The sequence below is a fragment of the Lentibacillus sediminis genome (assembly GCF_002763455.1).
Taxonomy (GTDB): Bacteria; Bacillota; Bacilli; order Bacillales; family Amphibacillaceae; genus Lentibacillus_D; species Lentibacillus_D sediminis_A.
This window is the reverse complement of sequence record NZ_NIXK01000002.1, coordinates 461373-519043: the sequence shown is the minus strand read 5'-3', so window position 1 is coordinate 519043 and position 57671 is coordinate 461373. Positions and strand designations below refer to the sequence as shown.

Here is a 57671-nt window from a genome sequence, read left to right as displayed (position 1 = left end):
TTTAGATGATGTTTTTTTAAGTTTCCTATTACTTATCCGCATCAATCGTTCCGTAACTTGTCCGTAAAAGACGGAACGTACAGGATATAACTGATCCTTATTAGTAGTCTTTTCCGTATGTTGTCGGTACTCGTCCCCGGCCTAAAAAGTCCTTCCATCGCTTCCTCAGCTTTTCTTTTAGGCGTTTCAGCATGAGGACACACAACTCCTTTCGGCAATATAAGAAAAGCAACAAAAACGTTTTACCGATCCAATCCCTCTTAGTTACAGTATAGTACGTCTTCGCCCAGATTGAAACAAAAATACATCATTTCACTTAAAAAAATATTGATCGTCCGCTGTGTCGCTTCCTGTAGTATCGTTATTTTCCACAAAAAAAATGAACTTATGCATGGTGTGAAAAGGCGAAGTACAGGTTGAGAATACCTGGCTCGCCACCAGGCGTGCAGCATCAGGGATAAAAAACAACAGCCTTTTTTGGCTGTTGTTTTTGTCCTTACTCCACCGGTCTGGCATTATCGGGCACCTGGTAAGGATTCTGTTTATTGATATGGTCATAAAACATAATGCCGTTCACATGATCGATTTCGTGCTGCACAACGACCGCCGGGTAGCCCTTCAGCCGGATTTTTACCGGATTTCCTTCCATATCCGTTGCTCTCACGGTGACGCGCGCATGTCTTGGCACTAGGCCATCCACATTCCGGTCGACAGAGAGGCAGCCCTCTCCGGATGGTAAATATGACTGTTCCATCGAGTGGCTGATTATTTTCGGATTGGCGAGTCCGTAGCTATATAATTTCCCGTCTCCATCTTCAAAATGGATGGCAATCAGCCGTTTATTGATTCCGAGCTGCGGAGCCGCAAGCCCAACACCTGCCCGCAAATTATAAATTTCTGCAATTTCCTCATCCTGGCTGTTTTTCAAGAAGGTTAGCATTTCCTCAAGCAGTTCTTTATTTTCATCCGCAAGCGGAAGATCCACTTCGTCGGCAACAGTCGTCAACGAGGGATGTCCTTCCCGCACAATATCTTTCATTGTTATCATTTTAGTCACCCCTTTACTCCATCCATAGTTTATCATAATAGAACCTCTTATATCATACATATGCTTTATGAAAAAGGTTAATTATTTCCCTTTGTTTTATGTTATACTACAATCATGAAAGAAAGATTTACATATTAGGGGGTTATTTAATGCCATTGAGAAAAGGGCTGCTCCTGCTTGGCGTGTGTCTGATTGCTGTCCTTGCCGCCTGCAGTGGAGAGTCGGCGGAGGAGCAAATACATAATCATCTGGAAGAAGCAGTGGCACTTGAAGAAGACTTTGAGAATCAGCAAAGTGCCATCACGGAACTGGAGCAGCAGGAACAGGAAATTTACAGCCAGATTACCGATTTGGGGATGGACGAGCTTGACGAGATTCAACAGCTGTCCCAGCAGGCGATTGATGTAATCAACGAGCGTGCGGAAAAAATTGAAGTGGAAAAGGAGAGCATTACTGCTTCCGAGGAAGAATTTAATAAAATAAGCGACTTGATTCCGGAGCTGGAAAATGAAGATGTCCGGGCTAAAGCAGAAGAAATGCAGGAAGTCATGGCCAACCGCTACAATGCCTATGACACACTTTATGAGGCATACACAGAGTCGATGGAATTGGAGAAAGAATTATACACGATGCTCCAACAGGAAGAACTCGAGCAGGCGGCTGTAACAGAACAAATCAATCAAATCAATGAGAGCTATCAAGCTGTGCTGGATGCCAACGAACAGTTCAATAACCTGACAGTAGAATACAATGCACTGAAGCAGGAATTCTATGAGCTTGCCGAACTTAATGTGGAATATGAAGAAAATACCGAAAGTGAAGCCGGCGAATCGGAAGACTCGGAAAGTGAATAAAACCTAAGGGGCTGTTTCCTTAAGAAGCAGTCTTTTTTTTATGGCTAAATACCGCATGCAGCCCAGCCGGAGTTATACATACAAAGTAACACAGATGTATTTTGCTATTATAACAGTTAGCCTCTTGCTGTGAAACAACACGTTTCCATTCCGATAAATATTAATCAAAGTAATTGACTGATGCCCTCCGGATGCGCTACTATGAATCTAGAATAAAAATTGTATCAGTGTTTCACCTTTTAAATATGTAACAGTTTTTCTGCTGCTCAGGTATGTGATTATGGGCTGGAGAAAAAGGGTATATATTTGAAGGGCAGATACAGATTTTTTTCTGAGTTGGGAATGCTAATAAAGACAATACTAAATCGTATACAAGGAAAGGAAGAGGTGAACGATTTTGAAACACGTACTAGAAAGTGTGGAAAGTCAGTTCGAGATGTTCCAGATTCTTAATGAAGAAGGAAAGATTGTCAACGAAGATGATATGCCTGATTTGTCGGATGAGGAATTAAAAGAACTCATGCGCCGAATGGTATATACCCGTGTGCTGGACCAGCGTTCAATTGCATTGAACCGTCAAGGGCGTCTTGGTTTCTATGCACCAACTGCAGGACAGGAAGCTTCTCAGCTGGGCAGTCAATTTGCGCTGGAGAAAGAGGACTTTCTTCTGCCTGCTTACCGTGATGTGCCGCAGCTGATTTGGCAGGGACTCCCGCTGTACCAGGCATTTCTCTTCTCCAAAGGACATTTTCACGGAAATCAATTTCCAGAAGGGATGGATGCACTGAGTCCGCAAATCATTATCGGGGCGCAGTACGTGCAAACTGCCGGAGTAGCATTGGGAATTAAAAAACGCGGAAAGAAAGCCGTTGCGGTCACCTACACAGGGGATGGCGGTACCTCACAGGGTGATTTTTATGAAGGAATCAACTTTGCCGGCGCATATAATGCACCTGCGATTTTCTTTGTACAAAACAACTACTTTGCAATCTCTGTACCTGTAGAAAAACAATCGGCCGCCAAAACACTGGCGCAAAAATCAGTGGCTGCCGGTATTGAAGGTATACAAGTTGACGGTATGGATGTCCTGGCAGTTTACGCAGTGACGAAAAACGCCCGTGAACGTGCCATCAATGGAGATGGACCAATGCTGATCGAAACACTGACTTATCGTTATGGCCCGCATACGATGTCCGGTGATGATCCGACACGCTACCGCACAGATGATCTGAATGACGAATGGGAGAAAAAAGATCCGCTTGTGCGTTTCCGTACCTTCCTCGAAAGTAAAGATCTATGGTCGGAAGAGGAAGAAAACAAAGTTATTGAAGAAGCAAAAGAAGATATTAAAAAAGCGATAAAAGAGGCGGACAAGTATCCGAAGCAAACGGTAACGGATCTAATAAACAACATGTATGACGAACTTCCGCCAAATCTTCAAGAGCAATTGGAACAATTTAAAGAAAAGGAGTCGAAGTAAATCATGGCAGAAATGACAATGATTCAAGCGATCACTGATGCAATGCGCACAGAATTGAAAAACGATGAAAATGTGCTTGTATATGGTGAAGATGTCGGCCAAAACGGCGGTGTGTTCCGTGCAACAGAAGGGTTGCAGGATGAGTTCGGGGAAGACCGCGTATTTGATACACCGCTGGCAGAGTCAGGAATTGGCGGGTTGTCCCTTGGTCTTGCATTACAAGGCTTCCGGCCGGTCATGGAAATTCAATTCTTCGGCTTTGTTTATGAAGCAATGGATGCAATTAATGGACAAATGGCCCGGATTCGCTACCGTTCCGGCGGCACGCAAAACGCACCGGTAACCATTCGCGCACCATTTGGCGGAGGGGTGCACACGCCTGAGCTCCATGCCGATTCACTGGAAGGGCTGATTGCACAGCAGCCGGGGATTCGCGTGGTTATCCCGTCCACCCCATATGATGCAAAAGGCTTGCTGATCTCCGCCATCCGCAATAACGATCCTGTTTTGTTCCTGGAACATATGAAACTATATCGTTCCTTCCGCGGAGAAGTTCCTGAGGAGGAATACACCGTTGAATTGGATAAAGCAGACGTGAAACGCGAAGGGAACGACGTAACGATCGTTGCATATGGCGCCATGGTTCATACAGCACTTAAAGCTGCGGAGGAACTGGAAAAGGACGGAGTTGATGCAGAGGTCATTGATTTGCGTACCGTTTCACCAATTGATGTGGACACAATTATCGAATCCGTAGAGAAAACCAATCATGTCGTAGTGGCACAGGAAGCACAGCGCCAGGCTGGAGTTGCCGCAACTGTTGTATCAGAAATTCAAGAACGAGCCATTTTACATCTGGAAGCACCAGTACTCCGAGTTACTGCACCGGATACCGTATATGCATTTTCCGATGCCGAAGAGGTTTGGCTGCCAACGCATAAAGACATCATCGAACAAGTCAACAAGGTAATGAATTATTAAAATTGGCGACAGGAGGTAGTTTTGATGGCTTACAATTTTAAGCTTCCGGATATCGGTGAAGGTATCCATGAAGGTGAAATAGTCAAGTGGTTTGTAAAAGAAGGAGACACGGTTACAGACGAAGACGTGTTGTGTGAAGTGCAGAATGATAAATCCGTTGTGGAAATTCCTTCTCCTGTAGAGGGCACGGTGGAAAAAATCCATGTTGATGAAGGCTCGGTTGCCGTTGTCGGCGATACCCTTGTCAGCTTTGACGCAGAAGGTTATGAAGATGATGGCGAGGAAGAAAGCGAAGAGTCCCAGGAACAGGAAGAAGACAAAACAGAAGACAGTTCCTCTTCCAAAGAAGAAAAGCAAAAGCAATCCGAAGAAAAAAAAGCAGCGGCCGATGATGAATCGGACGACAAGCGTGTCATTGCAATGCCTTCCGTCAGAAAGTACGCGCGGGATAATGATGTGAGCATCAAACAGGTAACCGGATCCGGGAAAAACGGCCGTGTGCTGAAAGAAGACGTGGACAGCTTCCTGAGCGGCGATCAGCCAGCAGAAGCAGAAACAGAAGACAAGGGCGAAGAGAAAGAAGAAGCGCCAAAAACTGCTGCAGCTGCAGGAGAAGCATATCCTGAGACCCGTGAGAAAATGTCCGGCATCCGTAAAACTATTGCAAATGCGATGGTTAATTCGAAAACAAAAGCACCGCATGTCACGTTAATGGATGAAGTGGACGTAACTGAACTTGTTGCCCACCGCAAGAAATTCAAAGGCGTTGCGGCTGAGCAGGATATCAAGCTGACATACCTGCCATATGTAGCAAAAGCGCTTATCTCTGCTTCCAAAAAATATCCAATTATCAATGCCATGGTGGATGACGACACGGATGAGATTGTCTATAAAAATTATTACAATATCGGTATCGCAGCAGATACGGATAAAGGACTGCTTGTTCCGGTTGTAAAAGACGCGGACCGCAAATCGCTGTTTACCATTTCACAGGAAGTGAATGAATTGGCAGAAAAAGCAAGAAGTGGTAAACTGTCTGCTGATGAGATGAAAGGTGCTTCCAATACCATTACCAACATCGGCTCAGCAGGAGGGCAGTGGTTTACTCCTGTCCTGAATTATCCGGAAGCTGTTATTCTGGGTATCGGCCGGATTGCCGAAAAACCGGTCGTGCGTGACGGTGAAATCGTGGTTGCACCAGTGCTTGCGGTATCCTTTAGCTTCGACCACCGTATCGTTGACGGAGCGACAGCACAGCTGGCACTCAATCAAATCAAACGACTGTTAAACGATCCACAATTAATTATGATGGAGGCGTAAAATTATGGTAGTAGGAGATTTTCCAACTGAAGTAGACACATTAGTTGTCGGCGCTGGACCCGGCGGATATGTGGCAGCGATCCGGGCTGCCCAACTGGGCCAAAAAGTAACCATTGTTGAAAAAGGGGACTTGGGCGGGGTTTGTCTGAATGTTGGCTGTATCCCTTCCAAGGCACTGATTTCTGCCGGTCATGCGGCGGAAGAAGCCCGCGGAAATGAAGATCTTGGCATTACGACGGAAAATGTATCTGTTGACTTTTCCAAGGTACAGGAATGGAAAGGCAGTGTCGTTAATAAACTGACTTCCGGCGTGGAAAGCCTTTTAAAAGGGAATAAAGTTGATATTGTCAAAGGCGAAGTATATTTTGTCGATCAGAAAACGGTAAAAGTGATGGACGAGAAGAACTCTAACACGTACAAATTCAACAATTGCATTATCGCAACAGGGTCTTCACCAATAGAGATCCCGTCATTTAAGTTCTCTGACCGTGTGCTCGATTCTACCGGAGCATTGAACCTGAAAGAAATTCCAAAGAAAATGGTTGTAATCGGCGGTGGCTATATCGGTACAGAGCTTAGTGCAGCTTATGCGAATTTCGGTACAGAGATTGTCATCCTTGAGGGCATGAAAGATATCCTTGGCGGTTTTGAAAAACAAATGACACAGCTTGTGAAAAAGCGTCTAAAGAAAAACAATGCAACCATTATAACCGAAGCGATGGCTCAAGGTGTGGAAGAATCAAAAGATGGAGTCACTGTCACTTATGAAGCTGGCGGAAAAGAAGAAACCGTTGAAGCGGATTATGTGCTTGTTACTGTTGGGCGCCGTCCAAACACAGAAGACATGGGACTGGAGCAAGCTGGCATTGAAACCGACGATAAAGGTCTGATTCAAGTAGATAAACAAAGCCGCACCAATGTTGAAAATGTCTATGCAATTGGCGATATCGTTCCAGGCTCACCGCTGGCTCATAAAGCATCGTATGAAGGAAAAGTTGCAGCAGAAGCAATCAGCGGGGAAAAATCCGAAGTAGACTACCTTGGCATGCCTGCAGTTGCTTTCACCGATCCGGAATTGGCGTCGGTCGGATATACAGAGCAGGAAGCTAAAGATGCAGGCTATGACGCAAAAGCTGCGAAATTCCCATTTGCGGCAAATGGCCGTGCCTTATCACTGAATAACAGTGACGGGTTCCTGAAATTGGTGACACGCAAGGATGATGGACTGGTTATTGGTGCACAAATCGCCGGTCCAAATGCCAGTGACATGATTTCTGAGCTTGTTTTGGCAATTGAGGCGGGAATGACAGCGGAAGATATTGCGCTCACCATTCACCCGCACCCAACCTTAGGGGAAATCACCATGGAAGCTGCTGAAGTGGCTTTAGGAAAACCAATCCATTCCATGTAAAACGTGAGATATAAAAAATGAGAGTTGCCACAGCAGGCAACTCTCATTTTTTATTATATTGCTAATTCATGGTCATCTCTAATTGCTCCACGATTTTTTGTTTTGGTATTTCACCGGACAATTCAGTGATGGTTTGTCCATTTTTGCTGATAATTAATGCAGGGACGCCTGAGTGAATGGATTCGGTCAGTTCACTTGCTGCTTTTTTTCCTGTTTTCATTTCATCAAAGGCCTTCGGATATTTTGCTTTCAGATCAATGAAGGCATCCTTGTACATATATTCCTCACCGCGGTTCGACTGATCGGGAATAAACGTCACCTCATAATCAGTCGGGTGAAAGGTGATGACATTAATGGTTTGGCTTGATTGACAGCCTGTCAGCGTTGACAAAATAAAGGCAAGGGAAACCACTGTAAGTATTCTCAAGTTCATCACTTCCTCCGCTGTTATCATTTTACTCTTAACAATTCATTTGTTAGGGATATTGTAGCAGATAAATGTCGAAAAACGGGACATGTTATGGGACTGTTAGCAAATTGAAATCATATTGTTTACATCGTAATATACATATAAAAAAGGTCAGGGCACGAATCTCCCGGTCTATTGTGTCGAAAAATGGTGTTCATTCCGTGAAACATGCATTATAATAGATTAGTCACCATATTTACGACGGGGAGGATATATATGAAGAGGGGACTGCAGATTGGTGCCTTATTTTTCCTGCTTTTTCTTGCTGCCTGCAATCAGACAGAAGAGACAGCAAGCGAACCAGCTTCTTCAAGCACAGAAAATGAAGAAGAAATAGATCAGCAGGAAGAGACAGAAGATGAGACCAATGGGGAAGATGAAGCGACAGAGGAAGAGTCAAACAAAGAAGAACCGGAAACAGAGGTGAAGGAAACGGAAATTGAAAATGAGGAGGCTGCCGAAGATCCAGAGCCTGCTTATGAAGTTTCCGATTCCTGGTCGATTGTGCCTTTGGATAATGCAAATGAAGAAGTGGTACTGTTGACGATTGATGACGCTCCGGACGAATACGGGGTAGAAATGGCTGAAACATTAAAGGAACTGGGAGCACCGGCTATCTTCTTTGTAAATGGACATTTCCTTGATACACTGGAAGAAGAGGAAGCATTGAAAAAAATTCATGAGATGGGCTTCGCTATTGGCAACCATACATACACTCATGCAACACTGCCGGAAATTTCTCAAGAAGAGCAGCGGGAAGAAATTCTTAGCTTGAATGAGCGTATTGAAGAAATTATCGGTGAAAAGCCGTCCTTTTTCCGTGCACCACATGGGGCTAATACTGATTATGCGATTCAAGCAGCGGAAGATGCAGGTATGACGGTGATGAACTGGTCATTCGGCTATGACTGGAACCAGGAGTACATGAATGAAGAAGCCCTTGCCGATATTATGGTAAATACAGAATTGCTGGGTAACGGGGCCAACCTGTTAATGCATGACAGGGAATGGACAGCAGCCGCTCTTGATGACATTGTTAAAGGGCTAAGGGACAAAGGCTATGAAATGGTTGACCCGCAATTAATCCAAACTCCTTAAGGTTTTTAGTTTTGTAGCTTATTTATGCCGTAGTTGATGTAGAATGTGACATAACTCCTGCCGCTACGGAAAGCGAGGGGTATTTCCGTAGCGATAGGGACAAGTTACGTCGCAGTTTATAGATTTTGTGATAAAAACAACATTTTTTTAGGAAAACAGCCTTAGGAAAATAACAGTATTTCAGCTATATGCTGAGATGCTGTTTTTTCTTTTAAAAAATAATATACTAATTTAGTGTTGATTTCTAAATTGTGACATACTATAATACTATTAAGATAACATAATTAATTTTTTAAAGGAGTTGGGTCATGTGGGAACGATCGTTTGTCAAGAATGTCAAGGTATTATTGAAACATTTGATGAAGAGAAAGTAACTACACTTTATGGAACCTGTCCTGACTGCAATCAATAACGGTAAATATGCTACACAAAGAGCTGCTGGGATGCAGCTCTTTTTATTGGTATTGAATCAATGTTAAGATGAAATTAGAGACGAAAACAAAAGGGGAGGAAAAAGAATGACATGGAAAACCAGGGTAACCGAGCTGTTGGGGATTGATTATCCGATTATCCAGGGCGGCCTTGCTTATTTGGCCTATGCAGATTTAGCGGCAGCGGTTTCCAATGCAGGCGGGCTTGGGCAAATTACTGCGATGAGTTTGGAAACACCAGAAGAGCTGCGAAAAGAAATTCAGCGTGTGAAACAGCTGACGGCTAAACCATTCGGCGTAAATTTTGCCATTGGCCAACACGGAAGGCCTTTTGAGCACATGGTGGAGGCAGCAGTGGAAGAGAAGGTGCCGGTTATTTCCGTAACAGGGGGGAATCCTCAAGGTGTATTGGACATGGCAAAAGGGCATAATATCAAAAAACTAGTACTCGTGGCAGCAAGAAGACAAGCAATAAAAGCAGAGAAACTTGGGGCAGATGCCGTAATGGTAGTCGGACAGGAAGGAGGCGGACATTTAGGGCGCGGTGATGTCGGAACTCTTGTCCTAACCCCTCAGGTGGCAGATCAGGTTTCCATTCCTGTCATCGCTTCCGGCGGCATTGTTGATGGCAGAAGTATGATGGCAGCCTTATCGCTGGGTGCAGAAGGAATTGAAATGGGCACAAGGTTTATTGCCACCAAAGAATGTGCAGCGGCCCATCAAGTGTACAAACAGGCCATTCTCGATGCTGATGAGAACTCCACGGTCGTGATTAAACGATCCCTTGGTGCTCCTGCCAGAGCATTGAAGAATTCCTGGACGGAACAGATCCTGGAAATAGAGAAGCAGGGGGAAGGCTATGATTCGCTCAAGGCCTACATAAGCGGGGAAGCCAACAAAAGCTATATTTATGAAGGCGATCGATCAAGCGGATTTGGCTGGGCCGGGCAGGGTGCAGCAAGGATTCATGATATTCCGACTGTACAGGAACTTATTCAGACAATGATGGAAGAAGCAGAGGCAGTGAAGAAAAAGTGGGGTTCAATGTAAGGAGGCATACAAATCCATGGATTATCATTATCCGCTGGACGAAACGTGGAGCAAGCAGGAAGTGATCGATGCAGTAGCCTTTTACAGACTGGTGGAACAAGGCTATGAGTAAGGGGTGAATCGCAATGAACTCTTGCGTATGTATAGGCGGTTCAAGGAAATTGTCCCATCAAAAAGTGAAGAGAAAACACTGTTCAGGGAATTTGAAACCGGCTCAGGTTATTCCAGCTACAGTCTGGTGAAAAAGGCGAAAGAGACAGCGGAGCAAACCGTTGCCATGAAATAGAAAAAAGGCAATAACCGGATCACAGTCGGTATTGCCTTTTTTTGTAGCTTAGAAAATTATAAATCATGCGTAATGTGGATAGCAGAGCCAGCGATTGCCACGGCCAGCTCCAGCGCCCAGCGACTAGTGGACTTCCTTCACCTCCGTACGATAAATCAACATCGGTTCGTAAAGAAAAGGAAGGCCGACTAAAACCGGCCTCCCGCGCCAACGTCGGCACACCCCTTTTGCAGGGGCGTGTTTCCTTTATCTCCTCCGTAGGAATGATCAGCTAAATTCGCCGCTTTGCGCGGCAGCGCTGATCCACCTGGCATGGCCAGGCGCAGCCCATACGTCGCTAAACGGGCGCTTCCGCTTTTGTTCCTTATTTTACTTTCATTGCCTGCTGGTAAAAAGGAAGCAGTTCGTCATAAGTTTGTTTTACCGTCTCCACGAGTTTATCCCCGTTTGTCACTTTGGAATCATCCGGTGATAAATGCCTGCCGATAAGAAATTCGCATTTTTTAACATCCCGGAACCGTTCAACATCTTTCTTTTTCAGGTCAGTGAGCGGAATGCTGTCTCTTTTTGTATGATCCAAAGAAATGACGTAATCATCAGGCAACTGTTTGATTTCGTCAAAATCGGAAACGAATGCTTCAGCAATTTCCTTTTTCCCTTCCAGCTCATAAATAAACGCAAGCCAGATAAACATATGATCATCAAACAGTCCCAGTTGAAAATGCGGATGTTTCTTGTATCCGCGTTTATTGGCGGCAATCGCCAGCCAGGTGTCAGCAGGGGGATTCACTGTGCGTCTGGCGTGTTTGGCAATATGCAAATACATTTCATTTCCCAGTTTAGCTGACAGATCATCTGCAAGTTCGGATCCTATTTCTTGAAATTTTGGCTGAATGCGCGTCTGGATTGCCTCCATTCGTTCATCCAGTCCATCGATGGAAAAGGTGGCAAAATCTTTTTCTTCAAATCCTGTAAATGCCATGAATTTCCGTCCCTTCTTCTATCATTTCCAGCAATTTTCGTTTATTTTCTCAACAGCAATTATTAAAGATTATACCATGTTCGTCAAGCAATAGGTCTTCCTTCAGGTTTAAAAAGATATGCTTTTGGGAAAATTATTAACCAAATCGTGGAGTTTCCAAAAAATGCAGAACAAAATTGCGAAAAAGCACATAAACATAATTAAAAGCTTTCCTGAGAGGGTGTGAAAGAGTTGAAATACGTGATGGAGGCATTGAGACGCAAAGAAGCTGAAGAGAAATTGCCGGTGATCCGTATGGAAATTGATTACGAATTGGTTACGCTTTTTGATGCCATGCAAGCAGAGGATACAGTAGAAATAATTAAAGCAAAGGAACGTTTGGAGCAATTAAGGATGCAACTCTTAAAGATTGAAAGTGAGTAGTTTTCCGCCATAAAGCGCCTTCAATAGGGTGAGTACCTGGCACTATTGAAGGTTTTTTGCAGGTGAAAAGTATCAAGCTTTTTATTATGCAGAGTTGGTGATGAGCCGGGTGTTCCAATCGACAGGTCCATATCTGTAACCCCAGCAATTTAACGTATTCAGGTCGTCTCTGATGACGGAAGTGCCGCCAATTTGATACGATATACTGTAATCGAAAGTAGCAGGTGGAGGAGTATATATGGAAAAAGAACAGAGAGACAAGTTATTTCAGCAGGCAAAGGCCTGGGTTCTGAATGCGGGAGAAAACATACGGCAAAAAATAAATGATCCTCTCGAGATCAACACGAAATCAGATGCAAACGACTTGGTCACAGCGATGGATCAGGAAACCGAATTATTTTTTACAAGCAATATAAAAGAAACATACCCATCTCATTCTATCGTGAGTGAAGAGGGCTACGGAGATGAATTGACGGATTTAGGTGGAACGGTCTGGATTATTGATCCGATCGACGGAACAATGAATTTTGTCCACCAGAAGCGCAATTTTGCCATCTCTGTTGGTATTTACCAGGACGGTATCGGTGAGATTGGAATTATTTATGACGTGATGGCGGATATCATATTTACAGCCAAACGTGGTGAAGGAGCTTTTAAAAATGGCGAAAAACTGCCTCCTCTGGATAAAAACAAAAATTTTGCAGAAGTGATCCTTGGTTTGAATCACTTTTGGCTGTGTGAGAATCGGCTGGTGGATGAGCGTCTGATGCAGCAATTGGTGAAAACAATTCGTGGAACCCGGACATATGGTTCTGCAGCATTGGAGTTCGCCTATACAGCAGAAGGGATTATGGACGGCTACTTATCTATGAATTTAAGCCCCTGGGATGTGGCGGCAGGAATGGTGATCGTTCAGGAAACGGGAGGCATCACGACCACGATAAATGGTGAAGCAGTTAGTCTTTTGGAAAAGGGCTCCATCATCACTTGCAATACCAGTATCCAACAGCAGCTGTTAAGCGAATATTTGCAAAAAGGAAGAAAGTGACACGTTTGTGTGTCACTTTCTTTTGCGTTTCAATGATATGCCGTACCCCATCAGTGCAAACCCGAGAAGGAGAAAAAATAATATGAACCAGATATTGCGAAAAGCGATCGACAGGCCTACTGCTATAAATGAGAGAATGACAAGAAATGCTAATAACAGCATAGGGATATTGATATTCTTCATGATAATAAAACACCTCGTGTTGTATGGCTGCATCCAGTATATCTTAGATTCTGAACGTTTTCAAAAGGGAAATGGCAAGATATATTGACAGAATCCCGAACTTTACTGGAAGTTCTCATCTTTAACTGGCATGACGGGTGAAGATTTAGTATGATGGTAAAAGGATTTTATTTGGCAGTGATGGAAGCATAGAGGCGTTCTTCACTGCGTAATTGCAGCGGTTGGTTAATGAACGCTGGAAAATAATGGGGGATATTCATGCAGGGCGAAAACTTCACACTGTTATTTGATTTTATTCTGGAGAATTTCGGAACAGAGAACATATTCTTGGTTTTTTACATACTTAATTTGGTGTTTGCGGCTATTGCCTACAAGCTGGGTTTTGCCAAAGATTTGCCGCTGCTTAAGTCGGTTTTTGTCTATATATTGCTGGCAATTGGGACATATATCATCACGATCTTCAGTATTTTTAATCTGCCGATCACGGAAAGTCTTATTGCCGTGAGTCTGGTGCTTGGAATTTACCGTTTTCGTTTGCACAGGGAGCGCAAAGCCAAGAAGCAATAAAAAAACGCCGGTTATGGCGTTTTTTATTAGGCTGTTTTTTTTACAAAATTTATATACTGCCATGTAAATTAAAAGTGGTGGGCTCATCGCCGCTCCGGAAATACCTTTCGCTTTCCGCGGGCGCTGGTGAGCCTCCTCGCGCTGACGCGCTGCGGGGTCTCACCTATGCTTATCATCCCGCAGGAGTCTCAAGGTATTTCCTCCGCTGGGTAATGTGCCTTTTTAAAAGCAAACAACACCTATCTACTCTGTAGATGGTTGATTGGAGCGGAGGGCGGTCGACTCCTGCGGGAAAAGCAACGGCTGAAGACCCCCGCAGGAAGCGGTTTTCTTCCGAGGAGGCTGAAGCGTTGCCCGCGGAAAGCGACCGCCCGCAGCGGAAATCAACAAGGACTCATGTCGCAAGTATTTCTGCACTGCAACGATAGGCTATGTCGTGGTTTCCATCAATATGCGAATATACAAAAGCAGCCTATTATTAAATCAATTCATCTTTTCTCTTTTTCTTTCTATATAAACGGAAGTTGCCTGTGGCATGCCGTTCGTATGTTTTCACTTCGATTCGGTCATGGCATGGCTGGCAGAGATACATGTGAATTCTCCGGTTACGCAGCCGTTTTGCCTGAAGTGAATGATCCTCAATGGCTTCGATGCGGTCACAAATCACACATTTGACTTGCATGCTTTCACCTCAATACTTTTCTTTCTGCTACGTATACTTCAAAACCTGACATGTTTCCCGGTTTTCTTCCACCACTATAACACAGAGCAAATAAACGGGAAAGATCTCACACGATGTTTCATATAAAAATATTCGGGGAAAACTATGTTAACAACAAGTAAGGAAAGGGTGTTTGGATGAAAAAAAGCAGTATTTTTTCAGCAGTGGGTGCATTAGGGGCTGTAGGTGCAGCTGCTGCAGGATATTTCCTTAAAGACAAAGACAACCGCCAAAAAATGAAGGAAAGAGCTCAGCAGGTGACGGATAGACTAAAGAATAGCCAGAAGAATAAGGATACAACATTTGAAGATGCCGGGGTACCGGATCAGGCTGCCAATAACGAGCCGGCTCAGCTGGAAAATTCCAAAATGGTTTCCGAAGGCTCTCAGTTTGGCGTTCAGTATTACAATGATCACAAAGAAGAGAATACGAGCGAAAAGCAGCAAAATTAAACAAAGAGGAGGGTCCCTGTAACCTCGGGGAACCCTCCTCTTTGTTCGTTGCTATGCAATTACTGATCATCTTTATGGTGGTTGGATTGCTTGTCCTCAACATCATCCAACTGCTGTTCTTCCTCTTCAGGCAGCACTTCCTTGTTTTGGTCCGGTTCCTGCGGCTGGTTTTCCGGTACAGGAGCATCCGGCATATACCTGCCGACGATGGCCGCCAGCTCATCTACGACTCCCTGGACAGGGTAGCCCTGATTAATTTTATTTCCCATTCCGCGGATGCGTTCCATTATGTCGCCATCTGCTACCACGACGGCTGTTTTTCCATAAGGGTCATGATAAAGTGCTTCCAGGACAGCATATTTAATGCTGCCTACCCTGGAGCGGTCCAAATCTTTATCCACATCAATTCCTACAACGGTATATGGTCCGGCGACGACAGAAGCTGCATCGTTTACTCCGGGGATATCACTGGCTATATTTGCCAGCCGTGAAGCAATTTCGGTATTATTCAAATTCTCTTTTTCGGTGGGATCGGAATCTTTTACTTGCAGGAATCGATTATTTTCCTGATCATTTGCCATTGGTTCTTCTTCCTGCTGGCAGCCTGCGATGAATAAACTGCAGATTAATACAGCCAGCATGATCGTCTGAAGCTTCATGAAGCATTCCTCCTAAATAACAGTCCTTGCTGTTATTTTGGATGGAATGGATGAATTTATACTTGGATTAAGCGGACACAACTTAATTAATCCTTATTTTTTGGACATTTTTAATCGGATCTTTCTGATTCGACCCGTCCCCATAGTATAAATGAACCGGCCCATCTTTTTTCAATGGTTTTCCATCCAGAGAAAAAAGGAAATAAGAATCCAGCAATTGCTCCAGGGAAAGATGTTCTTCTCCATTCGCTGTGATCAGTGAAGCATCTTTTGCATCCGTATTGATTTCCGCATTCTCCAGAAAATCTCGGATTGGCATCAGATAGGAATGTTTCAGTATTTCCTTTCCTTCCATTTTGGAGATGCTTCGGTTGACCGGCGGTTTGGTTTGCCCATTAATTGCCCGGTTAAATCGTTCGGAGGCTCTTTCCAATTCATCGCTTTTTTCCGAGTCTTTCTGTCCTCCGCTGAATGCATCTTCCAAAATAACTTTCCGGTCGTCAAAAATCCAAACCGTGGGATCCAGTGTAATGGTATAGGCAACATTGCCAGTAATTGGTACGATCATTTTTTCTGCTCCTTCCACATATATCTTATATTAGCTTAGCAGAAATCCGCCTGTATTTCATTCGGAAAGCGGTAATTTTTTCACAGATAAATCGTAATTTCATTTGCATTTTCTTCGATGGAACGGTAATATAAAGTAAGAAGTCTTTTTAGGCAGATATGAAAGTAGATACTTTTTATGTATAAGTGCAACGAGGGCCGGTTGCCACAAAGTTTGGTGACAAGGCAAGTTTTCTAATGGAGGGGATTAATTTTGATGCCTGAGGTGACGTTGAATCATCGTGAAAAAGCCCATGCCCTTCTTAAGGCTGACGCGGATAAAATATTGCGTCTGATCGAGGTTCAGATAGAAAACTTAACAATGCCGCAATGTCCGGTGTATGAAGATGTGCTGGACACGCAGATGTTTGGACTCTCCAGGGAGATAGATTTTGCTGTACGCTTGAACTTAATCTCAGAAGACGAAGGTAAAGCACTTCTCGAGAATCTGGAGAAGAAGCTTAATATACTGCATGAAGCATCACAGAAATCCGTGTAACGGCTGACAGTTCACGTATTTGGCGTATTGGAAACACAGCAAAAACTTTGCCTCCATAGTAGAATGGCAAGGTTTTTTTGTTTACAAACCAGTGTTGCCCTGCCTTCTTTTGAGCGGTAAATAACTGCAGCTTAAAAAGGTGTGACTACCAGTAAGAATGGGTAAATCAATTGAACATGCAGTGCGGCTTTTGAGGAGTATTATTACATATCTGGGGAGAAGAAAGATGATAAAGAAAATCAAAGATTATGATTACACTTTAATCATGGCACCGATTTTGTTAACGGCATTTGGTCTTGTCATGATCTACAGTGCCAGCATGGTGACCGCGGTGGTGGACGGGCTTGATAGCAACCATTATTTAATTAGACAAGCAATATGGTTTGCCATCGGACTGGTTTTATTCACGGCGTGCTGTATTTTTCCGTATAGATATTACCAAAAACTGATGAAAATAATTGTTCTTGCAGTTGTTGTCATGCTTGCCGTTGTGCTGGTTATCGGGAATTCGGTTAACAACGCGCAATCCTGGATTGATATAGGCCCTTTTAGCATCCAGCCGGCAGAACTTGCCAAACTGGGGCTTATTATGTATTTAGCTTCCGTGTATTCCAAGAAGCAGGATTACATTGATCACTTTCAGACAGGAGTGGTTCCGCCGCTGGTTTTAACTGGATTTATTCTGGCACTGATTGTAATGCAGCCGGATATCGGAACAGCTGCGGTGATTTTTTTGATTGCCTGTTCTGTCATATTCAGTTCCGGCATCCGCTTCAGGCATTTGTTTCTTTTGATTGCACTTGGGGCAGGGCTAATGCTTCTGGCCATGCCTTATATGGTAACAGATGAACGGCTCAGCCGATTTACAGGGGCCTATCAGCCTTTTGAAACGCCGGCTTCGGACGGATACCAATTGATTCAGTCCTATATTGCGATTGGCGGCGGCGGATTAACTGGTGAAGGATTGGGACAAGGTGTGCAGAAACTTGGCTACCTGACAGAAGCTCATACCGATTTTATTATGGCGGTAGTCGCCGAAGAACTTGGTTTTCTGGGAGTTGCGATTGTCCTGGGGCTTTTGGCAACCATTGTGCTCAGGGGGATATTTATATCCAGGAAATCGAGAGACAGTTTTGGTGCACTGATGGCAATCGGGATTTCTTCTATGATTGGCATCCAGGCATTCATTAACCTGGGTGCAATCAGTGGAATTTTGCCAATTACCGGTGTGCCTCTGCCATTTGTGAGTTATGGCGGTTCTTCCCTTCTCGTATTGATGATATCGATGGGGATTTTAAATAATATAGCGATGACAGCGAAAAGAGAAGAACAGGAACCAAGAGATTCAGAAAACAAATCAGAAATGGAGCATTATGCCACTAGAGGAGGAAATTCATGGGTGACACAAAACAGATCAATAAGGTACTAGTTGCAAATCGGGGAGAAATTGCTATACGCGTATTCCGGGCATGCACCGAGCTTAATATTCGCACGGTTGCAGTTTATTCCGGGGAAGATACTGAATCCTACCATCGGTTTAAAGCAGATGAAGCATATTTAATTGGCAAAGGAAAAAAACCGATTGATGCCTATCTGGACATCGAAGGAATCATTGAATTGGCGAAGGACGTCGGGGTGGATGCGATTCATCCCGGTTACGGTTTTTTGTCAGAAAATATCCAATTCGCAAAACGCTGTGAAGAAGAGGGCATTATTTTCATTGGCCCGACCAGTGAGCACTTGAACATATTCGGGGATAAAGTGAAAGCAAGGGCTCAGGCGATTGATGCCGGCCTGCCGGTTATTCCCGGTACAGATGGAGATGTTGCATCTGCAAGCGCCGTAGAGGCATTTGGCAGGGAGCATGGGTATCCAGTGATCATTAAGGCGGCACTAGGCGGCGGTGGTCGCGGAATGCGGATTATCCGCAGCGAACAAGAGGCAAACGAAGCCTATGACAGGGCAAAATCAGAAGCGAAGGCCGCTTTTGGCAATGATGAAGTGTATCTGGAGAAATATATTGAAAACCCGAAGCATATTGAAGTGCAGGTTATTGGAGATGAAGCAGGAAATATTGTTCATCTCTATGAGCGGGATTGCTCTGTGCAGCGCAGGCACCAGAAATTGGTGGAAGTGGCGCCGAGTCTTTCGCTAACTGATGAGCTAAGGGATGAAATATGCGCCGCTGCAGTGAAGCTGATGAAAAACGTAAATTATAAAAACGCCGGGACTGTGGAGTTTCTAGTTACCGGAGATACGTTTTATTTCATCGAGGTAAACCCGCGTGTGCAAGTGGAGCATACGATTACGGAAATGATCACGGGTGTGGACATTGTTCAGACGCAAATTAAAATTGCGAAGGGCATGGACATTCACGAACCGTCGATCGGCATCCCGAAACAGGAAAATATTGTGACAAGCGGTTACGCTATCCAGTCAAGGGTCACTACAGAGGATCCGCTGAATGGCTTCATGCCGGATGCGGGGCGGATTATGGCTTACCGCACAGGTGGCGGCTTTGGCGTGCGTCTGGATGCCGGTAACGGGTTCCAGGGAGCGGTTATTTCCCCGCATTACGATTCGCTGCTGGTTAAAGTTTCGACATGGGCGCTGACATTTGAGCAGGCAGCTCATAAAATGGTGCGAAACCTGAAGGAATTCCGTATCCGCGGAATCAAAACCAATATACCGTTTCTGGAAAATGTAATCCAGCATGACCAGTTTCTATCCGGGAAGTATAATACTAATTTTGTGGATCAGACGCCGGAACTGTTTGTTTTTCCGAAACGGAAGGACCGCGGAACGAAAATGCTGTCATACATTGGTCATACGACGATTAACGGAATGGAGGGAATGGACAACAAGGCAAAACCTGCTTTTCCATCCCTGATTGTTCCGAAAATAAACACAGCTGACCAAATGCCACACGGTACGAAGCAGATTCTAGAGGAACAGGGCCCAGAAGGAGTAGCGAAATGGCTGAAGGAGCAAAAAGAAGTGCTGCTTACAGACACTACATTCCGTGATGCCCATCAGTCCCTGCTTGCGACCAGAATCAGAACAAGGGATCTCGAGCAGATAGCAGAACCCACGGCGCGGCTCTTGCCCGAGTTGTTTTCTGTGGAAATGTGGGGAGGCGCAACTTTTGATGTGGCATACCGCTTCCTGAAAGAAGATCCGTGGGAGCGGCTGATTAAATTAAGAGAAAAAATGCCTAATGTACTTCTGCAAATGCTGCTGCGGGCAAGCAATGCGGTGGGCTACAAAAACTATCCAGACAATTTAATCAAGGAATTTGTGCAAAGAAGTTCTGAGGCGGGGATTGACGTCTTCCGGATTTTCGATAGCCTGAACTGGCTGGAAGGCATGCAGCTGGCCATTGACTCAGTAAGGGAAAATAACAAGATTGCCGAGGCGTCGATGTGTTATACAGGTAATATTCTTGATGCCGGAAGAGAAAAATATGATCTTTCCTACTATCAGAATCTGGCGAAACAGCTGGAAAATTCCGGAGCGCATATTCTTGGAATTAAAGATATGGCAGGACTATTAAAACCGGAAGCAGCCTATCAGCTGATTTCCACATTGAAAGACACGGTTGAGATACCGATTCACCTGCACACACATGACACAAGCGGCAATGGGGTGTATACGTACGCCAGAGCAATTGATGCCGGCGTGGATGCTGTCGATGTAGCGGCAGGACCAATGGCAGGGCTAACCTCCCAGCCGAGTGCACAGACGCTGTACCATGCACTGGAAGGCACCGAGCGCCAGCCTGGAGTGGATGTCAGTGCATATGAAGAATTATCCCATTATTGGGAAGGTATTCGCGATTATTACCAGGACTTTGAAAGTGGCATGAAGGCACCACATACGGAAATTTATATGCATGAAATGCCGGGCGGACAGTACAGCAACCTGAAACAGCAAGCCAAAGCAGTTGGGCTTGCCGACCGCTGGAATGAAGTCAAGGTAATGTTCCGCCGTGTCAATGATATGTTTGGAGATGTGGTCAAAGTAACCCCTTCCTCCAAAGTGATTGGTGATATGACGCTGTTTATGGTACAGAACAACTTGACGGAAGAGGATATTTATGAGCGCGGCGAATCGATTGATTTTCCCGATTCGGTAATCGAATTTGCTCAAGGGTATATCGGACAGCCGTATCAGGGTTTTCCGGAAAAATTGCAAAAAGCTATTTTAAAGGATAGAGAAGCGATTGGCGTTCGACCAGGCGAACTGCTCGAGCCGATTGATTTCAAGGAGCTGCGCGATTCACTGTTCAAAATGCTTGACCGCCAGGTAACGAGTCACGATATTATCGCCTATGCGCTTTATCCAAAGGTGTTTAAAGACTATCACCAATTCTATGAAACTTACGGTGATATGTCTGTTCTGGATACGCCAACCTTCTTCTACGGAATGAATCTCGGGGAGAAAATAGAAGTGGAAATCGAGCAAGGAAAAACCTTGATCGTTAAATTGGTTTCCATCACGGAACCGCAGCCTGATGGCACTCGTGTCGTTTACTTTGAACTGAATGGACAGGCAAGGGAAATTGTCGTAAAAGATGAGAGCATTCAGTCTGAGCTGGACATCCGTCCAAAAGCTGACAAAATCAATGATAAACATATCGGTGCAACCATGCCGGGGACAGTGCTGGAAGTCAATTGTGCGGTAGGGGATGAAGTAGGCAAAGGAGATTACCTGCTAATTACCGAAGCGATGAAAATGGAGACAACCGTACAAGCGCCATTCCAGGGAGTAATTAAGGACATTTATGTTAAAAGCGGCGAAACGATTGCCGTGGATGATTTGTTGATTGAATTTGAATAAGTGAGAAAGAAAACAGGCAGCGGAATCGAATCCGCTGCCTGTTTTTGCAGTTATAAAACATTCATGATTTATTGCCACACAATCTATAGACTGCGACGTAAATCAGAAGGGATGAGTACCATCGCCGCTGCGGAAATACCCTTCGCTTTCCGTGGGCGCTGGTGAGCCTCCTCGCGCTGTCGCGCTGTGGTGTCTCACCTATGCTTACCATCCCGCAGGAGTCTCAGGGTATTTCCTCCGCTAATGTTGTGCATTTTAACTTATATTGACTGTTTGTTCAACTATCCACTTTCGATGGTTGATTGGAGCGGAGGGCGGTCGACTCCTGCGGGAAAAGCAACGGCTGAAGACCCCGCAGGAAGCGGTTTTCTTCCGAGGAGGCTGAAGAGTTGCCCGCGGAAAGCGACCGCCCGCAGCGGAAATCAACGAGCACTCATGTCGCAGGTATTTCCGCAACGGTGTGGACGGAAAATTACATCGCCGTTTCCAACTACTACGAGAGTCACAGCCAAGTCCTAATTACCCTTCTTTTCATAATAAGCACTTCTGGTAGAAAGCAAGATGAAATAGCTGAGCATGGCGAAATAGCAGGAAATAATCAATGCGTGCATGAGGGCAATGCCTAAGTTAAGCATAGTGAAAATGATCAGTGCCCCTGATAGAACCTGCAGAGTGATCAGACTAACGGTAATGATCCATCCCCAGTACATCACACGGCTGTGCGCGTAATTTTTTATGATTTTAATAAACAGCACAACTGTCCAAATAAATAAAATTCCCGCTGCCAGGCGGTGCCCCATTTGAATCCACTGCTCCAGGCTGTAGGTGGAAAATGCAAGCGGTGAACTGTTCGTACAAAAAGGCCAGTCGCCACATACCAGATTCGATTCCGTGTGGCGAACCAAAGCCCCCGTATATACCACCATTATCGCATAAATGCTCAGAAGATAAATTTCCACACGGTGTTTTTTCTCAATCATCAATGATGCCGCATCAAATTTCTTATCCACCTCAAAAATCAGTACAGTGAGCAAAAAGATGGAAGCAAAGGAAATTAGAGAAATGCCAAAATGGGCAGCAAGCATAAAGTCCGTTTGTTCCCACATAACGGCAGCTGCGCCGATCAGTGCCTGCAGTACAAGGAAAAACACGGAAAGGAATGCCAGAAACTTTGCTTCCCTCACATGCCCGATACGTTTCCAGGCCAATATTGCAAGAACCAGCACGAGAATCCCCATACTGCCGGAAACGAGCCGGTGACTGAGTTCGACAACTAATTCAAATGTAATATTGCTTGGCAATAATTGACCTTCACACAATGGCCAGCTGTCCCCGCATCCATCTTGTGATCCAGTTTTCGTCACAAGCGCTCCGCCGATAAGTACGAATACCATTCCAAGGGAGGAAAGAACAGAGAGGACTTTTAATGTTTTTAGCATGATATATCCTTCTTTCAGTCAAAATCAACTAAATTTCTGCATCTATTTCAGTCGTCAATTTATCGCAGATTAACAGGCAGTAAAACCCCCACTCCCAAAAAAGAAGTAGGCTGTATATTTTAGGTGGGGGTTAAACTGCCTGTAAAAGCCCGATTGGTTCAACTAACATTTAGTGGGAAAAGCAAACCCCACTGAAATGAAGTTTCACTTTATCATAATATCTTTTTAAACGAGAAAGCAATGATATAGAAGGGAAAATCGGCAATTGACACAGAATTGTTATAGTATCTGGAATGAGTGAAAAGCAAAATCCAAAAAACGCTTGCATTCTCCCAGTTTGTTTGCTAGAAATAGGATAGAATTATTTCTTCTACATTCCCTTTCACATAAGGGACCAGCAGCGCAAAAAAAATTTTCCATGTGATTAAATAGAATGTAAATCAATTCCATGATACAATATAAACTGTCAACTGGTATGCAGGCAAGTATATTTATTGCTGAGATAGCTGTATACTTTGGATGACTGTGTTTTTTTGTGATTGGAAAGGGGGGTAACAAATGAATAACGTAGAAACACCTTCTTCAGAGATGATAGACAAAGAAGCGATTGCGGAAACCCATAAATCAACATTTACTGCAGATTTTAAAGCCCTGGTGAAAACAGGAATTGTGAATTCTAATTTAATAACCACATTTACAGGATTTTGGCTGGCACTTCAATTGACCAATTCCTCTTTACTGACCGAGTGGACTGTTTTTTTACTTACGATGGCTGGAACAGCGCTGGTGATAGCCGGAGGGACAATCCTGAATAACTGGTATGATTCGGATATTGATACAGTGATGGCGCGGACGAAAAACCGTCCCACCGTAACCGGAAACATTTCCCTCAATACAGCTTTCGGTTTGGGCATGGGAGCAACATTGGCCGGTCTGATACTCTTGCTGTTTACCACGGCACAAGCTGCATTTTTTGCGTTTGTCGGATGGTTTGTTTATGTGGTTTTGTATACGATGTGGTCAAAAAGGAAATATACTCTTAATACGATAATTGGAAGTTTTTCCGGCGCCATGCCTCCGTTAATTGGCTGGGCTGCCATTGAGCCGAGTTTCCATATGGTACCTGCTATGCTGTTTTTAATTATGTTTATTTGGCAGACGCCGCATTTTCTTGCCTTGGCGATGAAAAAGAAAAACGATTATGAAGCAGCGGGAATCCCCATGCTCCCAGTGGTTCATGGCTTTGCTTTTACCAAACGGCAGATCGTGGTATATATCGCTTGCCTCTTGCCGTTGCCGTTTTTGCTCACATCCCTGGGGACAACCTTTATTACCATTGCTACACTGCTGAATATCGGCTGGCTGGCTTTTGGACTTAGTGGATTCTTCATGAAAGATGATTTAAAATGGGCAAAAATGATTTTCATTTATTCCTTGAATTATTTAACCATCCTGTTTTTGATGATGGTCGTCGTGACATTGCCGATATTTAATTAATTAGTGTCCTTAATGAAATTTATTTTTATATAAGGAATTTAATAAGAGAAAGAGAGGTAAGACTACATGAAAGCTTGGCTTGGAAAATTCAAATCATTATTGATGCTGAGCGGTATTGCACTACTATTAGCTGGCTGCGGGAAAGAGAATCTGTCGGCATTCATACCTAAGGGTCCGAATGCCGAAACTTCCCTAAACCTGATTATTCTTTCCCTTGCCATCATGATTTTTGTGTTTATCGTCGTAATGCTGGTTTATGTCATTGTTCTTGTGCGCTTCCGTCAGAAAAAAGGGCAGGAAGATTACATACCTAAACAAGTAGAGGGCAATAAGACACTGGAAACGATCTGGACCGTCATTCCAATCATTTTGGTTCTGATTCTTGCGGTTCCAACTGTAACCGCTACATTTGAACTGGCGGATAATTCTGGAGCCGAGGAAGGGCTGAATGTTGAAGTTACCGGCAATCAGTACTGGTGGCATTTTAACTACCAAGGCCAGGAGATTCAAACAAGTCAGGATATGTATATCCCTGTGGGAGAACCTGTCTATTTGAACATGGCTTCAACGGACGTCATCCACTCCTTCTGGGTACCGTCTATTTCCGGAAAAATGGATGTAAACCCGGAAAACACCAATACCATGTATATTGAGGCTGAAGAAGAAGGGGTTTACTGGGGAAAATGTGCGGAGCTTTGCGGACCTTCCCACTCACTGATGGATTTTAAAGTCATTGCTGTCAGTCAGGAAGAGTTTGATCAATGGGTTTCTGACATGCAAAACGTGGATCCGGAAGCACAGCCAGAAGGAGCAGTAGCACAGGAAGGTCAGAGCTTATTTCAAGAAAACAGCTGTGTCGCCTGTCATGCGATCGGATCATCTCCAGTGGCAACCGGGCCAAATTTAACAAGCTTTGGGGATCGCACCACGCTTGCGGGTGTTGAGGAACCGACGAAAGAAAATATCGTTGACTGGCTGCTGAATCCGGAGGCAATGAAACCAGGCAATAAGATGACAGGAAATTATCCTGAGCTGACAGAAGAGGAAGCAAGCAGCATCGCCGAATATCTCATGCAGCTGCAGCCTTCCGAGATTACTCCGGAAGACGCAGGCAATTAAGAGATTACGGGTTAATGAATTGGGATGGAAGATGTAAAAGGGAGGTTTAAACTTTGAGTTCAGCAGCTACTCAAAAAAGAGGCTTCGGCGCCATGCTGTGGGATTATCTGACAACCGTCGACCATAAAAAAATTGGTATTCTGTACCTTATCGGCGGGGGATTTTTCTTCCTGCTCGGCGGTCTCGAAGCAATGATTATACGGATTCAGCTTTTAGTCCCGGAGAATGATTTCATCAGCGCCGGACTTTACAATGAAATGATTACCATGCATGGAACGACAATGATTTTTCTTGCCGCCATGCCGTTGTTATTAGGATTAATGAATGTAATAATGCCGCTGCAAATCGGAGCACGTGATGTAGCGTTTCCCTTCTTAAATTCGTTGGGATTTTGGCTGTTTTTTCTTGGAGGAATTTTGCTGAACTGCAGCTGGTTTCTCGGGGGAGCGCCAGATGCCGGATGGACATCATATGCCCCGCTTTCTGTTCAGTCACCTGGGCATGGGGTGGACTTCTACGTTATGGGTCTGCAACTCTCAGGTGCCGGTACATTAATCGGCGGAATTAACTTTTTGGTAACAATTGTAACCATGCGTGCACCTGGCATGACCTATATGCGTATGCCTTTGTTCACGTGGACAACATTTATTACAAGTATATTAATTTTGTTTGCTTTCCCGGCGCTAACCGTCGGACTGTTTCTTTTGATGTTTGACCGGATGATGGGTGCTGCATTCTTTGATGTGGCATTAGGCGGAAATGCCATTATTTGGCAGCATTTATTCTGGATATTCGGCCATCCGGAGGTATATATTTTAATATTGCCTGCGTTTGGTGTGTTTAGTGAAATACTTCCGACCTTCTCTAAAAAGCGACTGTTTGGTTATACAGCAATGGTGTTTGCAACGATCTTGATTGCATTCCTGGGCTTCATGGTTTGGGCACACCATATGTTTACGGTCGGACTGGGCCCTGTTGCCAATGCGATCTTTGCGATTGCAACAATGGCAATTGCGATTCCTACCGGGATTAAAATCTTTAACTGGCTTGCAACTATGTGGGGTGGGAGCATTCGGATTAATTCTGCAATGCTTTGGGCATTGGCTTTCGTTCCTACTTTTACAATCGGTGGAATGACTGGTGTTATGCTGGCTTCTACGGTAGCCGACTATCAGTACCACGACACCTATTTTGTTGTGGCACACTTTCACTACGTTATTGTCGGCGGGGTTGTATTCGGTATACTGGCAGCTCTGCATTACTGGTGGCCAAAAATATTTGGAAGAATTCTTAATGAAGCAATGGGGAAAATTGCGTTTTGGCTGTTTTTCATCGGTTTCCATTTGACTTTCTTTGTTCAGCATTTTCTCGGTCTGATGGGGATGCCGCGCCGTTACTGGGTGTTCCTTGAAGGACAGGGACTTGACACCGGGAACCTTGTCAGCTCGATTGGTGCCTTTTTGATGGGCATTGGCGGCCTGATTTTCTTGATTAACATCATTTATTCTTCCGTAAAAGGGGAAAAAGCGTCTGCAGACCCTTGGGACGGACGTACACTGGAGTGGGCAACGGCTTCACCGCCTGTTCACTACAACTTTAAACAACTTCCGCTGGTGCGCGGGCTGGATCCATTATGGATTGAAAAAATGGAAGGCAAAGGCAAGATAACACCTGCTGAACCATTGGATGAGATCCATATGCCAAATGGTTCCATTTTACCTTTAATTATGACAATTGGTTTCTTTATTGCCAGCTTCGGGTTTATTTATCAAACCGATCACAAGGCTTGGCTGATCGCGATTTATGTTGGAATGGCCATTGCGCTTGGTGCCATGCTGACGCGGTCACTGAAGGATGACCATGGTTATCATATTTCCAAAGAAGAACTTGAAAGGGAGGCTGAATGATATGAGTCATGATCATTCCTTAAACCCTGAAACGATGCCGCAGGAGCCGGAAAAGGCCACCCATGAGGGAAAAAATAAATTTCTTGGTCTATGGTTTTTTCTTGGCGGAGAAACGGTTCTTTTCGCATCCTTGTTTGGAACTTACTTAGCATTGCGCAACTCCACGGCAGACGGTCCCTCGTCACAGGATCTATTCGGACTGGAACTGGTTTTCATTATGACAATTTTGTTATTAACCAGTTCCTTGACCAGTGTGTATGCTATGTATCATATGAAAAACAATGACTTTGCGAAAATGCAGCTGTGGCTTGGCGTTACCGCCCTTTTAGGTGTTGGCTTTCTCGCTTTTGAAATTTATGAGTTTGCTCACTACATTACAGATTACGGATTTACGTTCCGCTCTTCTGCGTTCGGATCAGCTTTCTATACATTAGTCGGCTTCCACGGAGGTCACGTCGCGTTTGGGCTGAGCTGGATCATTGTGCTGATGGCCCGTAACGCCAAAAGAGGATTGAATTTATACAACGCACCGAAATTTTATTCCTTCAGTTTATACTGGCACTTTATTGATGTCGTCTGGGTATTTATTTTCACCGTTGTATACTTAATGGGGATGGTGAGTTAATTTATGGCAAATAACCCTAATACAAGTAAATTGAAAATGAATTCATTCCAAAGACAAAAAAAGAAAGAAGAAATGAAAAAGCAAGTCATTTCTTTTGCATTAATGATTGGCTTTACCTTGATTGCATTCGGCCTGGTCGGTTTCAGTGAAATGGACAGTATGTTTCTTGTTCCAATTCTGCTGATACTGGCCGTGGTGCAGGTGGGATTTCAGTTCTATTATTTCATGCATATGAAAGACAAAGACCATGAAATGCCCGCAGTTATGATTTATGGCGGCGTGTTTGCAGCAATGTTAACCCTTGCCGCACTGATTGTCATTACATGGTGGTAAATGGCTGATAAGACCGGGAGATCGCTTCCCGGTCTTTTTTTAGCTTGTTGGTAAAGGGATAACAGCTCACTGGATACTAAAGAGGAAGCGGCATGTTTTTTCCTCTGTCTGATGTGCGAAAATCGTCATAATCCAGGGATGTAACAATAAGAATTATGGGTTATAATGGTAAGACATTCCCTAAGAGTGGAGGGAAACACGATGTGGTTGGAGCTGCAGATTTTCGGGTTTAGGGCACTGTGGAGCCCTTATTACTTACTGTTTTTGATTGGACTTGCAATTTTATATTTTTTCATTACGGGACCTTATCGCAAAAAATTCAACGAAACCGATGCACCACCAACAGCGTTACAGCAAATGAGTTTTTATTGTGCGATCGTGCTGTTGTATATGGTAAAAGGATCCCCGATCGATTTATTGTCCCATATTATGCTGACGGCTCATATGATTCAGATGGCAATCTATTATTTGATTGTGCCGATTTTAATCATTAAAGGGATACCCGCGTGGATTTGGAAAAAAGTTGTCGATGCTCCGGGGATTGCTCCGGTGATAAGGCTTTTAACTAAACCGGTTATCTCGCTTTTATTGTTTAATGGACTGTTTTCTATTTATCATATACCAGTGGTTTTTGACTTTGCAAAATCTTCCCAGTTTGCTCATACATCGATTTCACTGGTTATTCTCGTCGCTGCATTTATTGTGTGGTGGCCGATTGTCACGCCGCTGAAAGAGTTCGACACCATGAAACCTATGTTGAAGATGCTGTATATTTTTGCTAACAGTGTTCTGATCACACCTGCTTGCGTGCTGATTATCTTTGCCGGGGAGCCGCTGTTTGCGACCTATTCCCAGAGCGGTGAATGGGTGCAGGCTTTGGCTTTATGTGTGCCCGGGGATGTGCTGAGCGGCATAGCCATTCCATTATCCGGGCCGGAAATGTTCTCACCACTTAGCACCATGGTAGATCAGCAGCTTGGCGGCATAATTATGAAAGTCGTGCAGGAAATCACCTATGGTGTGCTGCTGGGAAGGGTCATCTTTCAATGGTTTAAACAGGATGGGCAAACCATTGACCCGCTCCCTGCAGAATCAAACTGATGCAGCATGAGCTTATTTAACAGAAAGAAAGGAAACGTGACGCTATGCCTTTTTTAGCCACTTTAAGTACAATTTTTATTGTTTTAAGCGCAATCCTGGTAGCTATTGGCTGGGTGCTTATCAGCAGGGGGAAAGCAAGGGCACATAAGCGGACAATGATTGCCGCGGCCATCAGTGCAATAATCTTTTTCACTATTTATATGTCAAGGACAATTTTTATCGGCAATACAAGTTTTGGCGGACCGGCCGATTTAGAGATCTACTACACCATTTTCCTTGTCTTCCATATTATTTTGGCAACCGTGGGAGCAGTTTTCGGCGTCGTTTCCCTCACCCTCGGGTTTAAGCGGAACATTCGAAAACATAGAAAAGTTGGGCCTTACACGAGTGTGATATGGTTCTTTACAGCAATAACAGGGGTAATGGTTTATTTGTTTCTGTATATTTTATTTGACCAGGGCGAAACAACAAATTTGTTCCGGGCAATTTTTGGAGGTTAAGAAAAAAGGCGGAAGTTGATTACTTCCGCCTTTTGCATGTTCATTTTTCCTTCTTTTACTAAGTCACTGGCTTAACCGGCTGCCTAAAAACCGTCGTTCTTTTAGGCGGAGGCCTCCTGGACACACCTGTGCTAGTCTGTGTAATTTGCCAGTTCTGCCGCTAATTTGCCGAGGAGATTATGAGCACGTTCCACAAGGTTCTCCGGGAAATTTTCTTCTACTCCGTATTCTACGCCAGTCGGGTAGTAATGTTTGCCGAGCAGTGGTGTTTTTAATTTGATGATGGCATTGCGGCCGTCCACATCTCCTTCTACTGCATGGCCCTGCAGGCGAATATAGTATGTAATTCCTCTTTCATTTGAATTGACCTTATAATCGTATGTTACTCGTTCATAGTCCCACTGGCCTGCACGGATGAAGGCATGCTTTCCGGTTATGTGATCCAATAGTTTCAAGTCAATGACAACATCGTCGATCCCTGTATTTTCCAATTTCATTTTTCATCACCTCACTATTTATCTTCACAATTTTATCATAGTACGAATTCGCCAAACTTGCAATTGAAATGGCAAGATCACGCAGTTGGAAGCGTTTTGTTGCTTTTAAATTTCGTAGTTGGTGGAAAACTGCGACGTAATTCACTGTTGCGGAAATACCTGCGACAAATGTGCACGTTGATTTCCGCTACGGGAAACCGCTTTCCGCGGGCACGGCTTCAGCCTCCTCGCGGAAAACCACCGCTGCTCAGGTCTAGACTCGTGCTTTTCCCGCAGGAGTCGGCTTCCCACAGCGAAGATCAACCAGCTACAGAGTGGGTAGCTGTTGTTTAATTTACAAAGTACATCACCCAGCGGAGGAAATACCCCGAGACTCCTGCGGGAGGATAGGCATAGGTGAGACCCCGCAACGCGTCAGCGCGAGGAGGCTCACCAGCCGCCCGCGGAAAGCGAGGGGTATTTCCGCAGCGGCGATGATAACCCCCCCCTGATTTACATTGCAGTTTAAAGATATTCTGAAACAGGAGACCTTATATACCCTTATTTTATCTCAGGTCCATTGCTGAAATAGTAGAGAAAAGAGAATGTATCGGCATAGGCTTGCATACAGTGTAATAGAGAAAATAGAGCTGATAAAGGAGAATCGGATGATGGGGTATTTGCGCACATTGCTGATTGCCATCCTGCTGGCTGCAGCTGCTTTTTATCTATTAGAGAAAAGTACGGAGAGAGAGGAAGCGAGCAGTTCTGGGCGGGAAGAACTGCAGGAAAAGCAGAGCCAACTGAAAAGCAAGACAGCACCGGATATGACAAAAAACAATGTACCGATGAAGGGAGATCTCTACCAATGGATCGGCAAATCAGCGGACGTTGTAACCGAGGAACTGGGTGAGCCAAGCCGCAGAGACAAAAGCGCCTATGGATATACCTGGTGGGTTTATAATGAAAATCCGAAAGAATATTTTCAGCTTGGAGTAAAGGATGATGAGGTGATCACCCTTTATGCGATTGGGTCTGAACTCGATCTGTCCCCTTTAAAGATTGGCCAATCCTATGAAAAAGTGAAGGAGGAATTTACCTTCAACGAAGAGGTAACCTATGAGGAAGGTGTCACGCACTATACCTATTTGCTGGATAACGAAGCACTCCAGTCTCGTCCGCTGGTTAAACTGACCGATAATTTGTTTCTGCAAATTTATTTTGATACGTTTACAAAAAAAATCTCTTCAATTCGGGTAATTACAGGTGATACCCTTTTGCAGCATCAGCCGTATGCCATGCAGTATTTGGGTGAACTGCCTGAGAATCGGGATTTCACCGATGAAGAATGGGCCGAGATCGAATCGGGGATGGAGCAGCAAATATTTGACATTACCAATATCATGCGCCAGCGTCATGGAAAGAGCACGCTTGAGAAGGAGAAGGCAGTGAACGCAGTGGCATATTCCCATAGCAGGGATATGGCGGAGAATGATTACTTCTCACATGAAAGCCAAAATGGTGACGGACTGAAAGAGCGCTTGGCTATGGAGGAATTATTTTATCTGACAGCAGGAGAGAATATTGCTGCACAATATGATGATGCTCCTGCTGTGATGGAAGGCTGGCTTAACAGTGAGGGACACCGTGAATCTCTCCTGCGGGAAGGGTATACACATCTTGGGGTCGGCGTCTACCGTTTTTATTACACACAAAATTTCCTGGAAAAACTTTGATTATATCTCTTTTGTTTGTCACACGCAGCCGGACTGGGTGCATAAATTAGTTATTAACAAAGCGCCGTCCCGGAGGTGAAAATTGTGAGTGATAAGAAACTGCATCCCCTAGTTTACGATTTTAAAGTTTTCATTAACAGCCATCCAGCCCTGCGTGAAGAAATCAGGAAAAACGGAAGGGGATGGCAGGAGTTTTATGAAAAATGGGTTTTGCTTGGGGAAGAGGACACTTATTGGGATGCCTATAAACAACTGCCGGTAACAAACGAAAAAGAACCGGAAACAAAAGAAAAGGATACGGAAATGTTTGCGAAACTGATGAAAATGACAGAGAATCTGGATATGGAAAAAGTACAGGGGCAAGTCTCCCAGTTAAGTAAAACAATAGCCATGGTGCAGGAGGCTATCGGGCAATTCCAGGAATCGAAAAAAACGGAAACCCGTCCGAGAGAACCGTTCGGGTGGTTTCGGGATTAAGGAGGAACCTCCAAATGGAGCCAGCAGTATGCCGCTATTTAGCGGATAATCCGCGTCTTGCCGGATTTGTTCGTTATAATCCGGAGTGGTACCGATATTTGTCACGTGACCCGGGCCGCTTAAAGGAGATGGAAAAAGAGGCAAAGCGGTTTTATGGGAAAACATTTCCGCAGCAAGTGGAGAAAGTAAGCCGCCAGGTACAGATGGCCAGCATGCTTGCCAAGTTTGCCGGTGTGATGAAAGATTGATGTCCAACTATTTTCATAACAGGGCGGAAGTGATATGATAGGGTTGGAGGTGTAAGATATGATAGCTACAATGGAATATGTAGATATAATTGATCGCTCTGAATACCTTGGAAAAATGGTCTTGGGTTCAGATGTGATGGAAGCCTACAACCATTCCAAAAAAGTACTTACTGAAGATCAACATGCTCAAAAGCTTATAAGAGCATTTACTGATATAAAGAGTCATTACGAGGATGTGCAGCGTTTCGGCAGATACCATCCGGATTATAACCAGATTATGAAGCAGGTTCGTGCGGCTAAACGGGAAATGGATATGAATGAAAAGGTTGCCTCGTTTAAGATTGCGGAGCGAAATTTGCAGAACCTGCTGGATGAAATCAGCCAATATGTGGCAGAGAGTACAAGTGAACAGATTAAAGCGCCAAAGGACGGCGCAGCACTGACCGACAGTGGCTGTGGCTGCGGATCAGGGGGCGCCTGCGGTTGCGCTTCCTAATTTATCGCAGTTTAACAGGTAAATACCCAGGGAAGCAAATAGTTCAGCTGAGGAGCTTCCTGTAAAAAACCCGTTTGGTTCAATTAGCATTCACTGAGGTCTTCAAGGTGCAGGGGGATCTCACTGAATGAAGTTTAATTTATCATAAATGCAATACATACTATCGGACAAGCAGGGAGCGAGGGAAATAAATGCGGACAAGCAGGCAGGGAATCATTGTATGGTTCCAGCACATGAAAAATATTAAACAGTTGAAACGCTACGGCCATCTGCTGTATGCATCCAAACGTTTAAAATACGCGGTGATCTATGTCGATCAGGCTGAACTGAAACAGATCGAGCACAAACTTAATAAACTGCCCTTTGTTTCCAGAGTGGACCGTTCGTATAAACCGTTTGTGGCAACTGATTTTGAAAACAGCAAGCCGGATAAAGCCAAACAATATGATTATAAAATGGGAATTTGAGACCTTTGCAGTCATGCTGAAGAGGTTTTTTGGTTAGAAAGTTTATATCTTTTCACGAGGATCTTTTCGTAAGTTTGGTTACTTATTTATGTCGTAGTAGATGGAAAATACGATAAGAGTGCTCGCTGATTTCCGCTGCGTGCAGTCGTACACCTTAGGTCATGGGTTCAGCCCCCTCCTGCTCAAGTTTAGATACATGCTGTTCCCGTAGGAGTCAATCACATATATAATCGAATTCAATTCGAAAAAGGGGGCAAGAAATAAATATATTTTTTGCCCCCAATATGAAAGTCATTTCGATTATATTAAAAAAGAGAACCGATTGTCCTCCGCTCCAATCAACCATCTACAGAGCGGATAACTGTGGTTTGTTTTACAAGGCACACCATCAGCGGAGGAAATACCCCGAGACTCCTGCGGGAAGAAAAGCATAGCCGAGACCCCGCAGTGCGACAGCACGAGGAGGCTCGGCAGCTTCCCGCGGAAAGCGAGGGGTATTTCCGCAGTGGCGATCATGAAACCCACTGCTTGACGTCGCAGTTTACAGAAAAGTAAACCTTCAGCTACAAAAAAATAAACCTGCAGAAATCGCTTCTGCAGGCCCCTTTTTACTAAACAAAAAGGCAAAGGGAGAGGAGAAACCGGAGGAAGAACTTATGGGGAAGTTTAAGTCTTCTCCGAGTTTTCGAAACAACCAAGCTAACAATTAGCTGCTTCACTATGCTAGTATGAACAGAAATGGAAATTCTATACCCAATACATAAAGCTTTTTTTCTTTTTGCTGTCCTCTTTCAGATTATTTATGGTAGGATAATGTCGAAACGTTATACATAGAGGTGGAGGCATGCGTGTAATAGCTGGAGATCATAAAGGGCGTCAACTAAAGGCAGTCCCGGGAAAAACGACAAGACCGACGACAGATAAAGTAAAAGAAGCAGTATTTCAGGTAATCGGTCCTTTTTTCACAGGCGGTGCGGTACTTGATTTATTTGCCGGAAGCGGGTCTCTGGGAATTGAGGCACTAAGCAGAGGAATGGAACGGGCAGTTTTTGTGGATAAACATCCAAAAGCAATACATACAATCCATGAAAATCTGAGAACCTTAAATATAACCGGGCAGGCGGAAGTTTTCCGTGCCGATGCCTACCGTGCTGTTCAAGCAGCAGCCAAACGGGAACTTGCTTTTTCGTTAATTCTGCTCGACCCGCCCTATAAGCAGGGAGGCTACGAAAAACTGCTGAAGGTTATTATTGAACAGGAGCTTCTTCACCCGGACGGCATGATTTATTGTGAGCATGATACGGCGGAAGTGCTGCCGGAGACAGTGGGTTCTCTTGCTGTGTGGAAACAGGAGAATTATGGCGGCACGACCGCAATGACCATTTATCGCAGGTAAACTGGCTGTGAGATCCCCCTTCAAGAATTCAAGAAGAGTATGGGAAATTGTAAGTGAGGGAGGAAGGGTACTCCAATGAATGAAGTTTCAATTAATCAGAAATAAGAAAGGAGAGCATTTCTATTGAGCAGGCTAGCAATTTGTCCAGGAAGTTTTGACCCGATCACCAACGGGCATTTAGATATTATTCAACGTGGTGCCAAAATATTTGATGAGGTAATGGTTACGGTGTTTAACAATCAGTCCAAAGCCCCTCTGTTTACTGTGGAAGAGAGAATGGATCTGATTAGAGATGCAGTGAAGGACCTGCCAAATGTGAAGGTAGATTCCTCAGATCATTTATTAATGGATTATGCGAAAGAAAATCATGCAAATGTGGTGATCAGGGGTTTGCGTGCTGTCAGTGATTTTGAATATGAAATGCAGATCACCTCAATGAACCGCAAGCTTAATGAAGATATCGAAACTTTTTTCATGATCACCAATAATCAATATTCCTTTTTGAGCTCAAGCATTGTCAAAGAAGTTGCCAAGTACCATGCTGATGTCAGCGATCTCGTGCCTCCAGCCGTGGAAAAGTCATTAAAGCAAAAATTCAGTTAAAATAAAAAAGATGCTGCGTGTATGCGTACAGCATCTTTTTTATTTTGATTATGTCATCTTAAACTTTGCCTCCTGAGGATGATCAAGGCCGCGGTACCTAGGCTGAATAATGTAATCAGCGGACCCGCTTGGCTTAATGTTTCCAGCACAGTCATCCAAAAGTTAGGGCTTTCCTCTTTAAATACCGGGGTCTCTCCCAGCTCTGAGGTCTGCTGATCCAAATAAAGCGGTTTAAACAGGATGATAGTAAGTATTGCTGCCAATATGCCATGCAAAATGCGGGCAAATAAGTAAGGGGTGAACCGTATATCGGTCTTAGCTAAAATACTGGCTACCTGTGCCTGAACAGAAAGCCCGTTAAAACCGAGAATAAAACTCACCAGAATCGCTTGCGGCAGTAAAGTGGAGCTTGAGATTTGTGAAATCATTTGCGCTCCGATGGTGATTTCGAATAAACCGGAAAAAAACGGCAGCGCCATTTCCGCCGGAAGCATTAGCAACACCAGCAGTTGTTCAACCACCAAAGAAGCAAAATCGGATAACCCTGTCAGAAAAAGCAGTTTGTTCAGAACGGAAAAAAGAATAATAAATCCCCCAACCATAATCAGGGTCTTAATAGAGTTTAACACCGCATCGCCGAGAATTTCGCCAAATGGGCGCTCATCGTTCAATCTGGTTTGATGCATCTCTTTAAAAGCTGTGATGATGGATGGCTTTCTTCGTTCCTTGTGCAGTTCATCTTTTGTAAGTCTTTCTTCTTTTCTGCGGTAAAAACGCATGATGATACCGACAAGCGCATTGCCGAGATAATGGCATACTCCAAGCAGTACACCTAGTGCGGCATCATGAAAAAAACCGATGGAGACGGCACCAAAAATAAATAGAGGGCTGGATGCGTTGGTGAAAGACACGAGCCGTTCTGCCTCAATGCGTGTAAGCTGTTCTTCCTCCCTTAGTCTCGCGGCGATTTTTGCCCCTGTTGGATACCCGCTTGCCATCCCCATTACCCAGCCGAAACTCCCTGCACCGGGGACATTGAATAATGGACGCATCACAGGCTCTGACAGCACTCCGAGGAATTTCACCACTCCAAATCCAGTTAAAAGTTCAGCAGCGATAAAAAAAGGCAGTAATGCAGGAAAAACACTTTCCCACCAAATATTCAAGCCCCGGATGCTTGCTTCCAGAGATTGGTCAGGAAACTGAATAAGTGCAAAGGCAAAAAAGCTGGTAAAGCCTGCTAACAGTATTGTTTTTATGATTTGCGTCAATTTGAAGCCCCCTAAGCGTTTGAACCTTGCTCTGTACAACCTGTATGGATCGTAGTAGAATGATGCTAGCTTGTTTTTTCGGTACAACCCTTTATCAATATACGCGAGAGACCGTTCTATTTATGTCAGAGACGCCGGTTATTTTTTGGTCGTTATTATAATAATTGCTGTCGTAAGGGTGCTGAGGCTCAGTAATAAACAAAGCTAAATTAATATTCAGCGAACCTGCTGTATAAGATAGATTAGTGTCTGTTTATTGGACTAAACAGCCTAATTACATAGCAAAGAGCTCCGAGTGTGGAGACTGGAAGGGGCTATTCGATGAATTTTTCAAAAAGACATGTTATCTCATTGCTGGTGGTTGTGATTATTGCTTACTTTCTCTCGGCCTACCAGCTTGATTACTACATCCAGCGGCCAGGCGGCGCCGATGAACTGGATCCGATTGTTGAAGTAAATGGCGGGTATGGAAGCGAAGGGGATATGCATCTGGTGACGATCAGCGGCGGGCAGGCTACGCCGGTGCAATATGTACTTGCCCACATTCTGCCGCATCATGAGGTTCTTCCGCTTCACCAGGTTCGCCCTGAAGGCATATCAGAGGAAGAATATATGCAGGCACAGCTGCAAATGATGGAAAGTTCTCAGGAGGCATCGACTGTGGTGGCATATCAAGCGGCAGAGGAAGGTATTGACATCGATTATAATGGGGTTTATGTCGTCTCCGTCGTTGAGGGGATGCCTGCAGACGCAAATCTTGAGGTCGGGGATCGCATTACAGGAATCGATGGAACAGAGATCCAGGAAGCGGAAGATCTGATCAGTTATGTAGACGGGAAGGGTGCCGGTGATACGATCACGTTGGAAATCGTCCGCGGCGAAGAAACAATTACCGAAGAAGTGGAGCTTGGTACCTTTCCTGATGGAGAACAGGTGGGCATTGGAATTAGCCTGGTCACAGACCGCAGTGTTGAAGTAGAACCGGAAGTCAAATTTTCCAGCGGCCAGATTGGCGGACCAAGTGCAGGTTTGATGTTTTCCTTGGAAATTTATGACCAGCTCACAGAGGAAGATCTGACGAAAGGGTATAAGGTTGCAGGAACCGGAGAGATTGATTATTCCGGCAATGTCGGCCGAATCGGCGGGATTGATAAAAAAGTGGTAGCGTCGGACGACGAAGGAGTGGACATTTTCTTCGCCCCAAATGAAAACGGAGCGGAAAATTCCAACTATGAGGTCGCTGTAGAGACCGCAGAGGAAATTAATTCAGATATGGAAATCGTTCCGGTTGATACCTTTTCAGATGCATTAAATTACCTGCAGGACCTGGAAAGTGCCAGCTGACCATTAGCTAAAGAGAAAGAGACCTTTTTCATGAGAAAAGGTCTCTTTCTTTTTCTGAACGGGAAAGAATCACACCATCACAGGCGGGCTAAGTTCCTGATTGTGCAGCTGCACCCTCTCGCTGGAAGACAGGATGCTGTAATAAGCATGGCTGGCTTTCTCCTCCAGTGCCAGTACCGGATGAATGCTGCGGGTTAACTGGCTAAGGAGCGGGACATTCAGCTGCTTTTTCACTTGATTTAAATAGTTTTGGCCTGTTTCTGTCATGCCAAGGATCCTAACATAAGGCACCGAACGGGAAGCCGTTGCCTGTCTCACCGCTGTTTTGGATGTATTGGTGAGTATATGGACGAACATGCGCTGAATTCTTGTCCATGTATAGCGTTTTGTTTTGATTGCTTCCACCCAATTCTGAAACGACTCCGCAATTTTTGCTGTATGCTTTATTCGATGCTCCAGCCCCTCATCCACTCCATGAATGGATGCCAATTCATTTGCCTCCATTGTCATCACTCGGTAGTGCAGCAATGGAAAGTAGTTTTCCCACATATGCCAGGAGGATGCCAACTCTTTATAGGCAAGGAGCTGTTGGAATGTTTCATCCGGAATGGCCTTCTGTGCTTTTCCTGTGATTTCTCCGGCAGCAGCAATCTCCTTGCGAATACTGGTTGCACTTGCAATGGCGCTGGTAATTGTCTGGTCATGATAACCGCTTCTTGTCCGCTTGATCGTTAGTGGTTCTATAGGTAAATGATCCTCAAGAATGGTACGGACATAGCTGTATCCAAGGATGTTATTCGGTTTGGTCAAATCTATCCCTAATGAAGCGTCCAGACCGATCTTTTGGTATGCGTGTCTGCTTGCTTCGGGAAAAGCAAGTCCTTTTTTCAATTCAGTATGCAGGATTTTTTTATAATCAAGCTCTTTTGCTTTAAAGGTTTGATAGCCTGTTATAAAATGGGTTATGTCTCCGGACTCACTGCCAAAACAAATGCTGGCTGTCCCCAGTTCATTCAGGGTGTGAACAGCACCTTTGGCAAACAAGTCACTGCTTTGGACGGCATAGGGATATGGAAGTTCTGCCACGAGATCGACACCCGTTTGCAGAGCGGCCCTCGTCCGGTAGAATTTATCGATGATGGCCGGTTCTCCTCTCTGGAGAAAGGAACCACTCATCACGGCAATCATGCAATCAGCGCCGGATGCCTTCTTTGCTTCCCGGAGGTGGTACAGATGGCCATTATGGAACGGGTTGTATTCAACAATCAAACCGCATGCGTTCATTTGCGACATCTCCTGTAACTGTGTTGCTGTTTATTGTATCAAAAGTGAGCAGAGACTGCACGATCGGGGCGGTTTTCGATCAGGAAAGCGAGTAGGGTCCCACATTTAAGGAAAAGCTATAAAAAGCGGATGAAACTGTCAAGAAAACTGGTTGACAAACTCACTTTTTTCTTTTAAAATTACTCTTGTTGCCTTGAGGTGATAATCATGAAATTTGCATTAGGCCAGTTGAGGAAAGATGCTTATCAGACCCCATTTTCGTTTGAAGATGAGGTGGATGTTTCTGAATTGGAATCGATGAACAATGATATCCGGAAGATCAAGCCCGTGAATGTAAGCGGCGAATGCTATATTCAGGGAGAGGAGATCATTTTTTCTCTACGTATAAAGGGAGAGATGATTTTGCCATGTGCACGAACATTAGTAGACGTTCCTTATTCGTTTGACATTCGTGCAGATGAAGTTTTTTCGACATCGCCCTATTATGGGGAAGAGGATGCAGAGAAAGAAATTCATCCGGTTGATGGAGAAGTGCTTGACTTACTGCCATATATAAAGGAAAATATTTTACTGGAGGTTCCTTTCCGTGTATTTGCTGATAATGTGAATGACCCGGATGCGGCACCGGAAAAAGGGCAGGGATGGGAATTGCTGTCAGAGGAAGACAAGCGACCTCAAGCAGATCCCCGTTTGGAAAAATTGCAATCACTGTTTGATGATAATCAGGAAAAAAAGTGAGCATGTTGTTTCATTCTTTGAAGGAGGTGTAAGACATGGCAGTACCAAAAAGAAGAACGTCTAAAAAGGTGAAAAATCAACGTCGCACTCATAAAAAATTACACGTGCCAGGCATGGTGGAGTGTTCCAATTGCGGCGAATTAGCCAGACCGCATCATGTTTGTAAATCATGCGGACATTATGACGGCAAGGAAGTAGTCAACAGCTAATAAGGTTTTTTACGCAACAGATCACGGACATTGTGGTCTGTTTTTTGCGTTTAAGGGCTAAACCGGAGAGAAGTGATGCCAAATGACAGAAGAAGTGTTGTATCAACGTCTTGAAGCGGGTTATGGTGAAATTTGCCTGAACCGTCCGGCAAAGCGGCATGCCATTTCCGCTGAGATGACGGCGTTATTTAAAAAGAAGCTGGATCAAGCGAGACAGGATCAATTGAAATTCCTGGTCATTACCGCATCAGGTGATGACTTGTTTTGTGCAGGTGGAGATTTACACTATCTGCATGGGGAACTGACTGCTGAGGAAGCGTTGTGCCGGCTTTCTCCGATGAAGGAATTGCTTTATGAAATTGCCGCTTTCCCCGTCCCAACGATATGTCTTTTGAACGGCAATGCTTTTGGCGGCGGATGCGAGATTGCCACTGCTTGCGATATTCGCATTGCCAGGGAGAAAGGCAGATTTGGCTTTATTCAATCCACAATCGGAATTATTCCCGGATGGGGAGGCGGGGCGCTGCTGTATGAAAAGGTTGCTCCCGATTTTGCTTTCCAGTGGCTGATGGAGGGGAATGTATTTTCAGCTCCTGTTTTAAAAGAACGTGGCTGGATTCACCACCTGGCAGCGGAAGAAGTATGGGCAAACCGCGAATCTTTGCTCGAGCCCTACACGTCCAAATCTCACAAGCAAATGAAAATATTAAAAGCCCAGTATAAGAATAAGTTATCTATCTCAAGGTTATCTTCTTTAATGAATGAAGAAGTGGAAAGCTGTGCGAGTTTATGGGATTCTCCCGAGCATAAGGAAGCCGTAAGGAAATTTATCCTGGGTTAACATCAGTAAAACCACCACTGAATGAAGTTTCACTTTATGGCAGGTCCATGACAGGTGCCTGCCGTTGAGCAAAAATTTTTCACTGAAAAGCACATCGAACTATTCTATCATTCCTATGTTTTGCATACATTGATAGCAAGCATATAAGGAGGGATGATATGAATGTGACACGACAGGACGCCTGGACAAAGGATGAAGATATTCTTTTAGCTGAAACGGTATTACGCTATATACAGAATGGCAAGACACAGCTTGAAGCATTTAAGGAAGTGGCTGAACGATTGTCAAGGACATCAGCGGCCTGTGGTTTCCGCTGGAATGCCACCATTCGTAAACAATACCAGGGAGCGATTCAAAAGGCAAAGGAAGAAAGGAAACATAACGGGAGAGGTGATTTGCTCACTTTTGCCAATACGAACCCGCAGGAAAAACATACCATAGAATCAGCCATATTATTGTTAGAAAAAATGAAAGCGCGATTTCCAGAGGGTGATCAACTGATCGTCAAAGAGCAGGACAAAATCGTCAAGCAGCTGGAGGCCGAAAATGAAAGGCTCAAGCAGCAGATCTCCCGCTATCATGGTACGTGGGAAGAGATTGGGAAACTATGGCAGCAGGTGAATGAGAACCAGCCTGCAAAAGAGTAGCCGATATGCTAGAGACTATCTGCAAAAAAAGGACATGAATGGAGAAAGCCATTCATGTCTTAATCTTTCCGTGTCTGTTCATTTACACCTTCCGGGAGCCAAATCAGCGGGTTTTCTCCCAAGTCTCTCTCCATATCGTAATGAGCTTTCTGAAAGCCCATTTTCTCCCAGAAACCGTGGGAATTAATCCGCGGATTGGTTTTGATTGGCAGGCTGTAACTTTTAGCAAATTCCACAAGCCGCTCACCATAGCCATTTCCCTGATAGTTCGGCAGCACCTCGAGTTTCCACAATGTCAGATAATCCTGCGGCGGTTCAAAATAGGCATCATACCGTTTGGACATGCGGTACAGGCTCATCCGGGCAATCAGATTATTTCCGTAATAAATCCCGTAAAAAGGTGATACGCTATCATTTTCCACAATGTTATCTTCCAGGTCCTCGCCCATTGACAGCTCCTGATTGCCGTACTCCTTGAAATGCTTAAATTCTTCCAGTGTCTTATAATTAATTAAAAGTCTTTCTACCTTCACATCACTCATACAAGTTTCCCCCTAGTTAAGTGTCAGAAATTTAAGGTTTTATATATATTATATTATAATATAAAAGGAGCGAGAATGAAATAAAAATCTCTGTCTGACTGGACGGTCCTGCGAAAATCGATGAAGCTGTGTGCTGAAAAAATCAGCGGAGAGGAGAGTGATCTGGTACAATAGACGGTAATGAGAAAAGAGAGGAATATGGTGGAAGAATGGGCGATATGATCATTTATTTGCTTGCAGTTTTTTTAACAATTCCTATTCTGGCTACAGGACTGGTCTATGGAATTTCCAAAAGAATCACAGGGAAGCATTGGAAATCGGTGCATCGTGCGGTCAACTGGACAACGATCCTTTATATTATCACGGTCTCTTTGCAATTATCCATTTTGTTTGATCGCCCCTATCCAGGCATCATTCTGATTGTGCTGTTAAGCCTGCTTGCTTGTATTGTGATCATCCAGTGGAAAACCCAGACAGAAATTGTTTTCACCAAAGCACTCAAGCTGCTTGTCAGAATATCTTTTTTGCTCTTTTTTGGTTTATACATAGTGCTTGGTGTGATTGGTATTCTGCTGGAAGTGTTTTAGGCGGCCGTATAATGTCGTCTTTGAAGGAAAGCTCTTTTCGCAAGTATTTGATAAAATTGCGACAGAAGTTCCTGCTGATTCCGCATCGGCAAAAGATATTCAGTTTATAGAATAAGCAATATACAATTTCAATTGAACGAGAAACCATAAATTCCAATTTTTAAAAGGCAAGCAGGGATACAGTTTCGCCCAATCGTACCTGCAATCAGAATACATGAAATCGGGCAGGCTTTTCTGTACAATACATAATGGATATGACGAAAAGAAGGAGCATGGGAGATAATGCAGATCGATCCGATACATACAAAGAAACAGAGCAGCTTAATACAGGATTATCTGATGGAAAAGAAAAAAATCATGCAGTTTTTTGACTATGCCCCATCAAATAGTGCAAAAGAGCGTGCAGAAGAAGTCCTCAAAAGGGAGTATCAGCGCAATAGATTAGCTGATACACTTGAGTCAATGAACCGGAAATGGGACGCTCCGGAAGCAACAAGAAAAAATATTGAACGATTAAAATCAGCAGACAGTCTCACGGTTATCGGCGGTCAGCAGGCAGGGCTTTTAACAGGGCCCCTTTATACGGTAAACAAAATTATTTCAATCATTCACTATGCCAAAAAACAGGAAAATGATTTGGGCATACCAGTGATTCCTGTTTTCTGGATTGCAGGAGAAGACCATGACTGGGAAGAGGTCAATCATATTTTTCTGCCAAAGGATCAGGGCATGAAAAAATTCAAACATCCGCAGCATGCCGAGGGAAAATATTCTGTATCTCAGATGAAAATAGATAAAAAAGCAAGTGAAGAATGGCTTGCTCATTTGTTCGAGCAATTACGGGAGACGAGCCACACTAAGCCGCTGTTTGAGAAGATGTTAAGCTGTCTGGAAGAGGCGGAAACATATACAGATTTTTTTGCCAGGATTATCTATCAGCTGTTTCCAAAAGAAGGGCTGGTACTCGTGGACTCGGCGGATCGCACATTGCGTGAACAGGAGAGCTCACATTTCCTTCAGCTGATCGAGCATCAGCCGGAAATTTCCTCCGGGGTGTCTCAAAGCATAGATCAGTTAAAAGAACAGAAATATACACTGACGCTGGAGGCAGAGCGGGAGGACGCCCATCTGTTTTATCATTTAAACGGAGAGAGAATCCTGCTCACGCGAAATGAACATGGAGAATGGATTGGAAAGCAGCAGGAGGTCAAGCTGTCAACCGAAGAACTCGCCAGTATTGCAAAAAGTAAGCCGCATCTGCTGAGCAATAATGTTGTCACCCGGCCGCTGATGCAGGAAATGCTGTTCCCCACCCTGGCATTCATTGGCGGGCCGGGGGAAATCGCTTATTGGGCTGCTTTAAAACCGGCTTTTCACAGGCTGGAAATGACCATGCCACCGGTGATTTTGCGACTCTCCCTTACTTTCCTGGAACCGGCAGCCAGAAAAGCACTCAGGAAATTTGATATTACTGCTTCTCAGGCAATTGATGGAGAAACCGAAGAGATAAAAAGACAGTGGCTTGCGGCAAAAAGCAACCCGGATGTCGAGCAATTATCTGAGGAAATAAAGCAGACCATCAATCATGCACACAAACCACTAAGGGATGCAGCAAAAGATGTCCGCTCGGATTTGGCTGACATGGCAGAAAAAAACCTGCTGTATCTGTACAAAGACATCGACTTCCTGAGAAAGCGGATAATAAAAGCTCTCGAAGAAAAATACGAAATGGAACTGGCTGAATTTGACCGGATCCATACAGCGTTCCATCCCCTTGGAGGGCTTCAGGAGCGAGTGTGGAATCCGCTGACATTATTAAATACGTATGGAGAAGATCTATTTGAACGAGTATTGGAGGAAACATTAACACCAGAAGCGAATCATTACCTGGTGTATCTCTGATCCCCCCACTATTCACCACCAATAGAATAAAGAAGACGAAACATAGCTGCCTTTAAGACAAGGCGGCTTTTTTGTTGTGTCAAAAAAATGTAATCTGATTGTCATTTATTGTTAATTTAATTTTTTTTAATAATCCAGTGGTGAATAGTGGGGGAATGTGGTAATATAAAAATACGAAGGAGGGGCGGACAATATGTTCATGGGTGAATACCAGCATAATATCGATGCAAAGGGAAGAATCATTGTCCCTTCCAAGTTTCGAGATGAGCTTGGAGAGAATTTTGTGGTCACCCGTGGACTGGATAAATGTTTGTTCGCCTATCCAATAGATGAATGGAAAATTTTAGAAGACAAATTAAAAAAGCTCCCGCTTACGAAAAAAGATGCCAGAGCATTTACGCGGTTTTTCTTTTCCGGTGCAGTGGAATGTGAAGTGGACAAGCAGGGAAGGATAAATATCCCGCAACCGCTCAGGAAGTATGCCGCGCTTGACAAGGAATGTGCAGTCATCGGCGTCTCCAACCGGGTTGAATTCTGGGCGAATGAGAACTGGGATGATTATTTCAGTGATTCCGAGGATTCTTTCGCGGAGATTGCCGAGAACTTGATGGACTTTGATATTTAATGTCCAGAAGCGCATACCTTCTAGAGCAAGCGGCCGGTTGGAAGATGATGAAGAAGCAGGTGGAAGAGCATGTTTGAACATTACAGTGTATTAGGTGAGGAAACGATTAACGGGCTTGCGGTCAAGCCAAATGGTACATATGTGGATGGCACTGTTGGCGGAGGCGGTCACGCAGAACGAATCGTTAAAGGCTTGGGAGAAGACGGCTTGCTGATAGCATTTGATCAGGATAAAGACGCCCTGAAGGCAGCAAAAGAAAGGCTCGCTCCATACGAAGGACGAATCCAGTTTGTTCATTCTAACTTCCGCGGTCTAAGGGAAGAACTCGAAAAACTCGGTATCCAGCAAATTGACGGTATTTTGTTTGATTTGGGCGTTTCTTCCCCGCAGCTTGACAGGGGAGAACGGGGTTTTAGCTACCAGGCTGATGCTCTCTTAGATATGCGAATGAATCAGGATATGGAGCTTACCGCCGGGAAAATTGTGAACACGTGGTCTTACAATGATTTAGTAGCAATTTTTTTCAAGTATGGTGAAGAAAAATTTTCCAAGCAAATTGCCAGGAAAATAGAAGAGCATCGCAAGACAGAAGAAATCAGCACAACCCACCAGCTGGTGGAGATTATAAAAGAGGGAATCCCGGCACCTGCCAGAAGAAAAGGCGGCCATCCGGCAAAGCGAATTTTTCAGGCATTAAGAATCGCCGTCAACGATGAGCTCGAGGCATTTAATGATGCCTTGCATCAGGCCGCTGAAACAGTGGCAATTGGCGGAAGAATTGCAGTAATTACCTTTCATTCACTGGAGGATAGAATCTGCAAACAAGCTTTTAAAAAATGGAGCACGGCAAAAGAGACACCAAGAAATCTGCCGGTGCTCCCCGAAGGACACGAAGCTCCGTTTAAATTAGTAAACAGAAAACCAATCACCGCAAACGAGGTGGAACTAAATGGTAATCGCCGATCCCGATCTGCAAAACTAAGGATCGCGGAAAAAATATATGAATGGAACGATGAATTTACCTACGGGGAAGGGTGGAGAAAATAATGGTTGCGAATCATGCAAGAAGCTGGCAGCCGCAAGCGCCGGAGCACACTCCGACTGAGGAAAAGAAAGTTGTTGTCAGAAGGCAGAAACAGGGCTGGATAACAAAAGGAGAAAAGCTTATTTATGCACTGACCAGTGCCTGCCTGCTTACAGGCGGGCTGTTCATGGTTTCTTATTCCTCTTCCACAGACACATTGAACAGGGAAATGCAATCTCTGGAACAAACGGTGCAGAATCAGCAGGTCACCAACGAATCACTGCTGTTTGAAGTGAAAGAACTGAGCAGGCCGGAGCGTATTACCAGTATCGCCAAAGAAAACGGCCTTGAGATTCAGGATGCGGAAGTGAAACAGGTGCACGACTTTAATAATTAAACAAGGGCAGGGGAATAAGGGAATGAGGAAACATAAAACAACCCATCTCATGGCCGGTATACTGATAATTGTATTTGTTGGTATTTTTCTTCTGCTCTCCGGACGTTTTTTGTACATACAGGCAACCGGGGAGGTCAATGGTGTTTCGCTGGAAGCCTGGGCGGAAGAGAAGCGGACCGCTTCGTACACACTGGACGCGGAGCGGGGGAAAATTTACGACACGAGTGGAATGACGCTGGCGTACGATAGGCCAGCTTTTCAATTATACGCGATCGTGGATGAAGCTTATACGTCAGACCCAGAAGATCCGCAGCATGTAACAGACCCTGAAAAAACAGCGGAGGCATTGGCTCCTTTATTAGATGTAGAGTCATCTTATTTACTGGATAGGCTGCGGTCGGGCATAGAAAGTGACCAATTTCAGGTCGAATTTGGCAATGCCGGTAAAGACCTGACTCAGCAGGAAAAGGAGAAAATTGAAGACCTCGAGTTACCGGGGATTCAATTTCGAGAAGAGTCGCTGCGTTATTATCCGAATGGAATGTTCGCCTCCCATATTATCGGCTTTGCCAGAGACGCCAGTGAGGAAGAAGAGGATGGGACAAGTGATATTGTCGGTGTAACCGGAATTGAAAAAGAGATGAATGATCTGCTCAGCGGCCAAGCGGGGGGCATATCCTACCAGCGTGATCTCTATAATACGAAGCTGCTCGACCCGGAAGAAGTCATCAAAAAACCGGAAGACGGGGATGATGTCTATTTAACGATTGACCAGAAAATCCAAACCCTGCTAGAGGATACCCTTACTCAGGTAGAGAAAGAATACGACCCGGAGCGGATGACAGCCATTGTGATGGATCCCAACACCGGCGAAGTAGTTGCGATGAGTTCACGGCCGAGTTACAACCCAAATAACCCGGCAAATGTGGAGAATTGGTACAATGACGCCATCTCCACCCCAATGGAACCCGGCTCAACAATGAAGATGTTTACCTGGGCAGCGGCAATGGAAGAAGGCGTTTATAACGGGGAAGAAGGTTTCAAATCCGGACGCTACCGGCCGAATGAGCGGCTGGACTATATCCATGACCATAATAACGAAGGATGGGGAACCATCTCTTATGATGAGGGGTTTGAACGTTCGTCCAATGTGGCGGCAGCCAAGTTGCTATGGGAAAAAATCGGAACGGAAACCTATCTCGACTATTTGCACGCATTTGATTTTGATAAAGAAACCGGAATCGATTTGCCTGGGGAGCAAAAAGGGCAAATTTTATACAATTGGCCACTGGAAAAAATTACTACTGCATTTGGTCAGGGCACGACGGTAACACCGATTCAGCAAATGAAGGCAGCCACAGCGATTGCCAATGGCGGAAAAATGATGCAGCCATATGTTATCCAGAAAATTGTTGATCCGACAACTGGAAACACAGTGAAGGAAAAATCACCAAATCAGGTTGGTGAGCCAATCTCTGAATCTACTGCTGAACAAGTGCGCAGCCTGCTGGGTTCTGCTGTAAGTGAAGATCACGGATCAGGGAAGAAAAACAGACTGGAGGATTATTCGGTTGGCGGAAAAACAGGAACGGCCCAGATACCGGACCCGGAAGGAAATGGCTATATGACCGGAAGGGAAAACCACTTGTTCTCTTTTCTGGGAATGGCACCCATTGATGATCCGCAGTTAATGATGTATGTATCCGTACAGCAGCCTGAACTCGATGCAGGGGAATATGGTTCTGATCCCGTCTCTTTCGTATTTAAGAATGTCATGGAAAACAGCCTGCATTATTTAAACATTGAACCGGACAAAGACCAGGAAACGGCAGCTGTTGAAGAAGTGGAGTTTCCAGGTGTTATTGGACAAGATGGCAAAGCAGCTGAACAAACACTGACTGAACTCGGATTAAATGTGTCATTGATCGGCGATGGGGAAGTTGTTGCGGCAAATGTACAGGAAGGGGAGAAGATCCTCCCTGGCGAACGTGTTATTCTGGTGACCGATAATCCGGTGATGCCTGATGTTACCGGCTGGTCTTTAAGGGATATTCAGCAACTGGCTGATCTAATGCAGCTGCAAATCGAAACCTTCGGAAACGGCTATGTGGTGACACAGCATATCAAAGAGGGTACACCACTCAAAGAAGGGGACTATTTAGGTGTGGAACTTGCTCCGCCAGGCGGGCCCTCTCCAGACACTAGTCAAGAAGCAGAAGAAGAGGAAAACACGGAAGACGAAGAACCTTAGAATGAATAGATGGAACAAGGACAAACAGTGTTCTATTCGTTTTTTCATACTCATATAGTGGATACAAGCCTGCCTATGAAAAGGGGATGGGAATATGAAACGAGTATCCGCCGTTACTGTGAAGAAACGAATAGTTGCTGTTTTTCTTATTGGCATATTAGTGCTGGGTGTCATAGATCTTCGCTTGGGCTATGTGCAGTTTGTCATTGGTGATGAGCTGATGGAAAAGGCGAATAATTTATGGACAAGGGATATCGTCTTTGAACCGGAACGAGGAAATATACTGGATCGAAATGGTGATATTCTTGCAGAAAACGTATCCGCACCTTCCGTTGTTGCCGTCCCAAGGCAAATCGAAAATCCCGAGGACACAGCAGAAAAACTGGCAGAGGTGCTGGAAATGCCAATGAATGAAGTCTATGAAACCATTACACAAAACCAGTCCAGTGTTAATCTGCGTCCGGAGGGAATCAAAATCTCTGAAGAGCAGGAAACACAGATTCGGACATTGAATTTGGCTGGTATCTACTTAGCAAAGGACTCCAAACGGCATTATCCGTTTGGCGATTATTTATCCCATGTGCTTGGTTTTACCGGAATTGATAATCAGGGGCTAATGGGCCTGGAGCTTTCCTATGATGACAAACTGAGCGGGGAAGAGGGGAGTCTTTCCTTCTATTCCGATGCAAAAGGGGGAAGGCTGGACAGCCTTGCAGATGTTTATACACCGCCAACTGATGGCATGCATTTGCAAACAACGATTAGCTCCGAGGTACAGACAATTCTCGAGCGGGAACTTGATCTGGCGGTGGCGAAATACAATCCTGACGGAGCGCTGGCTATTGCCGTGAATCCGAAAACCGGCGGGGTGCTTGGCATGTCGTCCAGACCGAATTTTAGTCCGGAAAATTACCAGGAGGCAGAGGCCTCTGTTTTTGACCGCAATTTGCCGATATGGAGTACGTATGAACCAGGCTCTACCTTCAAGATTATTACCCTGGCTGCGGCCCTTGAGGAAGAAGTGGTAGATCTGCAGGAAGACGAGTTTCATGACCCTGGACATATTGATGTGGATGGTGCCAAACTGCATTGCTGGAAAAGCGGTGGCCATGGGCATCAGACCTATTTGGAGGTTGTGCAGAATTCCTGCAACCCGGGCTTTGTCAGTCTCGGGCAAATGCTTGGGACAGAGCGGCTGTTTTCTTATATTGAAGAATTCGGCTTTGGTAAAAAAACAGGGATTGATTTAAGAGGGGAAGGAAATGGAATTCTATTTGATCCGGAAAATGTCGGACCTGTAGAACTGGCAACCACTGCCTTTGGCCAGGGGGTTTCCGTGACACCGATACAGCAGGTAATGGCGGTAGCGGCAGCTGTTAATGGCGGCTATTTATATGAACCGAACATTGCCAAAGAATGGATTGATCCGGTGACAAATGAAACAATCGAAACAATGGAGACAAATATAAAAGACCAAGTGATTTCCCAGTCTACTTCCGAAGAGCTCCGTCATGCCCTGGAAAGTGTAGTGGCACAGGGTACAGGCCGCCCAGCATATGTTGAAGGGTACAGAGTAGGCGGAAAAACCGGTACGGCGCAAAAAGTCGGACCGGATGGCAGATATATGGAAAATAACTATGTCGTTTCCTTTATTGGTTTTGCCCCTGCAGACGACCCGGAGATTGTTGTTTACGTTGCTGTGGATAATCCGAAAGATACTGTACAGTTTGGCGGAGTGGTAGCGGCGCCGATTGTCGGAAGGATAATAGAGGACAGTATGCAGGTTCTTGGTGTGGAACCGAGGGAAGGCGGCCTTGATAAGGAATACCAATGGCCGGATCAGCCGAAAGTGGAAGTGCCTGACTTAATGGGTCTCACTAAGGATGAGCTTGCGGAGTATATGGTGAATTTATCCATTGAAACAAACGGCACCGGGGATTATATTATTGATCAGGCGCCAAGTCCGGGAACCGAGGTGGAACAGGGGTCAGAAATAAGAATCTATTTATCGAATGAAAATGATCGTGCATCGGAATAAAGTTTGCTATAATATTGAAATGAAGAAATGAACGGCTGCCCTGTGCACATCTGTTTTTCATTCAGAGTTCTAAAGGGAAGACTTATTTTTTATATAAAGTGCCATGCCTGTATCTCTGACGAATCAACGAGATAGGGTGAGGGTTCCCATGAAATTAACAGATCTTCTTGGATGCCTTTCGTTTTATGAGACAAAGGTTCCTCTTGATTCCATAGAGGTAGCTGCGATAGCGATAGATTCAAGGAAGGTGGAGAAAGGCAGTCTGTTTGTCTGTCTTAAAGGATTTGCCGCTGATGGTCATGCATATGCTGGGGAAGCTGCGGAGAATGGCGCGGCTGCCATTATTGCCCAAAAGCCTATAGAGACAGAGCTCCCATTAATTATTGTTCCTGATACCGGGCGTGCGCTGGCTATGCTGAGTGCTGCGTTTTATCAGAATCCAACAGCTGAGCTCCCGCTGATTGGTGTAACAGGGACCAATGGCAAAACGACCGTTACGTACTTATTGGAAAAGATTTTTCAGGAAAACAGAAAAAAAACAGGGGTTCTAGGCACCATCCAAATGAAAATCCGCAGCGATGTTTACCCTGTTGCAAATACCACACCGGATGCTTTATTTTTACAAAAGTCATTTCGCTCAATGCTTGATGCCGGTGTGGAGCAGGCTGTGATGGAGGTTTCCTCCCATGCACTGGACCTTGGCAGGGTATATGGGTGTGACTTCGATATTGCTGTCTTCACGAATTTGTCCAGGGATCATCTTGACTATCATGAGGATATGAAGGAATATTTGCATGCGAAAAGTCTGCTGTTTTCGCAATTAGGCAATACTTATGAGGACTCCAGTAAAAAATTCGCGGTCCTGAATGCAGATGACCCGGCAGGACAGTATTTAATAAAGAAAACATCACAGCAAGTCATCACTTATGGGCTGCAGGAAACGGCATTGGTAAGGGCAGAGGAAACCCGCATGACTCAGGATGGAAGTTCTTTCCGCTTAGTAACACCAGCCGGCGCTGTCCCTGTTTCCACAAAGCTTGTTGGTAAATTCAATATCTATAATATGCTGGCAGCCAGTGCTGCAGCCCTTGCTGCTGGGGTTTCACTCGAAGTGATAAAGACGGCTCTAAAGGGAATGACCGGTGTGAACGGACGGTTTGAGCCGGTCGCAAAGGGCCAGCCTTATCAGGTGCTTGTCGACTATGCGCATACACCGGATTCCCTGGAAAATGTGCTCCAGACGATTCTAGAGTTTGCAACAGGAAACGTGTATGTTGTAGCGGGATGCGGCGGCGACCGGGACCGCAGTAAACGGCCGCTGATGGCGGCGATGGCGGTGAAATATGCAGATTTTGCCATATTCACCTCGGATAATCCGCGCACAGAAGATCCACAGCATATTTTAAACGATATGACAAAAGGCCTTTCTGAAACCAATTATCAAACGGTTGCCGACCGCAAAACTGCCATCAGAATGGCGATTGATTTGGCAGAAGAAGATGACGTCGTGTTGATTGCAGGGAAAGGTCATGAAACTTACCAGCAAATTGGGGATGAAAAAGTGGAGTTTGATGACCGGCAGACAGCAGCAGAAGCAATCAAGGAAAAGGAGAAATGATGATGCTTTTTACAGCGGCATGGATATCCGGCATTTTCCAGGAATATAGCGGAAATGTGCAGGAAACAATCACAATCAACGAAGTAGTAACAGACAGCAGGGTAGAGGCAGATCATGCGCTTTTTGTCCCGATTGCCGGCGAGAATTTTGATGGGCATGACTTTTTGCTGCAGGCAGTTGAAAATGGGGCTGCTGCCGTTTTATGGGACCGGTCTAAACAGCTCCCGGAAAGTCTGCCGAATGATTTTCCCGTTTTTTATACGGAAGACACCGTTACGGCATTGCAAGAGCTTGCAAGCAAATATCGTGAAGAGGTGGATCCCGTGGTGATCGGCATTACGGGATCCAATGGGAAAACCACAACCAAAGATCTGGTGGCTGCGGTGGCAAAAACTACTCGCCGTACCCATTATACGGATGGAAATTTTAACAACCACATAGGCCTCCCGTTGACCATTCTGGCAATGAAGCCTGATACGGAAGTACTTGTACTGGAGATGGGCATGAGTGCGTTTGGCGAGATTGATTTATTATCCCGCCTCGCCCTTCCTGATCATGTGATTATTACCAATATCGGGGAGTCACATATTGAATATCTCGGGTCCCGTGAAGGAATTGCCAAAGCAAAACTGGAAATACTGCATGGACTGAAAAAAGGCGGATCCATAATCATCGACGGAGATGAACCGCTGCTGGAGCATCTCCACAAAGAACCAAATTGTATCCGCTGCGGATTTCAGCCGGAGAATGATCTGGTGATAACGGAAGTGGAAGTCAAACAGGAGCAAACGGATTTCCGGGTGGCAGATGAGAGCTACACAGTTTCCTTATTAGGCAGCCACCATACAAAAAATGCAGCATATGCGCTTGCGGTTGCAGGGAAACTGGGAATCCCCCCGGAAAAATGCAGACAGGCTTTCAAATCCTTGGAATTGACCGGCATGCGCTTTGAGATGATTACAGGTCCCGGCGGGGAATCGATTATCAATGATGCGTACAACGCTTCGCCAACCTCTATGAAAGCAGCGATCGAAGTGGTCAAACAAATGAACGATTTCGAGCAAAAAATTCTCGTGCTTGGAGATGTTTATGAGTTGGGAGAATTTGCTGAGACAATGCATCGCTCGGTTGCCGAGGTCATCACAGAGCCGATTACTGCTCTTTTGACATTTGGAGAGGACGCGGCCTATATTACACAAGAAGTGAATGAAAGACAGCCAGCGATTCCAAGCCGTCATTTTACTTCACGGCAAGCGTTGGTCGGGGCGTTAAAACCTTATTTGCAGAAGGATGCCGTCATTTTATTTAAGGCTTCACGTGGTCTCCAGTTTGAATCACTGATTAATGAAATCATACATACGTAATTTTCAGTATGGGCGGTAACTGAACGAGGAGGAATTGTCTTGAATACACTAACTTTGATTATAACCATCGCTATAGCTTTTTTAATCACCGTCCTTATTTCTCCGGTTTTCATCCCTTTTTTAAGACGGTTAAAATTTGGACAAAGCATACGGGAGGAGGGGCCACAGTCCCATCTGAAGAAAACCGGCACCCCTACCATGGGCGGCCTGATGATTGTGGTCAGCATTATTATTACCTCAATTATCATGGCAGCCAAGACGAGCGCAGACGGAATCGGTTACGAGCTATGGCTCCTGCTGTTTGTATTGGGCGGCTACGGGCTGCTTGGTTTTCTGGACGATTTTATCAAAGTGGTAATGAAGCGAAATCTGGGACTGACATCCCTGCAAAAATTGCTTGGACAAGTGGTCATTGCGCTTGTGTTTTACTTTATTATTCAACAGCAGGGCTTCTCCACTGCCATTGAAATTCCGGGAACACAAATTAGCTGGGAGCTTGGCTGGGGATATGCTGTTCTGATTCTGCTGATGCTTGTCGGGTCATCCAATGCGGTGAATCTGACAGACGGGCTGGACGGTCTTCTGGCAGGAAGTGCGGCTATTTCTTTTGGGGCGTTCGGAATTCTTGCATGGTACGGTTTTGCTGCTCCTGAGGTGACACTTTTTTCCCTGGCTGTGGTTGGTGCTGTGCTCGGCTTTCTTGTGTTTAATGCCCATCCGGCCAAAGTGTTTATGGGGGATACCGGCTCACTGGCTCTCGGCGGGGCATTGGCGGCAGTAGCGATTTTAACGAAAATGGAAATCCTGCTGGTCGTGATCGGTGGGGTGTTTGTGCTGGAAACCCTCTCTGTCATCATTCAGGTGATTTCCTTTAAGACAACAGGAAAGCGCGTATTTAAAATGAGTCCGCTGCATCACCATTATGAACTGATCGGCTGGTCGGAATGGCGGGTGGTCACTACCTTCTGGCTGATTGGTCTTGTCTTCGCAGTATTAGGCATTTTTATTGAGGTGGGATTGGCTTGAGAAAATTAGAGAACTTCACATATTCCCGGGCGCTTGTCCTTGGATTGGCAAAAAGCGGAACAGCTGCCGCCAAATTGCTGCTTCAAGAAGGTCTTGAAGTCCGGGTCAATGATAAAAAAGCCGACGAAGGGGATGAGATGGTTCAAGAACTGGCAGCTCACGGCGCAGAGGTGATTGCGGGTTCGCATCCGTTATCTGTCCTCGACGGAATAGAAGTAGTGGTAAAAAATCCCGGCATTCCGTATACCAACCCAGTCGTGCAGGAAGCTTTGCTGCGGAAGATCCCTATGATTACAGAAATCGAACTGGCTGGCCAGCTGGCAGAAGGAACGATTATCGGCATTACTGGCTCCAATGGAAAAACCACTACGACTACATTGACAGTCGAAATGTTAAGGGAGAGCAACCAGCCAGCGAAAGTTGCCGGCAATATTGGAAAAGTCGCCACGGAAGTAGCGCAGACACTCTCCAAACAGGAAAGTCTGGTTCTCGAGCTGTCTTCCTTTCAGCTGATGGGAATCGATACTTTTCGTCCGCGGGTTGCCGTGCTCTTGAATATCTTTGAAGCGCATTTGGATTACCATCAAACCTTTGAAAATTATAAACAAGCCAAATTTAATCTATTCAGGAATCAGACGAAAGATGACTATCTGATTTACAATGCGGACGATCCGCATTTAAAAGAAGCAGTCAAACTGGCGGCGTCCCGAACGATTCCTTTCTCCGTTCAGCGAAAGGTCGAGGACGGGGCATGGATCGAGGATGGTGCTGTTTTTTTCCTTGGTGAGAAAGTGATGGATCTTGATGAAATTGTACTTGTTGGAGATCACCAGCTGGAAAATGCACTGGCAGCTCTGGCGGCAGCGAAGCTAAGCGGGGCGACGAATGAAGGGATTCGTGCTGTGCTTACAAGTTTTGCGGGGGTTAAACACCGGCTGCAGTTTGTGGATAAAATCCATGGCCGGCTGTTTTATAATGACTCCAAAGCGACAAATATATTGGCAACGCAAAAGGCATTGGATTCTTTTCAGCAGCCGACGATCTTGCTGGCTGGCGGGCTGGACAGGGGAAATGAATTTACCGAACTCGGATCCTATCTCAGCAATGTTAAAGCAATGGTCGTTTTTGGTGAAACAGCTGATAAACTGAAAACAGCCGGAGAAGAGGCAGGAGTTCCGGTAATTGAGAATGCCGGCGATGTCAAAAAAGCGGCGCAAATTGCTTACACCCTCTCCGAAAAAAATGATGTAATCTTGCTGTCACCAGCGTGTGCCAGCTGGGATCAGTACCGCACCTTTGAAGAAAGAGGAGACATGTTTATACAAGCTGTGCATACATTAATGTAGGGGGCTTGTATAAGCGGTCATCTACCACTTGTGCACATTAAGAAGCCCCTTTTCCAATAAACATGGAACAGGGGTGTATTTATGTTTCGAAAATTAGCTGGACGGTCACCGGACTATTTACTGCTGGCAGTGGTGCTCACACTGCTGCTGATTGGGGTTGTCATGGTATACAGTTCCTCCTATGTCTGGTCCGACTATAAGTTTGGAGACAGCTTTTACTATTTAAAAAGACAATTATTATTTGCCGGGGTCGGGGTGGCGGCGATGTTTTTCGTTATGCTGATTCCATACGGCAATTGGAAAAAATACGCGAAAGTCATTTTGTTTAGCTGTTTTGTGCTGCTCTTGTTGGTATTGATTCCCGGTGTCGGTATGGTGCGCGGTGGGGCACAAAGCTGGCTGGGCATCGGTGCCTTCAGTATTCAGCCATCTGAATTTATGAAATTGGGTCTGATTATTTTTCTGGCAGCTTATCTGGCAGCCAATCAGAAATATATCACTTCATTCAGAAAGGGATTTTTTCCATCTCTTATTCTTGTATTTACTGCGTTTGGGCTGATTATGCTGCAGCCGGACCTCGGCACAGGAATGGTGCTGGTGCTTACCTGTATGCTGATGATTTTTGTATCAGGTGCAAGGCTGTCCCATTTTTTTGGACTAGCTGCCATTGGACTAGCCGGTTTTGCGCTGCTGATTATTTCAGCTCCATACAGGATTAGCCGGATCACCGCATTTCTTAACCCGTGGGAAGATCCGCTTGGCGACGGCTTTCAGATTATCCAGTCGCTGT

Annotated in this window: 58 protein-coding genes and 1 pseudogene (1 of these 59 only partly in view); 47 read left to right on the top strand and 12 right to left on the bottom strand. The window is 44.9% G+C overall.

Annotation, left to right across the window (positions count from 1 at the left end):
- Window positions 1-496: 496 nt before the first annotated feature.
- On the bottom strand, window positions 497-1048 hold the full coding sequence (gene def / locus CEG13_RS06695) for a peptide deformylase (protein WP_100011101.1): 552 nt from the start codon (window positions 1046-1048) through the stop codon (window positions 497-499).
- Window positions 1049-1197: 149 nt separating this feature from the next.
- Between def and CEG13_RS06690 the strand changes: the two genes are divergently transcribed.
- The 5 genes from CEG13_RS06690 to lpdA all read left to right on the top strand — a co-directional run bounded on the left by CEG13_RS06690 (window position 1198) and on the right by lpdA (window position 7094).
- Entirely contained in the window at window positions 1198-1902 is a 705-nt protein-coding gene (locus CEG13_RS06690) for a YkyA family protein (RefSeq protein WP_100011100.1), read from the top strand.
- A 397-nt stretch (window positions 1903-2299) separates the two neighbouring features.
- Window positions 2300-3382, top strand: a complete 1083-nt coding sequence (gene pdhA / locus CEG13_RS06685; protein WP_100011099.1) for a pyruvate dehydrogenase (acetyl-transferring) E1 component subunit alpha — start codon at window positions 2300-2302, stop codon at window positions 3380-3382.
- A 3-nt stretch (window positions 3383-3385) separates the two neighbouring features.
- On the top strand, window positions 3386-4363 hold the full coding sequence (locus CEG13_RS06680; RefSeq protein WP_100011098.1) for an alpha-ketoacid dehydrogenase subunit beta: 978 nt from the start codon (window positions 3386-3388) through the stop codon (window positions 4361-4363).
- A 24-nt stretch (window positions 4364-4387) separates the two neighbouring features.
- Window positions 4388-5683, top strand: a complete 1296-nt coding sequence (locus tag CEG13_RS06675; protein WP_100011097.1) for a dihydrolipoamide acetyltransferase family protein — start codon at window positions 4388-4390, stop codon at window positions 5681-5683.
- A gap of 4 nt (window positions 5684-5687) precedes the next feature.
- The gene (gene lpdA / locus CEG13_RS06670; RefSeq protein ID WP_100011096.1) at window positions 5688-7094 is read left to right on the top strand and encodes a dihydrolipoyl dehydrogenase; all 1407 of its coding nucleotides are present in this window, start codon (window positions 5688-5690) and stop codon (window positions 7092-7094) included.
- A gap of 61 nt (window positions 7095-7155) precedes the next feature.
- Here the strand turns inward: lpdA and CEG13_RS06665 are convergent, their stop codons facing one another.
- Entirely contained in the window at window positions 7156-7521 is a 366-nt protein-coding gene (locus tag CEG13_RS06665; RefSeq protein ID WP_143469653.1) for a thioredoxin domain-containing protein, read from the bottom strand.
- Between the two features lie 258 nt (window positions 7522-7779).
- Here CEG13_RS06665 and CEG13_RS06660 point away from each other — a divergent pair, with 258 nt between their 5' ends.
- From CEG13_RS06660 to CEG13_RS06645, 4 genes and pseudogenes are all read left to right on the top strand, one after another.
- A complete protein-coding gene (locus CEG13_RS06660; protein ID WP_100011094.1) occupies window positions 7780-8661 on the top strand; it encodes a polysaccharide deacetylase family protein in 882 nt (293 codons plus the stop codon).
- A 310-nt stretch (window positions 8662-8971) separates the two neighbouring features.
- Window positions 8972-9073 (top strand): GapA-binding peptide SR1P, encoded by a 102-nt coding sequence (locus CEG13_RS06655; protein WP_100011093.1) that lies wholly within the window; start codon window positions 8972-8974, stop codon window positions 9071-9073.
- Between the two features lie 106 nt (window positions 9074-9179).
- Complete coding sequence (locus CEG13_RS06650) at window positions 9180-10142, top strand: NAD(P)H-dependent flavin oxidoreductase (RefSeq protein ID WP_100011092.1); 963 nt, start codon at window positions 9180-9182, stop codon at window positions 10140-10142.
- Window positions 10143-10158: 16 nt separating this feature from the next.
- Window positions 10159-10428, top strand: a pseudogene (locus CEG13_RS06645) (UPF0223 family protein).
- Window positions 10429-10792: 364 nt separating this feature from the next.
- Here the strand turns inward: CEG13_RS06645 and CEG13_RS06640 are convergent.
- On the bottom strand, window positions 10793-11410 hold the full coding sequence (locus tag CEG13_RS06640; protein ID WP_100011091.1) for a YktB family protein: 618 nt from the start codon (window positions 11408-11410) through the stop codon (window positions 10793-10795).
- Window positions 11411-11641: 231 nt separating this feature from the next.
- Between CEG13_RS06640 and CEG13_RS06635 the strand changes: the two genes are divergently transcribed.
- Entirely contained in the window at window positions 11642-11833 is a 192-nt protein-coding gene (locus tag CEG13_RS06635; RefSeq protein WP_100011090.1) for a hypothetical protein, read from the top strand.
- 238 nt (window positions 11834-12071) lie between these two features.
- Entirely contained in the window at window positions 12072-12881 is an 810-nt protein-coding gene (locus CEG13_RS06630) for an inositol monophosphatase family protein (RefSeq protein ID WP_100011089.1), read from the top strand.
- Window positions 12882-12893: 12 nt separating this feature from the next.
- Here the strand turns inward: CEG13_RS06630 and CEG13_RS18710 are convergent, their stop codons facing one another.
- Window positions 12894-13064: a DUF5325 family protein gene (locus tag CEG13_RS18710; protein WP_158234654.1), complete on the bottom strand. Its 171-nt coding sequence runs from the start codon at window positions 13062-13064 to the stop codon at window positions 12894-12896.
- 258 nt (window positions 13065-13322) lie between these two features.
- Here CEG13_RS18710 and CEG13_RS06625 point away from each other — a divergent pair, with 258 nt between their 5' ends.
- The gene (locus tag CEG13_RS06625) at window positions 13323-13631 is read left to right on the top strand and encodes a YlaH-like family protein (protein ID WP_100011088.1); all 309 of its coding nucleotides are present in this window, start codon (window positions 13323-13325) and stop codon (window positions 13629-13631) included.
- A 478-nt stretch (window positions 13632-14109) separates the two neighbouring features.
- Here CEG13_RS06625 and CEG13_RS06620 read toward each other — a convergent pair whose 3' ends face one another.
- A complete protein-coding gene (locus CEG13_RS06620) occupies window positions 14110-14313 on the bottom strand; it encodes a YlaI family protein (RefSeq protein ID WP_100011087.1) in 204 nt (67 codons plus the stop codon).
- A 176-nt stretch (window positions 14314-14489) separates the two neighbouring features.
- On the opposite strand from CEG13_RS06620, the gene CEG13_RS06615 reads away from it, so the two are divergent.
- Window positions 14490-14804: a hypothetical protein gene (locus tag CEG13_RS06615; protein WP_100011086.1), complete on the top strand. Its 315-nt coding sequence runs from the start codon at window positions 14490-14492 to the stop codon at window positions 14802-14804.
- A gap of 59 nt (window positions 14805-14863) precedes the next feature.
- Here the strand turns inward: CEG13_RS06615 and CEG13_RS06610 are convergent, their stop codons facing one another.
- Together CEG13_RS06610 and CEG13_RS06605 are read right to left on the bottom strand one after the other, a co-directional pair.
- A complete protein-coding gene (locus tag CEG13_RS06610) occupies window positions 14864-15463 on the bottom strand; it encodes a YhcN/YlaJ family sporulation lipoprotein (protein WP_100011085.1) in 600 nt (199 codons plus the stop codon).
- An 82-nt stretch (window positions 15464-15545) separates the two neighbouring features.
- On the bottom strand, window positions 15546-16031 hold the full coding sequence (locus tag CEG13_RS06605; protein ID WP_100011084.1) for a hypothetical protein: 486 nt from the start codon (window positions 16029-16031) through the stop codon (window positions 15546-15548).
- A 255-nt stretch (window positions 16032-16286) separates the two neighbouring features.
- Here CEG13_RS06605 and CEG13_RS06600 point away from each other — a divergent pair, with 255 nt between their 5' ends.
- From CEG13_RS06600 to pyc, 3 genes are all read left to right on the top strand, one after another.
- Window positions 16287-16568, top strand: coding sequence for an Fpa/YlaN family protein (locus CEG13_RS06600; protein WP_100011083.1), 282 nt, complete (start codon window positions 16287-16289; stop codon window positions 16566-16568).
- A gap of 226 nt (window positions 16569-16794) precedes the next feature.
- On the top strand, window positions 16795-17997 hold the full coding sequence (ftsW, locus tag CEG13_RS06595) for a putative lipid II flippase FtsW (protein WP_100011082.1): 1203 nt from the start codon (window positions 16795-16797) through the stop codon (window positions 17995-17997).
- Window positions 17964-21407: a pyruvate carboxylase gene (gene pyc, locus CEG13_RS06590; RefSeq protein WP_100011081.1), complete on the top strand. Its 3444-nt coding sequence runs from the start codon at window positions 17964-17966 to the stop codon at window positions 21405-21407. The genes ftsW and pyc overlap by 34 nt, the downstream gene beginning before the upstream one ends.
- Window positions 21408-21922: 515 nt before the next feature.
- On the opposite strand, the gene CEG13_RS06585 is transcribed toward pyc, so the two are convergent.
- Window positions 21923-22846, bottom strand: a complete 924-nt coding sequence (locus CEG13_RS06585; RefSeq protein ID WP_100011080.1) for a COX15/CtaA family protein — start codon at window positions 22844-22846, stop codon at window positions 21923-21925.
- Between the two features lie 558 nt (window positions 22847-23404).
- On the opposite strand from CEG13_RS06585, the gene cyoE reads away from it, so the two are divergent.
- The 7 genes from cyoE to CEG13_RS06550 all read left to right on the top strand — a co-directional run bounded on the left by cyoE (window position 23405) and on the right by CEG13_RS06550 (window position 29928).
- Window positions 23405-24343, top strand: coding sequence for a heme o synthase (cyoE, locus tag CEG13_RS06580; protein ID WP_100011079.1), 939 nt, complete (start codon window positions 23405-23407; stop codon window positions 24341-24343).
- 66 nt (window positions 24344-24409) lie between these two features.
- Window positions 24410-25462 carry a cytochrome c oxidase subunit II gene (coxB, locus tag CEG13_RS06575; RefSeq protein WP_100011078.1) on the top strand — a complete coding sequence of 351 codons (1053 nt, stop codon included), beginning with the start codon at window positions 24410-24412 and terminating at the stop codon, window positions 25460-25462.
- 53 nt (window positions 25463-25515) lie between these two features.
- Window positions 25516-27369, top strand: coding sequence for a cytochrome c oxidase subunit I (gene ctaD / locus CEG13_RS06570; protein WP_100011077.1), 1854 nt, complete (start codon window positions 25516-25518; stop codon window positions 27367-27369).
- Window position 27370: 1 nt separating this feature from the next.
- A complete protein-coding gene (locus CEG13_RS06565) occupies window positions 27371-27994 on the top strand; it encodes a cytochrome (ubi)quinol oxidase subunit III (RefSeq protein ID WP_100011076.1) in 624 nt (207 codons plus the stop codon).
- A gap of 3 nt (window positions 27995-27997) precedes the next feature.
- Window positions 27998-28327, top strand: coding sequence for a cytochrome c oxidase subunit IVB (gene ctaF, locus CEG13_RS06560; protein WP_100011075.1), 330 nt, complete (start codon window positions 27998-28000; stop codon window positions 28325-28327).
- A 201-nt stretch (window positions 28328-28528) separates the two neighbouring features.
- Complete coding sequence (ctaG, locus tag CEG13_RS06555) at window positions 28529-29428, top strand: cytochrome c oxidase assembly factor CtaG (protein ID WP_100011074.1); 900 nt, start codon at window positions 28529-28531, stop codon at window positions 29426-29428.
- Between the two features lie 44 nt (window positions 29429-29472).
- A complete protein-coding gene (locus tag CEG13_RS06550) occupies window positions 29473-29928 on the top strand; it encodes a DUF420 domain-containing protein (RefSeq protein WP_100011073.1) in 456 nt (151 codons plus the stop codon).
- A gap of 131 nt (window positions 29929-30059) precedes the next feature.
- Here the strand turns inward: CEG13_RS06550 and CEG13_RS06545 are convergent, their stop codons facing one another.
- On the bottom strand, window positions 30060-30425 hold the full coding sequence (locus tag CEG13_RS06545) for a YugN family protein (RefSeq protein WP_100011072.1): 366 nt from the start codon (window positions 30423-30425) through the stop codon (window positions 30060-30062).
- 647 nt (window positions 30426-31072) lie between these two features.
- On the opposite strand from CEG13_RS06545, the gene CEG13_RS06540 reads away from it, so the two are divergent.
- The 7 genes from CEG13_RS06540 to coaD all read left to right on the top strand — a co-directional run bounded on the left by CEG13_RS06540 (window position 31073) and on the right by coaD (window position 35827).
- Complete coding sequence (locus CEG13_RS06540; protein WP_239984582.1) at window positions 31073-32140, top strand: CAP domain-containing protein; 1068 nt, start codon at window positions 31073-31075, stop codon at window positions 32138-32140.
- Window positions 32141-32224: 84 nt separating this feature from the next.
- Complete coding sequence (ylbD, locus tag CEG13_RS06535) at window positions 32225-32617, top strand: spore coat protein YlbD (RefSeq protein WP_100011070.1); 393 nt, start codon at window positions 32225-32227, stop codon at window positions 32615-32617.
- Between the two features lie 14 nt (window positions 32618-32631).
- Entirely contained in the window at window positions 32632-32865 is a 234-nt protein-coding gene (locus CEG13_RS06530; protein ID WP_100011069.1) for a YlbE-like family protein, read from the top strand.
- A 58-nt stretch (window positions 32866-32923) separates the two neighbouring features.
- Window positions 32924-33361 (top strand): YlbF/YmcA family competence regulator, encoded by a 438-nt coding sequence (locus CEG13_RS06525; protein ID WP_100011068.1) that lies wholly within the window; start codon window positions 32924-32926, stop codon window positions 33359-33361.
- A gap of 191 nt (window positions 33362-33552) precedes the next feature.
- Window positions 33553-33828, top strand: a complete 276-nt coding sequence (locus tag CEG13_RS06520; RefSeq protein ID WP_100011067.1) for a YlbG family protein — start codon at window positions 33553-33555, stop codon at window positions 33826-33828.
- Window positions 33829-34654: 826 nt separating this feature from the next.
- On the top strand, window positions 34655-35224 hold the full coding sequence (gene rsmD, locus CEG13_RS06510) for a 16S rRNA (guanine(966)-N(2))-methyltransferase RsmD (RefSeq protein ID WP_275661794.1): 570 nt from the start codon (window positions 34655-34657) through the stop codon (window positions 35222-35224).
- A 123-nt stretch (window positions 35225-35347) separates the two neighbouring features.
- The gene (gene coaD, locus CEG13_RS06505) at window positions 35348-35827 is read left to right on the top strand and encodes a pantetheine-phosphate adenylyltransferase (protein ID WP_100011065.1); all 480 of its coding nucleotides are present in this window, start codon (window positions 35348-35350) and stop codon (window positions 35825-35827) included.
- Between the two features lie 53 nt (window positions 35828-35880).
- Here the strand turns inward: coaD and ylbJ are convergent, their stop codons facing one another.
- Window positions 35881-37098, bottom strand: coding sequence for a sporulation integral membrane protein YlbJ (gene ylbJ / locus CEG13_RS06500; protein WP_100011064.1), 1218 nt, complete (start codon window positions 37096-37098; stop codon window positions 35881-35883).
- Window positions 37099-37419: 321 nt separating this feature from the next.
- Between ylbJ and CEG13_RS06495 the strand changes: the two genes are divergently transcribed.
- Window positions 37420-38442 carry a SepM family pheromone-processing serine protease gene (locus tag CEG13_RS06495; RefSeq protein ID WP_100011063.1) on the top strand — a complete coding sequence of 341 codons (1023 nt, stop codon included), beginning with the start codon at window positions 37420-37422 and terminating at the stop codon, window positions 38440-38442.
- 69 nt (window positions 38443-38511) lie between these two features.
- Here the strand turns inward: CEG13_RS06495 and CEG13_RS06490 are convergent, their stop codons facing one another.
- Window positions 38512-39726, bottom strand: coding sequence for a nucleotidyltransferase (locus CEG13_RS06490; protein ID WP_100011062.1), 1215 nt, complete (start codon window positions 39724-39726; stop codon window positions 38512-38514).
- Window positions 39727-39933: 207 nt separating this feature from the next.
- On the opposite strand from CEG13_RS06490, the gene CEG13_RS06485 reads away from it, so the two are divergent.
- The 4 genes from CEG13_RS06485 (at window position 39934) to CEG13_RS06470 (ending at window position 42161) form a co-directional block, all read left to right on the top strand.
- Window positions 39934-40464: a YceD family protein gene (locus tag CEG13_RS06485; RefSeq protein WP_100011061.1), complete on the top strand. Its 531-nt coding sequence runs from the start codon at window positions 39934-39936 to the stop codon at window positions 40462-40464.
- 35 nt (window positions 40465-40499) lie between these two features.
- Window positions 40500-40673 carry a 50S ribosomal protein L32 gene (gene rpmF, locus CEG13_RS06480; RefSeq protein WP_100011060.1) on the top strand — a complete coding sequence of 58 codons (174 nt, stop codon included), beginning with the start codon at window positions 40500-40502 and terminating at the stop codon, window positions 40671-40673.
- Window positions 40674-40755: 82 nt separating this feature from the next.
- The gene (locus CEG13_RS06475) at window positions 40756-41514 is read left to right on the top strand and encodes an enoyl-CoA hydratase/isomerase family protein (RefSeq protein ID WP_100011059.1); all 759 of its coding nucleotides are present in this window, start codon (window positions 40756-40758) and stop codon (window positions 41512-41514) included.
- Window positions 41515-41672: 158 nt separating this feature from the next.
- On the top strand, window positions 41673-42161 hold the full coding sequence (locus CEG13_RS06470; RefSeq protein WP_100011058.1) for an RsfA family transcriptional regulator: 489 nt from the start codon (window positions 41673-41675) through the stop codon (window positions 42159-42161).
- 59 nt (window positions 42162-42220) lie between these two features.
- Here the strand turns inward: CEG13_RS06470 and CEG13_RS06465 are convergent, their stop codons facing one another.
- The gene (locus CEG13_RS06465; protein ID WP_100011057.1) at window positions 42221-42703 is read right to left on the bottom strand and encodes an N-acetyltransferase; all 483 of its coding nucleotides are present in this window, start codon (window positions 42701-42703) and stop codon (window positions 42221-42223) included.
- A gap of 209 nt (window positions 42704-42912) precedes the next feature.
- On the opposite strand from CEG13_RS06465, the gene CEG13_RS06460 reads away from it, so the two are divergent.
- The 12 genes from CEG13_RS06460 to spoVE form a co-directional block, all read left to right on the top strand.
- The gene (locus CEG13_RS06460; protein WP_100011056.1) at window positions 42913-43290 is read left to right on the top strand and encodes a DUF3397 domain-containing protein; all 378 of its coding nucleotides are present in this window, start codon (window positions 42913-42915) and stop codon (window positions 43288-43290) included.
- Window positions 43291-43572: 282 nt separating this feature from the next.
- Window positions 43573-45192: a bacillithiol biosynthesis cysteine-adding enzyme BshC gene (bshC, locus tag CEG13_RS06455; protein ID WP_100011055.1), complete on the top strand. Its 1620-nt coding sequence runs from the start codon at window positions 43573-43575 to the stop codon at window positions 45190-45192.
- A gap of 193 nt (window positions 45193-45385) precedes the next feature.
- Window positions 45386-45817: a division/cell wall cluster transcriptional repressor MraZ gene (mraZ, locus tag CEG13_RS06450; protein ID WP_100011054.1), complete on the top strand. Its 432-nt coding sequence runs from the start codon at window positions 45386-45388 to the stop codon at window positions 45815-45817.
- Between the two features lie 69 nt (window positions 45818-45886).
- Window positions 45887-46864: a 16S rRNA (cytosine(1402)-N(4))-methyltransferase RsmH gene (rsmH, locus tag CEG13_RS06445; protein ID WP_100011053.1), complete on the top strand. Its 978-nt coding sequence runs from the start codon at window positions 45887-45889 to the stop codon at window positions 46862-46864.
- Entirely contained in the window at window positions 46864-47238 is a 375-nt protein-coding gene (gene ftsL, locus CEG13_RS06440) for a cell division protein FtsL (protein ID WP_100011052.1), read from the top strand. The genes rsmH and ftsL overlap by 1 nt, the downstream gene beginning before the upstream one ends.
- A gap of 22 nt (window positions 47239-47260) precedes the next feature.
- Window positions 47261-49489, top strand: a complete 2229-nt coding sequence (locus CEG13_RS06435; protein ID WP_100011051.1) for a penicillin-binding transpeptidase domain-containing protein — start codon at window positions 47261-47263, stop codon at window positions 49487-49489.
- A 94-nt stretch (window positions 49490-49583) separates the two neighbouring features.
- Entirely contained in the window at window positions 49584-51527 is a 1944-nt protein-coding gene (locus tag CEG13_RS06430) for a stage V sporulation protein D (protein WP_100011050.1), read from the top strand.
- 148 nt (window positions 51528-51675) lie between these two features.
- A complete protein-coding gene (locus CEG13_RS06425) occupies window positions 51676-53145 on the top strand; it encodes a UDP-N-acetylmuramoyl-L-alanyl-D-glutamate--2,6-diaminopimelate ligase (RefSeq protein WP_100011049.1) in 1470 nt (489 codons plus the stop codon).
- Window positions 53142-54509, top strand: coding sequence for a UDP-N-acetylmuramoyl-tripeptide--D-alanyl-D-alanine ligase (locus CEG13_RS06420; protein WP_338033003.1), 1368 nt, complete (start codon window positions 53142-53144; stop codon window positions 54507-54509). Before CEG13_RS06425 ends, CEG13_RS06420 begins: the two co-directional genes overlap by 4 nt.
- A gap of 39 nt (window positions 54510-54548) precedes the next feature.
- Window positions 54549-55535 (top strand): phospho-N-acetylmuramoyl-pentapeptide-transferase, encoded by a 987-nt coding sequence (gene mraY / locus CEG13_RS06415; protein ID WP_100011047.1) that lies wholly within the window; start codon window positions 54549-54551, stop codon window positions 55533-55535.
- The gene (gene murD / locus CEG13_RS06410) at window positions 55532-56881 is read left to right on the top strand and encodes a UDP-N-acetylmuramoyl-L-alanine--D-glutamate ligase (RefSeq protein ID WP_100011046.1); all 1350 of its coding nucleotides are present in this window, start codon (window positions 55532-55534) and stop codon (window positions 56879-56881) included. Before mraY ends, murD begins: the two co-directional genes overlap by 4 nt.
- An 81-nt stretch (window positions 56882-56962) precedes the next feature.
- On the top strand, window positions 56963-57671 hold the 5' portion of the coding sequence (spoVE, locus tag CEG13_RS06405; protein ID WP_100011045.1) for a stage V sporulation protein E. It continues 398 nt past the right edge of the window; the window shows 709 of its 1107 coding nt (coding positions 1-709); it begins with the start codon at window positions 56963-56965; the stop codon falls past the right edge of the window.

Bases quoted from the DNA above. Each gene is read 5' to 3' on its own strand.
- def (WP_100011101.1), bottom strand. From the start codon at position 1,048: ATGATAACAATGAAAGATATTGTGCGGGAAGGACATCCCTCGTTGACG.
- CEG13_RS06690 (WP_100011100.1), top strand. From the start codon at position 1,198: ATGCCATTGAGAAAAGGGCTGCTCCTGCTTGGCGTGTGTCTGATTGCT.
- CEG13_RS06680 (WP_100011098.1), top strand. From the start codon at position 3,386: ATGGCAGAAATGACAATGATTCAAGCGATCACTGATGCAATGCGCACA.
- CEG13_RS06675 (WP_100011097.1), top strand. From the start codon at position 4,388: ATGGCTTACAATTTTAAGCTTCCGGATATCGGTGAAGGTATCCATGAA.
- lpdA (WP_100011096.1), top strand. From the start codon at position 5,688: ATGGTAGTAGGAGATTTTCCAACTGAAGTAGACACATTAGTTGTCGGC.
- CEG13_RS06660 (WP_100011094.1), top strand. From the start codon at position 7,780: ATGAAGAGGGGACTGCAGATTGGTGCCTTATTTTTCCTGCTTTTTCTT.
- CEG13_RS06650 (WP_100011092.1), top strand. From the start codon at position 9,180: ATGACATGGAAAACCAGGGTAACCGAGCTGTTGGGGATTGATTATCCG.
- CEG13_RS06640 (WP_100011091.1), bottom strand. From the start codon at position 11,410: ATGGCATTTACAGGATTTGAAGAAAAAGATTTTGCCACCTTTTCCATC.
- CEG13_RS06630 (WP_100011089.1), top strand. From the start codon at position 12,072: ATGGAAAAAGAACAGAGAGACAAGTTATTTCAGCAGGCAAAGGCCTGG.
- CEG13_RS18710 (WP_158234654.1), bottom strand. From the start codon at position 13,064: ATGAAGAATATCAATATCCCTATGCTGTTATTAGCATTTCTTGTCATT.
- CEG13_RS06625 (WP_100011088.1), top strand. From the start codon at position 13,323: ATGCAGGGCGAAAACTTCACACTGTTATTTGATTTTATTCTGGAGAAT.
- CEG13_RS06620 (WP_100011087.1), bottom strand. From the start codon at position 14,313: ATGCAAGTCAAATGTGTGATTTGTGACCGCATCGAAGCCATTGAGGAT.
- CEG13_RS06615 (WP_100011086.1), top strand. From the start codon at position 14,490: ATGAAAAAAAGCAGTATTTTTTCAGCAGTGGGTGCATTAGGGGCTGTA.
- CEG13_RS06610 (WP_100011085.1), bottom strand. From the start codon at position 15,463: ATGAAGCTTCAGACGATCATGCTGGCTGTATTAATCTGCAGTTTATTC.
- CEG13_RS06605 (WP_100011084.1), bottom strand. From the start codon at position 16,031: ATGATCGTACCAATTACTGGCAATGTTGCCTATACCATTACACTGGAT.
- CEG13_RS06600 (WP_100011083.1), top strand. From the start codon at position 16,287: ATGCCTGAGGTGACGTTGAATCATCGTGAAAAAGCCCATGCCCTTCTT.
- ftsW (WP_100011082.1), top strand. From the start codon at position 16,795: ATGATAAAGAAAATCAAAGATTATGATTACACTTTAATCATGGCACCG.
- pyc (WP_100011081.1), top strand. From the start codon at position 17,964: ATGGGTGACACAAAACAGATCAATAAGGTACTAGTTGCAAATCGGGGA.
- CEG13_RS06585 (WP_100011080.1), bottom strand. From the start codon at position 22,846: ATGCTAAAAACATTAAAAGTCCTCTCTGTTCTTTCCTCCCTTGGAATG.
- cyoE (WP_100011079.1), top strand. From the start codon at position 23,405: ATGAATAACGTAGAAACACCTTCTTCAGAGATGATAGACAAAGAAGCG.
- coxB (WP_100011078.1), top strand. From the start codon at position 24,410: ATGAAAGCTTGGCTTGGAAAATTCAAATCATTATTGATGCTGAGCGGT.
- CEG13_RS06565 (WP_100011076.1), top strand. From the start codon at position 27,371: ATGAGTCATGATCATTCCTTAAACCCTGAAACGATGCCGCAGGAGCCG.
- ctaF (WP_100011075.1), top strand. From the start codon at position 27,998: ATGGCAAATAACCCTAATACAAGTAAATTGAAAATGAATTCATTCCAA.
- ctaG (WP_100011074.1), top strand. From the start codon at position 28,529: ATGTGGTTGGAGCTGCAGATTTTCGGGTTTAGGGCACTGTGGAGCCCT.
- CEG13_RS06550 (WP_100011073.1), top strand. From the start codon at position 29,473: ATGCCTTTTTTAGCCACTTTAAGTACAATTTTTATTGTTTTAAGCGCA.
- CEG13_RS06545 (WP_100011072.1), bottom strand. From the start codon at position 30,425: ATGAAATTGGAAAATACAGGGATCGACGATGTTGTCATTGACTTGAAA.
- CEG13_RS06540 (WP_239984582.1), top strand. From the start codon at position 31,073: ATGATGGGGTATTTGCGCACATTGCTGATTGCCATCCTGCTGGCTGCA.
- CEG13_RS06530 (WP_100011069.1), top strand. From the start codon at position 32,632: ATGGAGCCAGCAGTATGCCGCTATTTAGCGGATAATCCGCGTCTTGCC.
- CEG13_RS06525 (WP_100011068.1), top strand. From the start codon at position 32,924: ATGATAGCTACAATGGAATATGTAGATATAATTGATCGCTCTGAATAC.
- CEG13_RS06520 (WP_100011067.1), top strand. From the start codon at position 33,553: ATGCGGACAAGCAGGCAGGGAATCATTGTATGGTTCCAGCACATGAAA.
- CEG13_RS06495 (WP_100011063.1), top strand. From the start codon at position 37,420: ATGAATTTTTCAAAAAGACATGTTATCTCATTGCTGGTGGTTGTGATT.
- CEG13_RS06490 (WP_100011062.1), bottom strand. From the start codon at position 39,726: ATGAACGCATGCGGTTTGATTGTTGAATACAACCCGTTCCATAATGGC.
- CEG13_RS06485 (WP_100011061.1), top strand. From the start codon at position 39,934: ATGAAATTTGCATTAGGCCAGTTGAGGAAAGATGCTTATCAGACCCCA.
- rpmF (WP_100011060.1), top strand. From the start codon at position 40,500: ATGGCAGTACCAAAAAGAAGAACGTCTAAAAAGGTGAAAAATCAACGT.
- CEG13_RS06475 (WP_100011059.1), top strand. From the start codon at position 40,756: ATGACAGAAGAAGTGTTGTATCAACGTCTTGAAGCGGGTTATGGTGAA.
- CEG13_RS06470 (WP_100011058.1), top strand. From the start codon at position 41,673: ATGAATGTGACACGACAGGACGCCTGGACAAAGGATGAAGATATTCTT.
- CEG13_RS06465 (WP_100011057.1), bottom strand. From the start codon at position 42,703: ATGAGTGATGTGAAGGTAGAAAGACTTTTAATTAATTATAAGACACTG.
- CEG13_RS06460 (WP_100011056.1), top strand. From the start codon at position 42,913: ATGGGCGATATGATCATTTATTTGCTTGCAGTTTTTTTAACAATTCCT.
- bshC (WP_100011055.1), top strand. From the start codon at position 43,573: ATGCAGATCGATCCGATACATACAAAGAAACAGAGCAGCTTAATACAG.
- mraZ (WP_100011054.1), top strand. From the start codon at position 45,386: ATGTTCATGGGTGAATACCAGCATAATATCGATGCAAAGGGAAGAATC.
- rsmH (WP_100011053.1), top strand. From the start codon at position 45,887: ATGTTTGAACATTACAGTGTATTAGGTGAGGAAACGATTAACGGGCTT.
- ftsL (WP_100011052.1), top strand. From the start codon at position 46,864: ATGGTTGCGAATCATGCAAGAAGCTGGCAGCCGCAAGCGCCGGAGCAC.
- CEG13_RS06435 (WP_100011051.1), top strand. From the start codon at position 47,261: ATGAGGAAACATAAAACAACCCATCTCATGGCCGGTATACTGATAATT.
- CEG13_RS06430 (WP_100011050.1), top strand. From the start codon at position 49,584: ATGAAACGAGTATCCGCCGTTACTGTGAAGAAACGAATAGTTGCTGTT.
- CEG13_RS06425 (WP_100011049.1), top strand. From the start codon at position 51,676: ATGAAATTAACAGATCTTCTTGGATGCCTTTCGTTTTATGAGACAAAG.
- CEG13_RS06420 (WP_338033003.1), top strand. From the start codon at position 53,142: ATGATGATGCTTTTTACAGCGGCATGGATATCCGGCATTTTCCAGGAA.